Source organism: Pseudomonas poae RE*1-1-14, assembly GCF_000336465.1.
GTDB lineage: Bacteria > Pseudomonadota > Gammaproteobacteria > Pseudomonadales > Pseudomonadaceae > Aquipseudomonas > Aquipseudomonas poae.
Map to the genome: position 1 here is coordinate 1,201,791 of NC_020209.1, position 57,260 is coordinate 1,259,050.

Consider the following 57,260-nt stretch of genomic DNA (forward strand, 5'->3'; position numbering starts at 1 on the left):
GCTCCCACATTTGAAATGCATTCCAAATGTCGGAGCTGGCTTGCCTGCGATAGCGGTACGGAATTAGGTGCTGATCTTGAGGCCAATGAGTCCGCAGATAATCAACGCCACACTCGCCAATCGGAACAGCGCCATGGATTCCCCAAACAGAACAATCCCGGCAATCACCGTGCCCACCGCGCCCACGCCAGTCCAGATGGCATAGGCGGTGCCCAGCGGCAGTTCCTTCATGGCCAGGCCCAGCAGGCCGAGGCTTATCGCCATGGCGGCAATCGTCAGCGCGGTGGGCAGCGGCTTGCTGAAACCGTCTGTGTACTTCAAACCGACGGCCCAGCCGACTTCAAACAGACCGGCAAAAAACAGAATGATCCAGGACATGATGACCTCGCTTTCTCAGGCGGGGTCGTCCCCGGGTTTGGCGCTTTGACAGCGTCGCGAGGTCGTCCCCGCGAGGCTCGGTAGAGTGCCGAAGATTGATCGAACGATCAAGTTTGCGGCGCGTCCTCCAGCAAGCGACGGTCTTCTTTCTCGCTCATGCGCCGGAAGTACGTCGACAGCAGCGCCCCGGAAATATTGTGCCAGACGCTGAACAACGCGCTCGGCACCGCCGCCAGGGGCGAGAAGTGCGCGCTGGCCAATGCCGCGCCCAGCCCGGAATTCTGCATGCCCACTTCCAGCGCGAGCGATTTGCGCTGAGCCAGCGGCAGCTTGAACACCCGTCCGGTGAAGTAGCCCAGCAGGTAGCCGAAGCTGTTGTGCAGCATCACCACGGCCATGATCAGCAGGCCCGACTCGGCGATTTTCGCCTGGCTGGCAGCCACCACCGCGGCGACGATGATCACGATGCTTATCACCGACACCAGCGGCAGCACGTCCACCGCATGGCGCACCCGCGCGCCAAGCACGCGTTGCGCCACCACGCCGAGTACGATCGGCAGCAACACCACCTGCAGGATCGACCAGAACAGCTCCATGAACGACACCGGCAGCCAGGCCGAGGCCAGCAGCCAGATCAATGCTGGCGTGAGCAGCGGGGCGAGGAGGGTGGTGACGGCGGCAATCGCCACCGACAGGGCCAGGTCGCCTCGGGCCAGCCAGGTCATCACGTTGGACGAAGTGCCGCTCGGACAGCAGCCGACCAGGATAACGCCCACTGCAATTTCCGGCGGCAGGTTGAAGGCCCGGCACAGCAACCAGGCAACCCCCGGCATGATCACGAAGTGCGCGACCACGCCCAGGGCCACACGCCACGGGTGGCGGGCGACCTCTGCGAAGTCTTCAAGTTTGAGGGTCAGCCCCATGCCGAACATCACCAGGCCCAGCAGCGGGACGATGGCGCTTTTCAGGCCAAGGAACCAGCCGGGTTCGAGGAAGGCGAGCACCGCGAAGATCAACACCCAGTAAGCGAAGGTATTACCAACGAAGCGGCTCAGTGCGGCGAGTGCGCGCATGGGGATGTCCTTTTTATTGGATTCTTGAAGTGTAAACACAGATCAAATGTGGGAGTGAGCAAGCCCGCTCCCACATTTTGATCTTCACATGGCGTTAGATGCCCTGTGGGTTTTCTTCGCCGCCCAGTGCTTCCACCAACGCTGGCAGGAAATCGCCAAAGGTCAGCATCATCAGGGTAAAGCTGGCGTCCAGTTGGCCCAGGGCTTCGTCGCCGCCGTCCTGTTCAGCCTGGTCCTGCAGCAGGTCTTCGAATTTCAGGCGCTTGACGGTCATCTTGTCGTCGAGCATGAACGACAGCTTGTCCTGCCAGGCCAGCGACAACTGGGTCACGACCTTGCCGGTGGTCAGGTGCAGCTGGATTTCTTCCCCGGTCAGGTCCTGGCGCTTGCAACGCACGATGCCACCGTCTTCGTGGGTGTCGCGCAGTTCGCATTCGTCGAGGACGAAGAAATCGTCGGCCGGCTTCTGGGTGGTGACCCAGTCGGTCATGATTGCGGTCGGTGCGGTTTTCACGGTGAGCGGGCGTACTGGCAGGGTGCCGATCACTTCGCGCAGGGTCGACAGCAGGTCTTCGGCGCGTTTCGGGCTGGCCGAGTTGACCAGTATCAAGCCTTGTTTCGGCGCGATGGCGGCGAACGTCGACGAGCGACGAATAAACGCACGCGGCAGGAACGCCTGGATGATTTCATCCTTGATCTGATCGCGTTCCTTTTTATAGACCTTGCGCATCTGCTCGGCCTCGATCTCGTCGACTTTCTCCTTGACCGCATCACGCACCACGCTGCCCGGCAGGATACGTTCTTCCTTGCGCGCGGCAATCAGCAGGAAGTCGCCGCTGACGTGAACCAGCGGCGCGTCCTCACCTTTACCGAAAGGGGCGACAAAACCGTAAGTGGTCAGCTCCTGGCTCGCACACGGGCGCGCCAGTTTGGTGGCCATGGCCGCTTCCAACGCCTCGGCATCAACAGGCAGATCTTGGGTCAGGCGATAGATAAGCAGGTTCTTGAACCACATGGGGTGAGTCTCTCCTCTATACAAAGGGGGGCATTATTCTCTTGATACGGGCGCAGGCCAACCCTGCGTAAGCCATTGGAAGGGCTGAAAAAAAAGATTTAAGAAAGTACTTGCCAGACCCAGGGTCGCTCCGTAGAATGCGCGCCACACCGAAACGAAGGGTGATTAGCTCAGCTGGGAGAGCATCTGCCTTACAAGCAGAGGGTCGGCGGTTCGATCCCGTCATCACCCACCATTCGCTTCACGTGTTACGCGCAGCGGTAGTTCAGTCGGTTAGAATACCGGCCTGTCACGCCGGGGGTCGCGGGTTCGAGTCCCGTCCGCTGCGCCATATTCGGTTATCTGGAACGCTGAACGCCAGGTCACCACGGAAAGCCCGCTTAATCGCGGGCTTTTTATTGTCCAAAATATGGCAAACAGTCGTGAGCTGATCTTTTTTAAATAAAGTGCATTTAAATCAAGACATTACGATTTTTTGGTGTATGATGCGCCCACACCGAAACGAAGGGTGATTAGCTCAGCTGGGAGAGCATCTGCCTTACAAGCAGAGGGTCGGCGGTTCGATCCCGTCATCACCCACCATTCGCTTCATGTGTTACGCGCAGCGGTAGTTCAGTCGGTTAGAATACCGGCCTGTCACGCCGGGGGTCGCGGGTTCGAGTCCCGTCCGCTGCGCCATATTTGCTTCCGCCAAGGCCAATTGAGCGCCTGGAAGCCACGGAAATATCGGCCTTGCGCCGCTTTTTTCGTTTCTGAGTTCCATTGAAACTCCTCTCCAGTCACGGATTTCAAGTCCACCGCTGGCACTGTCTTTTGCGATTTGTTGCGCATCAATTTTTATATTGGTTCGTCTACCGCTGGGTTGTATTCCCTATCTTGATGCTGATTTCGACTTCCAACGGTTTTCAGAAACAATATTTTGAATCGTTCGTGGGCAAGCCACTCGGGAAAATCTACCGTCCAGGCGCCAAGCAACCTATCCGCTTCCATGCTCAGCAGAGCACTGAAGCATTCCAATGCGCCTATGCGTTGGAATGCGCTAACGAGGTTTCGGCACTCAAATGCTGGCTGCAGGATGGCTGGGACGGTCAGAAGGTTGATGGGTCCCGCTTATAGCGCCGCGCTCATGTGAGTACGAGGCGCTACGTTCGCCTTTACTTTCAGCCCGATTCCAAGGAAGTGAATTCAGCCATACTTTCATTTTCCGGCTTCTTGGTCAGACTCGAGAGTCAAGCTCGGGACTGGGCCGCGAACCGTTGAACCACCACATAGCAAATGCGCCAAGAATGGTGGTCAACACGGCCAGAATCAGGATTACGTTCTGGGTGCCCAAGGGCGAAGCTAACAAAGCTACCAGTAAACCTGCCAGGGGCTGGGATATGTTGTTCAGCAGCGTGATCACGCCTACCGTCTTGCCGAAGTCCTGAGGCGGTATTACCCGCTGCCGGATAGTGCGCATGTAGACGTTGAACATTTTGTCAAAGCCGACGATTAACAGGAAACCCAGCACATAGCCGAATAGATTCGGACTCAGGGCGCTGATGAATGCCCCAGTTGCGATCATTGAATATCCGACCCACCCTAGGACCCGCAGAGGCACCACAACCCGAGCGAGGAGAAAAAGGATCAAGATTGTTGTCACTGCACCTCCCGCTTGCAGTGCTGCATAGCTATCCTTGCCGGCGCTGTATTGGCCGATGACCATGGCCGCCGAGGTCGCCAAGGTGACGCCGACGATCAGGTTGACGCCTACCGCCAGAGTGATGATCTTTTTTAATTCCGCCAGGCTACGGATATGCCCAAAAGCGATCCTCAAGGGCTGCAGCCAGATGTCTTGATGCTGCTCGAACACCTCTAGCGTAATACGGCTAAGACGTTGCCACGCCAGCATGCTTATGTCTGCCAGCAGAAATAATCCGGCGATCCAAAGCACTACCCAGTGCCAAGCCCAAACTTCGAGCATCAATGCCGCCACCAGAGGTCCGAGTACCAGTCCTGTCTGATCGGCTATCTGGGAATAGGACAAGGTTTTGGTGTAGCTGTAGTGCCGGAAGATAGGCGGCATAAGCACTTCACGAGCCATGATGCCTTGCGTGGTTAGCACTCCGCACAGTGCCGACAGGACCATCACCCAGCCGATACCACCAAAGATTCCGTAAAGCGCCATCGCCAGCACACAGAGCAATGCCCGGTAGACCTGACTGATATGCAGGATCTTGATAGGCGAGTATTTGTCGCACAGGGCGCCGCACAAGGGGAGCACGAGAAATCGCGGTAGTGATTCGACGAAAAACGCCAGCCCTGCCCACGAAGCGCTGTTGGTGGTCTGGAATACCACCAGCGGCACAATAAATAACAGGATCTGATCCGCCAGCCTTGATAGAAAGAGGGAGATGAAAAAGGCGAGGTAATCCTTACGCATAGGGAACTCCTTTGAGTAAGCGAAGCAGCATAGCGGTCAGAAGAAACATCAGTAAGCCGATCCCGAGCGGTCATTGAGATTATGTCTCTCATCACCACGCAGTGGCGGATTGAAGACGCTAACCAGAATTAGGTCCTGTCCCTTGCCTGCGCGCAAGAAATGCCGATCATGCTGATCAAGCACATAGACATCCCCAGGCGGATCGGAAATACGGTGCCTTGCATGTCTTCGACTTCACCTTCTCCAGCAATGCAATAGCACGCCTCCAGGTGGTTTCGGTAATTATTCGGATGCGGATATCCAAGCGATCTACGGCAATAATTTCATGTGTATTGCAAAGGCAACCTGGCCAGGATCGAATGCTGAGACTTGAATCGCACCCCGTTAATTGCGCACGCGTTTCGGCACCTCGCGCTTTATTTGCGACCCGCCCGCAATTTGGATACGGTGCACGCCTGCCCACAAGGACGTCCCCATGATCAAGCCTGCACCCAAGACCCGCCGCGCGCCCAAAGGTGAAAAACGCCGCGAAGAGCTGCTCGACGCAGCCTTGCAGGTGTTTTCCCTGGACGGCTACAGCGGCGCTTCCGTGGCCCGGGTGGCGGCGATTGCCGGCATCTCGGTGGCCGGCCTGCTGCATCACTTTCCCAGCAAGATTTCCCTGTTGATGGGCGTGCTGCAGCGCCGCGACGAGGTGAATCAACGGATTGCCGACGAGGTGCGGGCGGAGAAATCACTGTCCGGGTTGCTTGGCAGCCTGCGCGCGATCAATCGCTCCAACGCCAGTGCGCCAGGCGTAGTGCGGGCGTTCACGATTTTGAATGCAGAAAATCTGCTCGACACGCAACCCGCCTGGACCTGGTTCCAGGAGCGCTATGCGGGCATTCAACAACGCCTGCATGGGCAGTTTGCTGATCTGGTGGCGATGGGGGAGGTGCGCGGGGATGTGGACCTTGCCGGGCTGACCGAAGAAATCCTGGCCATGATGGACGGCCTGCAGATCCAGTGGCTGCGCTTTCCCGAGCAGGTGGACCTGGTGGCGCGGTTTGATACTTACATCGCGCGGGTCGATGCAGCCATCAGGGTTCGTCCCTGAACCGTGATCTATCCCTGAATCAACCGATCAATTGCCGGCTGCGCTGCCCTGGCTGCTGTCATCGGACATGTCGTAGCCATCACCTTCGCTGGTGTCGCTGTCGGCATTTTCGTTCTGCTTGAGCACGCCACCGGTCTTCACCTTTGGCGCTTCACGCAGCGTCGAATTGAGTGCCGAACGTGGCAGCGGGTTGCTGCTGGTGGTCGACAGTTCCTGGCGGAACGAGTTGACCAGTTTGGCGTTCAGGCGGATGTCCTGGGACGACCCACCCACCGACAGGTTGAAGCTGTCGGCATCGACCACCCACTGCTTGCTGGCCTCGTCAAAGTAGGCAAGCGAGCGATCGTTCAGCTCGATGGTCACGCGCTTGCTTTCGCCCGGCTTGAGGAACACTTTCTTGTAGCCCTTGAGCTCTTTGGGCGCACGTTCAACCTTGGGATTGTTCTGCCCCACATACAGCTCGGCCACCTCGGCACCGGCGACCTTGCCGGTGTTGGCCAGGTCGAACGATACCTTGATCGGTGCGCCGGCCACCGCGACCCCGGGGGTCACGCTGATGTTGCTGTAACCGAAGGTGGTGTAGGACAGGCCATAGCCGAACGGGTAGAGCGGCTTTATGCCTTTTTTCTCGTAACCGCGATAGCCGACGAACAGGTCATCCTTGTAGCTCATCTCGGCCAGGGTTTCCTGGTTGTCGAACTTGGGGAAGGTCGCGTAGATCGGGTTGTCTTCGATGTTGCGTTCAATACTGATCGGCAGCTTGGCCGACGGATTGACCTTGCCCAGCAGGATTTCCGCCAGGGCCTGACCGCCGTTCTGCCCAGGGTAGAACGCGTGCAACGCGGCCGGCACCTGGTCGATCCAGTCGCTCATTTTCAGCCCGGTGCCGCCGTGCAGGGTCACCACGGTGTTCGGGTTGACCTTGGCGATGCTCTGGATCAGTTGGCCCTGGAACTCCGGCAAGTCGAAGCTGTGGTCGAAGCCTTCGCCTTCGTATTCACTGCTGTTGCCGGCCGCTACCAGCACGGCGTCGTACTTGGCCAGATCCTGCGGAGCAACCAGCGACGCCCAGCTCATCTGCACGCCTACCAGGCCGCCCATGGTCGAGAGGTAGCCGTTACGGCGCGAATATTCAAGCTTGATGTCCACCGGCTTGCCGGCTTCCAGGTTGACCTTGGCGAACACAGGAATGGTCGGCGGGATGCTGTTGTTCGGCAGCGGCTTGCCGTCGCCGTTGTCGAGCACTTTCTTGCCGTTGACGTAGAGGCGCACCGCACCGTCGGCGCGGACCTTGAACACCTGTTCGCCGCTGACAGTCGGGGTGATCTGGCCGCTGTAGCGGATCGACGTGGCGGCCGTGTCGCCGTTCACCGGCAGGCTGTCGGTCGACCAGTCCAGGTCAACGTGCTGGTCGGTACGGCTGGCCGCCGGGTCGCCGGACCAGTTGGTGTTGCTGAAGAATTCGGTCTTCACGCCTTTGACGCTGTTGCCGTTGCCGTCCTGGTGAGTCCAGTTCGAGGTGGTCGGGTCCAGGGACAGGCCGTCGATGAACTCGACCTTGGCGCCCGGCGCCAGTTGCTGCAGGCCGCTCAGCTCGCTGACGTAGTTGGCGGCCATCACGTTCGCGCTGCCGAAACCGGTCGGCGGTGCGTACTTGGCCAGGTTGCCCACCACAGCAATGGTCTTGACCTTTTTCGCATCCAGCGGCAGCAGGTTGTTCTGGTTTTTCAGCAGCACGATACCTTCGCGCGCCGCGTTCAGCGCCACGCGGTTGCTGGTGGCGCTGTTCATGTTGTGGCTGGTCAACGGCGCCTTGCTGTCGAACTTGTACAGGTAAATCTGCTTGAGGATGCGGCGCACCTTGTCATCGATGGTCGCGCTGCTCAGTTCGCCACTGTCCAGAAACGGTTTGAGCACCGTGCTGTTCATCTGGTAGCCCATCATGTCCAGGTCGGTGCCGGCCTGCGCGGCGGGCAGGCCGTTGACCACGGCGTTGTAGTCGCTCTGGACGAAGCCTGGATAGCCCCATTCGGTTTTCAGGATGTCGTGGATCAGGTGCGAGTTTTCACAGGCGAATTCGCCGTTCACCTTCTGGAATGCACACATCATCATCGCCACCTTGCTGTTCTTCGAAGCGGACTCGAAGGGCGGCAGGGTCATCTCGCGCAGCACGCGCTCGCTGATGGTTTCGTTGAGGTGGAAGCGGTTGCTTTCCTGGTCGTTGGCCGCGTAGTGCTTGGCGTTGGCCCACACCCCACGTGACTGGATGCCGTTGATCAGTGCCGGGCCCAGGCTGGCGCCGAGGAACGGGTCTTCACCGGACAGGTATTCGAAAGCACGGCCGCTGTAGGGCATGCGGTACAGGTTCATGCCGGGGCCGGTGACGAACTGGTAACCACCGCTGGCGGTGTCGTAGCCCAGGGCACGACCCACGTCGATGGCGCGGCGCGGGTTCCAGCTGGCCGCCAGGTTCGGGCCGGAGGGGTACACCACGCCCTGGGCATTACCCTCGCTGGTGTAGCGCACGCCCACGCCGCCATCAGCGCCGTGAATCTGCGGGATACCATACTGGCTCAGCGGCTTGACGTCCCAACCACCGGTGCCGCCGATGTAGGCGAGTTTTTCTTCCATGGTCATCTTGGCCAGGGTTTTATCCGCTGCCTTTTCCGCGCGGTTCACGCGACCTTCATCCAGTGCCGGGTTGGTCGCCGCGTGCACCTGGGATACCGCCAGTGCCAGCAGGGCAAAAGCCGACTGCGCACCGATCATCTTGCGTTTACTCATGGGGCTCTCCAGTTACTGTTTTATTGAACATGGCGCTGCAACAAGTGTGTTCCAGCGCACACGCTCGTCACTTTTTCACAGGCAATAGTTGGCCATGAACGCAATTTTTAGCCGATGGCTAATTGCGATTACTTGGCGAATTTCACTGTTTTAAGAGTGTTAAAAATGTGTGAGTTATTCTTGTAAGTAATGTCTATGCGATATCATGCGATGGCATTTTGAATCGCAAAAACCCGATAATTAAGGCAATTCTTGCGGTAATAAGTCAAACAAAAGCTATTTTTTGCGCGAAATAAGAAATATTTCATTACGTTTTGGAACCAATATTAAACCTACTGGTCGATTGGTTTAAGAAAATGTCAGCCGGGGTGGCGAACTAGTGGCTCTGCCAGATAGTTCTAAAAGGCCATGCCCTAAACAGGCTGTCATATACACGGCTTTGGTGTAGGGTCTTGAGCGAGTTCAAGACGCCACTCGAGCTAATCGCTGTTGTCGATCTGTTGTTGATCTGGAGAAAGTTGATGAAGATTTCCCTGTTGAGTGCCGGTGTTGTGCTGGGCGTTGCACTGAGTGGCGCAGCCATGGCCGCTGAATCCACCGATGCCGACGCCACGTCCGGCGCCACCGATTCCACCGTGCTGACCCAGGCCCACGACGCCAAGGCAGCCAAAAAACAGAAGGCAGAAACCACCAAGGGCGGTCGTCCGCAGAACAATTCGGGCACGTCGAAAACGTCCAACTAAGCACAGCCCTTTGCAGGAGCGCCCCCCTGGCTCCTGCAAACTACTCCTCTCAGACAGTCGCCCATGCCCAGCCCGTCAACACCCCTCAATGCCTGCCAGATGCACATCCCGGATACCGATCAGGTATGCGCGTGGCTGATGCGACAGGCCGGGTTGAAAACCGTTGACCTGGAGCGCGCCCGGCGCCTGTCACAGGAATCCGACGACACCGAATTGCTGGGCCTGCTCACTCGCCTGGGGCTGGTCTCGGAACTGGAGCTGGCCCGCGCCTGGGCCGACCTGCTCGGCGCCCCGTTGGTGCTGGCCGATGCCGCACCGCCGTTGCTCGATCCCTTGCCGGTACTGACCGAGCGCTTCATGCGCCATTACCAGGTGGTGCCCGTGGGCTGGAGCCAGGGCGGTTTGCGCGTGCTGGCCGCCAACCCCGCCCAGGTCTATCCGTTCCAGGCCATGGCTTATGCCTGCGACGTACCGGTGTGGCTGGCGGTGGGCCCGCGCAATGAGGTCGAAACCCTGATCGAGCGGTACTACGGCCAGGGCCGCTCGGCCATGGGCACCCTGATCGAAAACCTCGACGAGCAGGGCGGCACGCTGGAAGACATCGAACACCTCAAGGACATGGCCTCCGAAGCGCCGGTGATTCGCCTGGTCAACCTGATCCTGCAGCGCGCGGTGGAACATCGCGCCTCCGACATCCATATCGAACCTTTTGAAAACCAGCTCAAGGTGCGCTACCGCATCGATGGCGTGCTGCACGAAGCCGAAGCGCCGCCATCGAGCTCATCGGCGGCGGTGATTTCGCGGGTAAAGATCATGGCGCGCCTGGACATCGCCGAGCGGCGCCTGCCCCAGGATGGCCGCATCATGCTGCGCATCCAGGGCAAGGAACTCGACTTGCGGGTGTCCACCGTACCCACCAGTTTTGGCGAATCGGTGGTGATGCGCCTGCTCGATCGGCAGACCGTGCAGTTCGATTTCCAGAGCCTGGGCTTCGACGGCCAGCGCCTGGAAACCTTCCTTGAAGTGCTGGAACGGCCCCACGGCATCCTGCTGGTCACCGGCCCCACCGGCTCGGGCAAGACCACCACGCTGTACACCGCGCTGTCGCGGCTCAATACCGCCGAGCGCAAGATCATCACCGTTGAAGACCCGGTGGAATACCAGCTCGAAGGCATCAACCAGATCCAGGTCAAGCCGGCCATCGGCCTGGACTTTGCCGGCGCGCTGCGCTCCATCGTGCGGCAGGACCCGGACGTGATCATGATCGGTGAAATCCGCGACCTCGAAACCTGCCGCATCGCCATCCAGTCTTCGCTGACCGGCCACCTGGTGCTCTCGACCCTGCACACCAACAGCGCCGCGGCGAGTATCACGCGCCTGTTGGACATGGGCGTCGAAAGCTACCTGATCGCCTCGACGGTCAACGGCATCCTCGCCCAGCGCCTGGTGCGCCGTCTCGACCCGGCCACCCGTGAAGCCTTCGAAGCGCCGCCGGAACTGATCGCCGAACACGGCCTCGATCGCTTCACCGAGCAGCGTCCGATTCTGCTTTACCGACCCCGCGCCGACGCGCCGGGCGGTGGCTATCATGGGCGCAGCGCAATCACCGAATTGCTGGTGATGAACGACGAACTGCGTAGCCTGCTGATGCGCCAGGCCGACGCCGCCACCCTCGAACAGGCCGCCCGCCGTGGTGGCCTGCGCACCTTGCACGAAGAGGGCCTGCGCCAGGCCGTGGCGGGTGTCACCTCGCTGGAAGAAGTGCTGCGGGTCACCCGTGGAGACGGCGCGTGAGCCTGTTCAAATACCGCGCCCTCGACAGCCAGGGCCAGCCGCAAAACGGCACCCTCGAAGCCCGGGACCAGGACGCCGCCGTCGCCGCGCTGCACAAGCGCGGCCTGCTGTTGCTGCACATCGATGTGGCCGGCGCCCAGGGCCTGCGCAAGGCCTTCGGCCGTGGCCAATTGAACGGCGCGGCGCTGGTCAGTTTCACCCAGCAACTGGCAACCTTGCTGGGTGCCGGCCAACCCCTGGAACGCTCCCTGGGCATTCTGCTCAAACAGCCCGGACAGCCGCAGACCCGCGCGCTGATCGAGCGCATTCGCGAACACGTCAAGGCCGGCCAGCCGTTATCCAAGGCGCTGGAGGAGGAGGGCAGCCAGTTCTCGCCGCTGTACCTGAGCATGGTGCGCGCCGGCGAGGCCGGTGGCGCCCTGGAGAACACCCTGCGCCAGCTCAGTGATTACCTGGAACGCAGCCAGCTGTTAAGAGGGGAGGTCATCAACGCGCTGATCTACCCCGCATTTCTGGTGGTCGGCGTGCTCGGTTCGCTGGCCCTTCTGCTGGCGTACGTGGTGCCGCAGTTCGTGCCGATCTTCAAGGACCTGGGCGTGCCGATCCCGTTGATCACCGAAGTGATCCTGGGCCTCGGGCAGTTTCTGGGTGCGTACGGGCTGGCCGTGCTGGCCGGCCTGATCGTGATCTGCTGGACACTGGCCGCGCGCCTGCGCGACCCGCAGCGGCGTGAACGTTATGACCGGCGCCTGCTCGGCATCCGCGTGATCGGCCCGTTGCTGCAACGCGTCGAGGCGGCCCGCTTGACGCGCACCCTGGGCACCTTGCTCAGCAATGGCGTGGCGCTGCTGCAAGCGCTGGTCATCGCGCGGCAGGTCTGCACCAACCGCGCGCTGCAGGCGCAGGTCGCCGACGCCGCCGACTCGGTCAAGGGCGGCGGCACCCTGGCCAGCGCCTTTGGCGCGCAACCGCTGCTGCCGGACCTGGCTCTGCAAATGATTGAAGTCGGCGAACAGGCCGGCGAACTCGACAGCATGCTGCTCAAGGTCGCCGACGTGTTCGACGTGGAGGCCAAACGCGGCATCGACCGCCTGCTGGCCGCCCTGGTGCCGTCCCTGACCGTGGTCATGGCGGTGCTGGTGGCGGTGATCATGCTGGCGATCATGCTGCCGTTGATGAGCCTGACCAGCAATATATGAACCCTTGAGGAAGCAACCCATGCGTCACACCCGATTCAAGCCTGCCCGCCGCCAGGGCGGTTTTACCCTGCTGGAAATGCTCGCAGTGATCGTGCTGCTGGGCATCGTCGCCACCATCGTGGTGCGCCAGGTTGGCGGTAACGTCGACAAGGGCAAGTACGGCGCCGGCAAGGCACAGTTGGCCAGCCTGGGCATGAAGATCGAAAGCTACGGGCTGGACGTCGGCTCGCCGCCCAAATCCCTGCAGCAACTGGTCGAAAAACCGGGCAACACCGCCGGTTGGGCCGGTCCGTACGCCAAGCAGTCGGACCTCAAGGACCCGTTCGGCCATGCCTTCGGCTATCGCTTCCCCGGCGAGCACGGCGCGTTCGACCTGATTTTCTACGGTCAGGACGGCCAGCCCGGCGGCGAAGGCTACAGCGCCGACCTGGGCAACTGGGAATAAACCTGCGCCCATGCCCAACCTCCAACGCGGCTTTACCTTGCTCGAAATGCTGGTGGTGATCGTGCTGATCAGCATCGCGGCCGGCCTGGTGGGGTTTGGCCTGCAACAAGGCCTGCGCGCGGCGAAAGAACGTCAGGTGGTGGGGCAGATGGTCGAAGCGCTGCGCAGCACGCGGGCGCGGGCAATCGTCAGCGGCACCGCGCAACACACCGTGTTCGACCTGCGCAGGCTGAGCTTCGCCGCGCCAGGACGGCCGACAAAATACTGGCCGGCCGCTCTGCAGGTCACCCTGCACACCGCCGAACAGGCAGGTTCCACCGTGGAGTTTTACCCAGACGGCAGTTCCACCGGTGGCAACCTGCTGTTGGCCAACGGTACGCGGCGCTGGCGCATCGACATTGGCTGGCTGACCGGCAGCGTGCAGTCCAGGGCCTTGCCATGAAGCGACAGCGCGGTTTTACCCTGCTGGAAATGCTCGCCGCGCTGACGCTCATGGCCATCTGCAGCACGGTGTTGCTGGTCGCTTTCGGCCAGAGCGCGCGCTCGTTGTTGCAGGTCAATCACAGTGATCGCCTGACCCTCGCGGCGCAGAGCGTGCTGGACGAGGAAACCATGGGGCCGTTGGCCAGCGAGGTGCGCCAGGGCGAGTTCGATGGCATCCATTGGCAACTGAACATCGCCCAGCAACCGACCCGCACGGGCCAGCCCCATCTGTTTCGCCTCGACCTGAGTGTCAGCGAAGGCACGCACCAGGCGCACTTCAACACCTTGAAACTGCGCGCCGCCGGGGCCGGTTTGTGACGCGCCGGCAGCAGGGCTTCACCCTGCTTGAAATCATGATCGTGCTCAGCCTGCTCGGCGTGTTGCTGACCCTGGTGGGCGGCGCCTTGCTCGGCGCCAATCGCGCGGTGCTCAAGGCCCAGCGCTACACGGTCAGCCTGGATGAAATGCGCGCCGCCCAGCAGTTTTTGCGCACCGCCATCAGCGAGGCGCTGCCGCTGGACGTGACCGAGGACGACAGCCAGGCCGACGGCTTTTTCAGCGGCACGGCGCAACGCATGCAGTTTGTCGCGACCTTGCCCGGTGTGCTGGGCGGCGGCATCCAGCGTTTTACCCTGCAACTGAGCGGCCCCGAGGCCGCGCGCGAATTGCAGGTGGCGTTCGCGCGGTTCGAGTCGGCGGCGCAGGTCAGCGTACCGGCTTCGCGCGGCGAACCGCAGGTGCTGCTCAAAGGCGTTGAGGACTTGCAGTTCAGCTATCGCGGCGTGTCGCCCAAGGGCCAGGCCACCGGCTGGATCAGCGAGTGGCCGTGGAGCAAACGCCTGCCGTATGCGGTGCGCATCGACGCCCGGGTGAACGGGCCGGTGCCGTGGGTCACCCAGGTGGTTGCGCTGCGCCTGAACCTGTCGGGCGGAGCGCCGGAATGATCAGGCAGCAACGCGGTGTCGCGCTGTTACTGGTGCTGTGGGTGCTGGCCTTGCTCAGTCTGCTGCTGGGCGGGCTGGCCGGCTGGGTGCAACTGCAGACCCGCCAGGCCGCCTGGCATCGCCAGCACACCCAGGCGCTGCTGGCCGCGGAGGCGGGCGTGGCATTGACCCTGCAGGCCCTGGCTGATCCGACGCAGCGCAAGCAGTGGGTGGCCGACGGCCGTGAGGTGCCGCTGACGTTCGATGATGCACAGTTGCGCGTCAGCGTTCGCAGCGACCTCGGCAAGCTCTACCTCAACAGCGCCGACGTGGGTGATTTTGCGCGCCTGGCCCTGGCCTGCGGCGCCAACCAGGCCCAGGCCGACCAGCTCGCCAGGGCTCTGGAGGTGCGACGCAACCAGGGTCATGCGCCGTTTCGCGTGGTCGAGGAGCTGCGCCAGTTGCCGGGCATGAGCGGCGCGCTGTATAGCGAAATGGTGCCGGAGATCAGCCTGTGGAGCGGGCTGGACCGGCCCGACCCGGCGTTCGCCAGCGCGTTGATGCGCCGGGCGCTGAACCTGCCGCGTCAAAGCGCGGTGGGCGCCAACGCCGGTGATGTGCTGGTGATCGACAGCCGCGCACAACGTCCCGGCGGTTACCACGCACAGTTGCAAGTCACGGTTTTATTGAGTCCCGCGCAAGGCAGCGCACAACCTTATCGAGTCCTACGTTGGCAAGAATGAATGAACACCTGGCCGCCCGCCTGCAGGTGCTGAGCGAACCGGTCACGCGGCGTTGGCGCGGCAGCGTCCTGCAACAGGGATGGCGGCTGTGGCTCAAAGAGCTGCGCGGCTGCGTGCCGGCATGGCTGCTGGTGCAAGATGCCGCCGAGCAGGTTTACCGCTGGCCGCTGACCGCGCCGGTGCAAACACTCGCGGGTGATACGCGCCAGGTGCTGCTGCTGGGCAGCGACGCGGTGCTGCGCCAGAGCCTGCAGTTGCCGCTGGCCGCCGCGCGTAACCTGTCGACGGTGGTCGGTTATGAACTTGACCGCTTTACGCCGTTCGACGCGGCGAGCGTGTACTTCGTCGCGCGCCAGGAGCGCCGCACGGCGACCCATGTGCATGTGACGCTGGTGGCGATCCTGCGCGAGCGTCTGGACCGGATTCTTGAAGAGTGCGCCGCCCTCGGTCTGCGTCCCCACGCCGTGGATGTGGACGATGGCGCGGGGCAGTTGATGGGTGTCGATCTGCTGCCGGCGCCGCTGCGTCCACGCCAGCGCCCCGCCGGCAAGGGGTTGCAGCGCAGCCTGCCGTGGCTGTGCGGTGCCCTGCTGATCGCGGCCATGCTGTTGTGGCTCAACGACCGCCAGCGCGTGCTCGATGCCATGCACCACAGTGTGCGCGAGCAAAAAGCCGAGGTGGCGCAGGTGCAAGCGCTGCGTCAGCAATTGCTCAATACCCGTGGTGCCGCGCAGTACCTGATCCGCCGCAAAATGGCGCAACCGCCCCTGGCGGCGCTGCTCAATGAACTCACCGCGTGCCTGCCGTCCGACACCTGGATCGACCAGTTGGAAGTCAACGACGGTGCCGACGTTTCATTCTCCGGGCAAAGCGCCAAGGCCAGTGCCTTGATCACCCGCATCAAGGCCTGCCGCAGCCTGGAAAATGCTCAGTTCGAAGGGGTGATTCAGCCCGATGCGCAAACCGGCAAGGATCAGTTTTCCTTGCGCGCCCACCTGCACCAGGAGGCTGCCGATGCGCCGTCCACTGACACCCCGTGAACGCCGTGGCGCGGCCTTGATCGCCCTCGCGCTGGTGCTCGGCGCGGCGTACTGGCTGTTGATCGACAGCTGGTTCGCCGGGCCGCTGCGCGCCATGGGCGAGCAGGCCGAACAACTGCGCGAACAGCAGCAGCGTTACGCCGGCGTGTTGCGCCAGCGCGACAGCCTGCGCGAACAGCTGGAGCAGGCGCGCCAGGACCCGGCGAGCAGCACCAGCCTGCTGCCGGGAGACGACCCCAGCGCGGTGGCCGCGGACCTGATGCAGCGCCTCGCCGACCTGATCAACAGCCGCGCCAGCGTCGGCGGCGGCTGCAGCCTGACCCAGCGCATGCCCATCACCCCGGAGCAGGACGAGGCCGAACCGTATCGCCAGGTCAAGGTCAGCCTGACCCTTAATTGCGCGATTGAACCGCTGACGGCGATCCTGCATGAGCTGGAATATCAGCGTCCGTTTCTGTTCGTCGATGAAATGAGCATTCGCCGGAGCCCGAATGCGCCCGCCAGCGGCGCCGCCGGCAAACTGGTGGTGCACCTGCTGGTGCGCGGCTACCTGCAACCGGCCGCTGCCGCTCAGGTGCGCCGATGATCAATCCATTGCGTCCCCTGGAGTGGGGTTTGCTCGGCGTGGCCGCGCTGCTGGGTGTGCTGATGGTCGGCATTCTCAGCAACCTCGGCGATGCGCCAGAGTGGTTGCCGCCGCCCGCGCCGGATGCTCGGGCCAACGCCTCGGCCACTGTGCTGGTGGCGCCGAGCGCGACTCTGGACAGCCTGGCCGGCACTTGGCAGGCGCCTTTGTTCAGCCCCGACCGCAGCCCCGACCGCGCCGTCGGCCAGGCCCAGACGTCCAGCCTGTCGAGCCTGACGCTGACCGGCATCGTGCTTGACGGCGACCTGCGCGTGGCGCTGCTCAAGCGTGCCGACGGCCCTGCGCTGAAAGTCCGCCAGGGCCAGACCCTGCCCAATGGCTGGGTGCTGGAGCACCTCGACGCCCGTACCGCCCGTTTCGTGCTTGACGGCCGCACGCAAACCTTGAGCCTGCGGGCGCTGCGTTTGCCACCGCCGTCCAGCACACCTCCGATTACCCTTCCTCACGAGTCATCCCCTTGATCGATACCTACCCCGGCGCCTTGCGCACCACCGTGTTTTGCCTGGCCACCGCCGTTGCCCTTGGCGGCTGCGGGTCATTCCCCAAGCACCCTGCGCCTGACGAGTCCCTGCTGCATGAGGCGCTACAGGGCACCGGCTCGCAGCGTCCGGCCGTGGACCCGGCCAGTGAACAGGCGTCGACCAGCAGCAGCCAGCCCCAGGCGAACACGCCGCCGCAACGCCAGTTGATTCGCGGTAACCAGCAGTTCGTTCGTCAGCCAGCCGCGTCCCGCGCCGGCAAGGAGGAGGCCGGCGGTGACATCGTGTTCAACTTCGCCGACCAGCCCATAGAGGCGGTCATCAACAGCGTGATGGGCGACCTGCTGCACGAGAGCTACAGCATCGCCCAGGGCGTGAAGGGCAACGTCAGCTTTTCCACCTCCAAGCCGGTGAACAAGCAGCAGGCGCTGTCGATTCTCGAAACCCTGTTGTCGTGGACCGACAACGCCATGATCAAGCAGGGCAACCGCTACGTGATCCTGCCGGCCAACCAGGCGGTATCGGGCAAGCTGGTGCCGCAGATGCGCGTGTCGCAACCGTCCAGCGGCCTGTCGGCGCGCCTGTTTCCGTTGCGCTATATCTCGGCCACCGAGATGCAGAAACTGCTCAAGCCGTTCGCCCGGGAAAATGCATTCCTGCTGGTGGACCCGGCGCGCAACGTGCTGAGTCTGGCCGGCACGCCCGAGGAATTGGCCAACTATCAGGACACCATCGACACCTTCGATGTGGACTGGCTCAAGGGCATGTCGGTGGGCGTGTTCGGCCTGCAACGCGCGTCCGTGGCCGAGCTGATGCCCGAGCTGCAAAAGATGTTCGGCCCCGACAGCGGCATGCCCCTGGCGGGCATGGTGCGCTTTTTGCCCATCGAGCGGACCAACTCGGTGGTCGCGATCTCGTCCCAGCCGCAGTACCTCAGCGAAGTCGGCGACTGGATACACACCATCGACGAAGGTGGCGGCAACGAGCCGCAGATGTACGTCTACGACGTGCGCAACATGAAGGCCACTGACCTGGCCAAATACCTGCGGCAGATCTACGGCAGTGGCGCGATCAAGGACGACGCCCCGGCCAAGGTGGCCCCCGGTCTGCGCACCGCAACCTTGTCATCGCCCGGCACCAACAGCACCTCCGGCAGCATGCCCGGTGGGCTCAATGGCAACGGCAACGGCATGGGCAATAACCAGATCGCCTCTGCCGAGCAGGAGGAGCAGGAGCCCGACGCGCAAGCCGATCAGGGCAGCGAGAGCGCCGAGCAGGGCGCTGGCGAAGAACAAGGCGCACCGGCCAAAAGCCTCGACGCCGGCACGCGCATCACCGCGCAAAAAAGCAGTAACCAGTTGCTGGTGCGCACGCGGCCGGTGCAGTGGAAAGAGATCGAATCGGCGATCAAGCGCCTCGACAATCCGCCACTGCAGGTGCAGATCGAAACGCGCATTCTGGAGGTCAAGCTCACCGGCGAACTGGACCTGGGCGTGCAGTGGTACCTGGGCCGCCTGGCGGGTAATTCCAATAGCACCACCGTGGCCAATGCCGCTGGCAGCCAGGGCGCATTGGGTGGCGGCGGCGCTGGCCTGGGCGCGGATTCGTTGTTCTATTCGTTCGTCAGCACCAACCTGCAAGTGGCGCTGCACGCCCTGGAAACCAACGGCCGCACCCAGGTGCTGTCGGCGCCGTCGCTGGTGGTGATGAACAACCAGCCGGCGCAGATCCAGGTGGGCGACAACATTCCCATCAGCCAGACCACCGTTAACACTGGCGCCTCCGACACCACCTTAAGCAGTGTCGAATACGTCCAGACCGGGGTGATCCTCGACGTGGTGCCGCGCATCAATCCGGGGGGCCTTGTGTACATGGACATTCAGCAGCAAGTCAGCGATGCCCAGGACCAGTCGTCCAACAACGATTCGCAAAACAACCCGCGTATCTCCACGCGCTCGGTGTCCACCCAGGTGGCCGTGCAAAGCGGGCAGACCGTGTTGCTCGGTGGCCTGATCAAACAGGACAACGCCGAAAGCGTCAGCGCCGTGCCGTATCTGGGCCGCATCCCCGGGTTGCGCTGGTTGTTCGGTAACACCAGCAAGTCCAAGGACCGCACCGAGTTGATCGTGCTGATCACGCCGCGGGTAATCACCAGCAGCAGCCAGGCACGGCAGGTGACCGATGATTACCGCCAGCAGATGCAACTGCTGCGTCCGGCCAAATGACCGCGCGGGTTCAACCGCGCAGGAACAACTGCTCGACCTCGGGGTTGAGCTGGTTGTTGGCCCCCAGGTACTCGATCAACTGCGCCGCCCTGCTGCCGCGCAGCCCGGCGGTGGTCAGCGTTTTGTCGTTGACGTAGGTGTAGAGGCCGGACACCGCGAAGGCCTTGAGCTGGGCGATGTGGTGGGCCTGACCCGCCAGGGTGCGCTGGAAGGTATCGCTGGCAAAGAATGCGCGTCGCGTCAGCGGGCTGGCGAAGGCAATTTCCATGATTGCCAGTTCTTCCCGCGCGGGGCTGGCATGGTGCGCGACATTCGGCGCCGGCGGGTGCATGCCGTCATTGTCGAAGCGCGACGTCAGGTGCAGCGTGAGTTTCAGCACGTCATCGGCGCTGCCGAGCACGGCGGCCAGCTCCTGGCTGAGGTAGTCGTGCAGTTCGGCGAGGCTGCCGCGCGGGCTGACATGCACATGCAGGCGGTCGACGCTGTCCGCGCCGTTGAAGGTGCTGTCGTGCAAGCGATTGACGCGTTTTTGCGAGCCGTGCGGCAGGTCGTAGGCGAGGGTTTCCTCGAACATGTTTTGCTCGTCGGAAAACAGCAGTGAGGCGGCCTCCTGGAACAGCTTCTGGTCATCAGCGTTGGCGAAGCCAATCTCGACCCCACCGTCCAGCTCATAATGTTCGATCTCGCTGATGCCATCGGCCAATGGCCACAGGTGTGCATCCTGGTTTCGGTCGAAGTGATGCTGGATGTACAAACCGAGCCCCGGCAAGCGCGAGCACAGCGGCCCGTGCACATCGCGCCAGTAGGTGGCGAAGATGTCGTGGGGCACGCGTTCGCGACGTTTCACGGTGGTGTAGCTGTTCAGCTGGATCATCACGGGCTTCCTTCAATACGTTCTTCAAGAAGGGTGTGATCCAGGCGGTGACCCGGTCGTTCAAGATTTCTCCAAGCCAATCGCCGGGTCCCGTGCCTCAGCCCGGTTGCCGCTGGTGTTTCTTCAGCCGGTAGGCAAATTGCGCGCGACTCAGCCCCACCAGCCTGGCGGCGGCGGCCAGGTTGCCGGCGTTGCGTTGCAGCGCTTCATTGATCAGGCGCGCTTCAAGGCCGTCGATGGAAAAGCCCTGGTCCAGTTGGCCAAGGGTGTCGAGCAGGGCAGGGTGCACCACGGCTGCGGCATTCGACAGGCTGCCTTGTTCATCCAGACTGTACGGGTCCGCCGGCATGGGTTCATTGCGAAACAGGTGCACCAGGTCGATGGCCTGGCCTTCGTCGCTGGCGATCAGGCCGCGTTCGATCAGGTTTTGCAGCTCGCGCACATTGCCGGCGAAGTCGTAGCGCAGCAGCACCTTGAGCGCGCGCATGGTCAGACCGGCGGGCGTGCGACCATAGTCCTGGCAGAAGCGCGTGAGGAATGCGTTGATCAGCAACGGAATGTCGTCGCGGCGTTCGCGCAGGGGCGGCAGCGCGATGGGGTAGACGTTGAGCCGGTAAAACAGGTCTTCGCGAAACGTGCCGTCGGCGACGGCCTTGCGCAGATCGATATTGGTGGCCGCCACCACCCGCACATCCACCTGCACAGCGCGCACGCCGCCGACCCGTTCGATTTCCCGCTCCTGCAGTGCGCGCAGCAGCTTGCTTTGCCCGGCCAGGCTGAGGCTGGTGATCTCATCCAGGAACAGCGTGCCGCCCTGGGCGCGTTCGAACCGTCCGGGGCGTGAATGGGTGGCGCCGGTGTAGGCGCCGCGCTCGACACCAAACAGTTCGGATTCGATCAGGTTGTCCGGGATGGCCGCGCAATTGAGCGCCACGAACGCGCCGTCACGGCGTGGGCTGAGCTGGTGCAACTGGCGGGCGAACATCTCTTTGCCCACGCCGGATTCGCCGCTGATCAGCACCGTCGCCGGGGTTGATGCGACCCGTGCCAGGGCTTGGGTGGCGGCGTTGAAGGTGGCGCTGGCGCCAATCAGCGTGTCCCTGGCGGTGCTGCCCGGGGGGCTGGCGGGCGTGGGTGCGAGCGGCGCAGTGCCGGGCGTCGGCGACGCATTCAGGTAGCGCAGGTCCTGCTCGGCGTCACCCCACTGCGCGGCGGTCTTGCCCACTACGCGGCAACTGCCGTGACCCATGCCGCGGCATTCGACCTCACGAAAAATCACCATCTGCCCGAAGAGCCCGCTGACGAACCCCATGGCGTAGCCGGTTTCGGTCCAGCACACCGGGTCCTGGCCGATGCCGTAGGCATTCACATGCTCATCGGCCTCGCATGAGTGGTGCCAGAGAAATTCGCCTTCGTAGAACCCGGAGTCGGCGTCGAACTTGAAATGCAGGGGCTCGACCTTGGTCATGCCTTCCAGCGTGTGCAGGTGGGTGCCGGCGCGAAACACGGCGGCGGCATCGGCGTGGGGCCAGCGCTCGCGGATCAGGCGCGCATCCCGTGCGCCCGAGGCGAAGCCGGTGCGGGTGAACAGGCCGCGTGCCTGCTCCAGCCCCAGGCGCTCGATGATCTCTGCCCGCAGCGCGCCGAATGACGAGCCGTGCAGCAGCACCATGCGTTGGTCGTTGAGCCAGATGCGTCCGTCTTCGGGCGAAAAAAACAGGCAGTCGGCAAGCTCCGCCGGGGTGGGCGAGCTGCTGTCACTGAGCTGGCGACTGTCGCCACGCGGATGAAAAGGCGTGGTTGCCGCGTGAAGGCCGGGGTGTGCGCTGAAAGGATGAGTCATTGTTATGCCCTAATGCCGTTCAGTTAAGGAAAATGTGTGGGCTTAGTGTGGCGAGCGGGCTTGCCCCGCGTTGGGGTGCGAAGCGCCCCCCATCCAGCAAAACGCGGTGTACCTGATATGGCTCAGCGCCTGGTTTTGGGGCTGCTGCGCAGCCCAACGCAGGACAAGCCTGCTCGCCACAGGGAATCTGCGCTTAACTGGACGGCGTTGTTGTTATGCCCCTGCAAAGCGTGTGATCGATATGAGTAACCGCTGAGATAGTTATTAAACATAACCTTATCAATTGAACAAGTGGCAGCGAGGCGGTTTTTGCAGACGGTCCTGCGCATGTGCCTGAGACGTGAACGGCAAGCCCCGACGCAGAGCCTTCGAGGCGTTATGTCAGCGCCGTGGCCTTTAAACGGCACAGCCCTTGCTCAAGGCTAGAGGCGGCGTCTGCCCTTGTGCAGACGATGACAACTACAAGAACCGGGAGTCACCATGTCAGTGTCTGAAACCACCCACCTGTTGCAGCGTGCCATCGAGTCCGAGTGCCTGTTCGACGGCGACTGGATCCAAGCCTCGGGGGCTGCGCTCCCGGTGATTGAGCCGGCCACCGGCGAACCGCTGATGCAATGCGCCATGGCCAGCCCGGCCGACGTTGCCGTCGCCTCTCGCAGCGCGGCCCTGGCTCAGCCAGCTTGGGCCGCGCTTGGCCCACGGCAACGCGCCGAAGTGTTTCGCAAGGCCGCGGAGGTGGCGCAGCGGTCGTTCGCCGAACTGGCGCTGTACGTTGCCCGCGAAACCGGCGGCGCGCTGTACAAGGGCGAGCACGAGGTGCGCGAGGCGATAGTGCTGTTGCATCAGGCGGCGGGCCTGTTGTCCCAACCCCACGGGGTGGTACTGCCCAGTGAGGCCGGGCGGTTGTCCTATGCGCGGCGCCAGCCCCATGGCGTGGTGGGGGTGATCTCACCGTTCAATTTCCCCTTGGTGCTGTCGATGCGCTCGGTGGCGCCGGCCCTGGCCGCCGGCAATGCGGTGGTGCTCAAGCCCGACCCGCAAACCCCGGTCAGTGGCGGTTTCCTCATCGCGCGGCTGTTCGAAGAAGCGGGCCTGCCCAAAGGCTTGCTGCACGTGCTGCCAGGTGCGGCGCCGGCGGGCGAAGCGCTGTGCCGCGACCCCAATGTGCGCATGATCGCCTTCACCGGCTCCACGGCGGCGGGGCGCAAGGTTGCCGAAGTGGCCGGGCGGCACCTGAAAAAAGTCGCGCTGGAACTGGGCGGCAAGAACGCGCTGATCATTCTTGAAGACGCCGACCTGGACCTGGCCGCAAGCAATGCGGCCTGGGGCGCGTGGCTGCACCAGGGGCAGATCTGCATGGCGACCGGCTTGATTCTGGCCCACGAGTCCATCGCCGCCAGCCTCACGCGCAAACTGGTGGACAAGGCCCGCGCGCTGACCGTGGGCAATGCCGCCCGGGGCGAGGCCGCACTGGGTCCGTTGATCAATGAACGGCAATTGCAGCGCGTGCATGCCATCGTCAGTGACAGCCTGCAGGCCGGCGCGCGGCTGGAGGCAGGGGGTGAATACGACCGCTTGTTCTACCAGCCCACCGTGCTCAGCGGCGTGCGCCCTGGCATGCGCGTGTTCGAGGAGGAAGTGTTCGGGCCGGTGGCCACGGTGGTCAGTTTTGCCACGGACGAGGAGGCCATCGAATTGGCCAACCGCAGCGAGTACGGCCTCAGCGCCGCCATCATCTCGCCGTCGGTCGGCCGCGCCATGGCCATCGGCGAGCGGCTTGACTGCGGCCTGCTGCACATCAATGACCAGACCGTGGCCGACGAATGCATCAACCCGTTCGGCGGGCGCGGCGCCTCCGGCAATGGCGGCAACGTGGGCGGGCCGGCCGACTGGGACGAGTACACCCAGTGGCAGTGGGTCACGGTAAAAAACACGCCACCGACCTATCCCTTCTGAGCCCTGGCTCAGGGGTTGAAACACGCACGCCTATACAAAAACAAGAGGGCTGATGATGAACCTGCATAACAAAACCTTGATTGTCACGGGCGTCGCCTCCGGCATTGGCGCCGAAGTGGCGCGGCTGGCGCGGTTCCAGGGCGCGACGGTGATCGGTGTCGATCGCGCTGAACCGCACCTGACCCTGGATGGCTTCCTGCACGCCGACCTCGGCGATGCGCAGAGTATCGACGCGCTGGTGGCGCGCTTGCCGGCGCGGGTCGACGCACTGTGCAACATTGCCGGCGTACCCGGTACGGCGCCGGCGCACACGGTGGCGCAGGTCAACTATCTGGGTGTGCGTCACCTCACCCAGACGCTGCTGCCGCGCATGCCGGCGGGCGCCAGTGTGGTCAATGTCGCCTCGATCCTCGGCGCGCAATGGCCGCAGCGCCTGGAGCAGCACAAGTCGCTGGCCGCGACCGACAGCTTCGCCGCCGGGCAGCAGTGGCTGGCGGCCAATCCGGTGGAACAGGCCACCTGTTATCAGTATTTCAAGGAAGCGCTGATTGTCTGGAGTTACCAGCAGGCCCAAGGCTGGTTTCGCGATCATGGGGTGCGCATCAACTGCGTGGCGCCGGGGCCGGTGTTTACGCCGATCCTTGGCGATTTCGTCAGCATGCTCGGGCCGGAACGCGTGGCCCGCGACAGCCAGCGCATGACCCGTCCGGCCCTGGCCGATGAGGTGGCGGCGGTGATTGCCTTCCTCTGCTCGGATGCTTCGCGCTGGGTCAACGGGGTCAATCTGCCGGTGGACGGCGGGCTGGCGGCCACCTACGTGTAAGCACACGCAACCCCGGTGTGGAGCCCTGCACCGGGGGTCTTGAACAACAACAAAAATACAGGACATACAAGATGCTCAAGCCTATCTTGCGGACGGCTGCGGCCGTGACGTTCATCGCCGTGTCGTCCACGGCCCATGCCTATGACTTGCCCGGGCTCAACCTGGGCAGCACCAGTTTCTACGACGGCTCACCGGCCCCGGCGGGCCCGGGCTGGTACCTGGAGGAATACCTGACGTACGCCCGCGCCAGTCGCTTCAATGACACCAACGGCAACAAGCTGGCCCTGCCGCGACAGGACGTGGAAGTGCTGGCGCCGACCACGCAGATCATCTACGTCGGCCAGCCCCTGGCCAACGGCGCGATGCCTGGATTCACCCTGATCAACACCTCCCTGGCTCACGCCGATGTCGACGATGGTCTGAACAATGCGGCGCTGAGTTCGCGGGCGGGTTTTGGCGACCTGACGGTGGGGGCGTTTCTGCAACTGCCGACCCTCAGCCGGGCCGATGGCAGCCCCTTGCTGACCCAGCGCGTGGAGGCCGATGTGTCGATACCGGTGGGTGCTTATGACCGCACGCGCTCGATCAACCCGGGCAGCAACTTCTGGTCATTCAACCCGTATTACGCGGCGACCTACTGGTTCAGCCCCAAGTGGTCGGCCAGCGGGCGTTTCATGTACTTGTGGAACGGCAGGAACGACGAGCCGCAGGCGGGCTTCGGTGACGTCTCCAACACCCAGGCCGGCCAGGCGCTGCATGCCAACCTGACCCTGCAATATGCCGTGAACGAGCAACTGAGCGTGGGCCTCAACGGTTACTGGTTGAAGCAGATCACTGACACCGAGGTGGACGGCCACGCCGTCAGCGGGCGGCGGGAAAAGGTCTGGGCCATCGGCCCGGGGCTGGCCTACGGGTTCAACAAGGAGAACGTGCTGTCGGTGAACGCCTACTTCGAGCAGCAGGCCGAGAACCGCACCCAGGGCAACAAGCTGGTGCTCAACTGGCTGCACAAGTTCTAGGGCCGCTCAGTCCTGGTAAACCTTCTTCAGCAGGCGCAGCAGGGTGGCGCGTTCCTCGCTGTCCAGCGCGGCGGTGGCGTCCAGGTCGCTCTGGGCGGCGATGTCCTTGAGTGTCTTGAGCAGGGTTTCGCCGCTCTTGCTGAGGAAGATGCCATAGGAGCGCTTGTCCGGCTTGCAGCGCAGGCGCACGGCGAGGGCACGGCTTTCCAGTTTGTTGAGCAGCGGCACCACCTGCGGCGGCTCGATGGCCAGGGCGCGGGCCAGGTCGGTCTGCATCAGGCCGGGGTTCTGTTCGATGATCGCCAGGGCCGAGAACTGCGCGGGACGCAGGTCGTGTTCGGCCAACCGGCCGATCAGGTTCTGGAACAGCTTGAGCTGGGCGCGGCGCATGGCGTAGCCGATCAGGTCATCCAGCGCCGAATCCAGCGGCGGCGGCATGTCGGTGATAGGGGAAGGCTTGGCCATTACGATGCAATCCTCAAAGGGTGGTTATGAAGGCTATGCAGTTTGCCGGGGTTGACGCTCCGTGGCTATGCCAGCTTCGTACAAAGTCAGTAAAACAAGGGAAATTCGGGTTAATGGTTAATTGACATAACTATATTTGCGGTTTAGTTTCGAAGCATCTTCACTCCCCAGAACAAGAGCGTATCGCCATGAGCAATTACGAAGGTCGTTGGAGCACTGTCAAGGTTGAGATCGAGCAAGGCATCGCCTGGGTCATCCTCAACCGTCCGGAAAAACGCAACGCGATGAGCCCCACCCTCAACCGCGAAATGATCGACGTGCTGGAAACCCTGGAGCAGGACCCGGACGCCGGCGTGTTGGTGCTGACCGGTGCCGGTGAGGCCTGGACCGCAGGCATGGACCTCAAGGAATATTTTCGCGAAGTGGATGCCGGCCCGGAAATCCTCCAGGAAAAAATCCGCCGCGAAGCGTCGCAATGGCAGTGGAAATTGCTGCGCATGTACGCCAAACCCACCATCGCCATGGTCAACGGCTGGTGCTTCGGCGGTGGCTTCAGCCCGCTGGTGGCCTGTGATCTGGCGATCTGCGCCGATGAAGCCACCTTCGGTCTCTCGGAAATCAACTGGGGCATCCCGCCGGGCAACCTGGTGAGCAAAGCCATGGCCGACACCGTGGGCCATCGTCAATCGCTGTACTACATCATGACCGGCAAGACCTTCGGCGGGCAAAAAGCCGCCGAAATGGGCCTGGTCAACGAGAGCGTGCCCTTGGCGCAACTGCGGGAAGTCACCCTCGAGCTGGCGCGCAACCTGCTGGAGAAAAACCCGGTGGTACTGCGTGCGGCCAAGCATGGTTTCAAGCGTTGCCGCGAACTGACCTGGGAGCAGAACGAGGATTACCTCTACGCCAAGCTCGATCAGTCGCGTTTGCTCGACACCGAAGGCGGCCGCGAGCAGGGCATGAAACAGTTCCTCGACGACAAGAGCATCAAGCCTGGCCTGCAGACCTACAAACGCTGAGCGCAGCGGCCATCGGCCGCTCCTTGCAACCCCGCTTGAACGTGTTCCCGATAAAGACAACAAGAGGAATCACCATGCTGGACGTAACCCTGTTCTGCGCGTGTACCGCGCTGGTGCCCAACGCGCCTGGTTCCCGTCTGTTTGACGCCGCTGGACATTACCCGATCTGAGCCGGCGCCGCCGCGTCGCGGTGGCCCCGTACCTTCAAAAACGGCAGAGGACATCCCCCGTGAGTTCCGAATTCAGATCGCAACCCCAGCCCGCCCCGCGCTACCGCAACGTGTCCATTGGCCAAGCGCCGGTGGCAATCACTGAAGAAGAGGGCGTGCTGCACATGCGCTCCCTGGAACCCCTGGCGCCGTTGCCGCCGCGCCTGCTGGACCGGCTGGTGCACTGGGCGCAGGTGCGGCCCGCGCAGACCTTTATCGCAGCGCGCCAGGCCGACGGTGACTGGCGCCACGTCAGCTACAAGGACATGCTCGACAGCGTGCGCGCGATTGCCCAAAGCCTGCTCGGTTACGGGCTGTCGGCGCACAGGCCGCTGGCGTTGCTCTCGGGCAACGACATCGAGCACCTGCAGATGGCGCTCGGCGCGATGTACGCCGGCATTCCCTACAGCCCGGTGTCGCCGGCATATGCATTGTTGTCCCAGGATTTCGCCAAGCTGCGGCACGTGTGCGATCTGCTACAACCGGGGTTGGTGTTCGTCAGCGATGGCGCCGCTTACCAGTGCGCGATCGAGGCGGTATTGCCGGCTACAACACCGCTGATCACGGTGCGCGGCGAGGTGCCGGGGCGTACCTGCATACCGTTCGCCAGCCTGCTGCAAACCCCTGGCGGCCAGGCGGCCGAGGCGGCGTTCGAGGCCACGGGACCGGACAGCATCGCCAAGTTCCTGTTCACCTCCGGCTCCACCAAGCTGCCCAAGGCAGTGGTCACCACCCAGCGCATGCTCTGCGCCAACCAGCAAATGCTTTTGCAGACCTTTCCGGTGTTCGGCGAGGAGCCGCCGGTGCTGGTGGACTGGCTGCCGTGGAACCACACCTTTGGCGGCAGCCACAACGTGGGCATCGTGCTCTACAACGGTGGCACCTTTTACCTCGATGACGGCAAACCCACGGCCCAGGGTTTCGCCCAGACCCTGCGCAACCTCAAGGAAGTGTCGCCCACGGCCTACCTCACCGTGCCCAAGGGCTGGGAAGAACTGGTCAATGCCCTGGAGCAGGACGGCGAACTGCGCGAGCGGTTTTTTGCGCGCATGAAACTGTTCTTCTTTGCCGCCGCCGGCCTTTCGCAAAGTATCTGGGACCGCCTCGACCGCGTGGCCGAACAACACTGCGGCGAGCGCATCCGCATGATGGCCGGGCTGGGCATGACCGAAGCCGCGCCGTCCTGCACCTTCACCACCGGGCCGCTGTCCATGGCCGGCTACATCGGTTTGCCCGCGCCGGGCTGCGAAGTGTGCCTGGTGCCGGTGGACGGCAAGCTGGAAGGGCGCTTTCGCGGGCCTCATATCATGCCGGGCTACTGGCGCGCGCCGGAGCAGACCGCCGAGGTGTTCGACGAGCGAGGCTTCTACTGTTCGGGGGACGCGATCAAGCTCGCCGATGCGCAGCAGCCGCAGTTGGGGTTGATGTTCGACGGGCGCATCGCCGAGGACTTCAAGCTGTCCTCCGGGGTGTTCGTCAGCGTCGGGCCGTTGCGCAACCGCGCGGTGCTCGAAGGCTCGCCCTATGTGCAGGACCTGGTGATCACCGCGCCGGACCGCGAGTGCCTCGGCGCGCTGGTCTTCCCCAGACTCTATGAGTGCCGGCGGCTGGCTGGCCTGCACGCCGACGCCAGCGACGCCCAGGTGCTTGCCAGCGCGCCGGTGCGCCAGTGGTTCGGCGACTGGCTGCAGCGGCTCAATCGTGACGCGACCGGCAATGCCAGCCGCGTGGAGTGGATCGCCTTGCTCGACGAGCCGGCGTCCATCGACCGTGGGGAGATCACCGACAAGGGCTCGATCAACCAGCGCGCGGTGCTGCAATGGCGCGCGGCGCGGGTCGAGGCGCTGTATCGCGGCGAAGACCCCACAGTGCTGCGCGCCTGACGCGCGCTGCGGTACTGCGCTGCGGTACTATGGCAGCCCCCTGTTTTTCTGGAAGCTGCCTGGATGAGCAAGCCCGGTCAATTGGTGCTGGTTGCACTGCGCAAGATGATTGCCAGCGGAGAGCTGGCGGCGGGCGAGCGGCTGCTGGAAGTGCCCACCGCGCAGCGCTTCGGTGTGTCGCGCATGCCGGTGCGCATGGCCTTCCGTACCCTCGAACAGGAAGGCCTGCTGGTGCCGTTTGGCGGGCGCGGGTATCAGGTGCGCTCGGTCAGCCCCAGCGATATCGCCGGCGCGGTCGAAGTGCGTGGCGTGCTCGAAGGGCTGGCGGCGCGTCAGGCCGCCGAGCATGGGCTGTCCGACGAGGCGCGGCGCGCGCTGGAGCGTTGCCTGGTGGAGGGCGATCAACTGTTCGAAAAGGGCTATGTCACCGAGGACGACCTGGAGGTCTACCACGACCTGAACATGCGTTTTCATCAGGTCATCGTCGCCGGCAGCCACAACCCGGCAATCACCGACGCGCTGGCACGCAACGATCACCTGCCGTTCGCTTCCGTCACCGCGCTGGCCATCGACCGCGAGGACATGGCGCGCGAGTACCGGCGTTTCAACTATGCCCACCTGCAGCATCACTCGGTGTTCGATGCGCTGGTCAATCGCCAGGGCGCGCGGGCCGAGGCGATCATGCGCGAGCATGCCAACGCGACCTTGCGCTATGCCGAAATTTTCAGCGCCGCCACCGCCCGCGAGCGGATCAAGGTCATTGTGCCGGCGTCTTGAGGCGGGTCAGATATCCAGCACCAGCCGCGCGCTTTTCGCACGCGAACAGCACGGCGTGAACTGATCGTTGAGCGCCTGCTCCTGTTCGGTGAGAAACAGGTCGCGGTGCTCGGGAATGCCGTCGAGCACACGGGTCAGGCAGGTGCCGCAGATGCCTTGCTCGCACGACACGGCAATCTCGATGCCGTGGCTCTGCAAGACCTGCACCACGCTCTTGTCGGCGGGGATATCGAACACCTCACCGCTGCTGGCGACCTGCACCGAGAACGCCCCATCAACACTTGCGTCCACCGTCGGCGCCGAGAAGTACTCGCGGTGCAGGCAATCCTCCTGCCAGCCCTGAGCGCGTGCGCTGTCGAGCACATGCTGCATGAAACCGCCGGGGCCGCACACGTACAGGTGCACGTCGGCCGCCGGAGCAGCCAGGACCTCGGCGGCGTTGAGGGCGGTGTGCGGTTGCGCGTCAAAATGCAGGAACACCCGCTCGGCAAACGCCGATGCCTCGAGCCGCTGCACAAACGCTGCGCGCTCACTGGCGCGGGCGCAGTAATGCAGTTCGAAGTCGGCGCCGGCCTCGGCCAGGTGCTCGGCCATGCACAGGATCGGGGTGATGCCGATGCCGCCGGCAAACAGCAGGCTGCGTCGTGCCTGCGGGGCGAGGGGGAACAGGTTGCGCGGCTCGCTGATGCTCAGGCGCGTGCCCATCTGCACCTGTTCGTGCAGGCTGCGCGAGCCGCCGCGCGTGGCCGGGTCCTTGAGCACGCCGATCAGATAGCGATGGCGCTCTTTGGGGTGATTGCACAGTGAATACTGACGCAGCAGCCCATCCGGCACGTGCACGTCGATGTGTGATCCGGCGCTGAACGCCGGCAGCGGCGTGCCGTCGACGCTGGTCAGCTCATAGCTGCAAATATCCAGCGCCTCGTCGTTGCGGCACGTCACCACGACCTCGATCATGTTGGCTCTCCGGCGCGTTCCCTGGCGATCAGGCGTTCGAGAATCTTGCGCGACTGCACACCCCCGGCATCGATATTCAGCTTGAGCAGGTTGCGCGTGGGGTGTGCCAGCAGGTTCTGTTGCTGACGTTCGAGCATCTCCAGGTCTTCGCTGAAAATCTTGCCCTGACCTTCACGAATACTGGCGGTCAGCGCCTCGTCCTGCGGCTGGAAATTGCGCGCCATGCCCCAGAAATACCAGATCGAGGTGTCGGTCTGCGGGGTGATGAAATCCACCACGATGCTCGCCGCCTTGTGTTCCGGCGCGGCGTGGTAGCCGCCTTTGCCGGCGTGGGCCACGCCGACTTCGATCATCACGTGACTGGGCGGGCTGAAGCGGCAGATCTGCCAGCGGTCCACCGGCACATCGTCGGCCAGTTGGTTGCCGCGCAGCGCCATGCGCCAGAAGGGCGGCGCCATGATGTTCTGCATGTGCCGGGCGGTCACCACCTCATCGCCTTCCACCGTGGTCACGGGCGGTGCTTCGTCGATTTCTTTTTGGCCGATGCTGGAGGCGTGCACGTAGGTTTCGTGGGTCAGGTCCATCAGGTTGTCGATCATCAGGCGGTAATCGCACTGGATGTCGAACAGCCCGCCGCCGTAAGCCCAGTGCTCGCTGTCGGCCCATTCCAGGTGCGGAATCAGCGCGGGGTCGGCCTGCGCCTGATCGCCGGGCCACACCCAGATAAAGCCGTGACGCTCGACAGCGGCGAAAGCCTTGTTGCACGGAAACCCGCGTACCCGCTGGCCGGGCATCTCCACGGTCTTGCCATCGCCACCCATCACCAGGCCGTGATAGCCGCACACCAGGTTTCCGTTTTCGACATAGCCCAGGGACAGCGGTGCCCCGCGATGAGGGCAGAAGTCTTCAAGGGCTCTGACCTGATCCGTGTGGTCTCGATAAAACACCAGCTTTTCCCCGCAAATCTGTCGACCCAGGGGTTTGTGCGCCAGTTCATCGGGGGTGCAGGCGACGTACCACGTGTTTTTCGGATACATGACGGTTCTCCAGGCTGATCGTTATTCTTATTTAATGGATCCATTAGAGGCGCGCGGGGTTATGCGGTCAATTCAGTATTTTCAGGTTTCATGGAAAATATGGGCGATTATCGGCCGCTTTTTTATGAATTATTGGATCCATAATTCTTAAGATTTTCTGAAATATCTGTTAAATATTTTATTGACTAAAATAATTAATAAGCGTAATTATTTTCCTGCATCTGCTCTCACGCAGAGTCATTTCCAGGATCACAGAGATGAGCCAGAACGCCGTCCCCTTACTCGTCAGGCTGTATGTCGAGGCCAATGAATCTTCACCGCTGGAGCCAACCGCACCGCGCCTGATGCAGGGGTTTCCCGCCGCGCCGGAGCAGCGCGTGACCTGGGATAACTGGATGCGCCCGCCGTTCAACCGCTGGGGCTTTCGTCACCTGGCGCAGTTGCGTCCCTCCATTGATGTGCAGGCCGGGCGTGGCCCGTGCGCGCCGCTGGTGGACGCGCCCCAGGCGCTGGATGAGTTGCACTTTGACAGCGTCTGCGGCCTGAGCATCAGCGTGCTCGACCACCTCAAGGCCAGTCACACCGACGGCCTGCTGGTGCTGCAGGGCGATCAGGTGCTGTTCGAGCGTTATTTCAACGGCCAGCGGCCGGACGATCGCCACATCATGTTTTCGGTGACCAAGTCGCTGATCGGCGTGCTCGGCGAACAACTGGTCAGCGAGACGGTGCTCGACCCGACGCGTCTGGTCGCCAGCTACGTGCCGGAGCTTGCGGGCAGCGCCTTTGGCGATGCGACGGTGCGCCAGCTATTCGACATGGCAGTGGGCATCGACTACCGCGAGGTGTACGACGACCCGACGTCCGAGAGTTCGCAATACGGCTACGCCTGCGGCTTCAACCCGGCGCCGAGCCAATATTGCGACTTCGAATCCCTCTACCAATATCTGCCGTCGCTGCGCAAACGCGGTGAGCACGGCGGATTCTTCCATTACGTGACCGCCGCCACCGAGGCGCTGGCCTGGGTCATGGAGCGCGCCTCCGGCGTGCCCTGCGCGCAGCTGTTGCAGAGGGTCTGGAGCCAGCTGGGGTGTGAGCGCGACGGCTACTTCATGGCCGACCCCTGGGGCCGCAGCGTGGCCGGCGCCGGCTTCAGCGCGACCCTGCGCGACATGGCGCGCTTCGGCCGACTGCTGGCCAATGACGGCCGCCACGGCGCCGAGCAACTGCTGCCAAGCGAGGCCATCGCGCGCATCGCCAGGGGCGCGGACCCTGCGATCTACGCGGCCAACCCGGACTTCTCCGAGTGGGCCCCCGGCGCGTCCTACCGCAGCCAGTGGTACGTGTTCAATGACCACAGCCAGGCGCTGATGGCGGGCGGCATTCATGGCCAATACCTGTTCATCGATAAACCGTCCCGCGTGGTGATCGTCAAGCAGTCATCGCTGCCCGAGGCCGTCGGCCCGTTCGATGCCGACAGCGTGCGCATGCTGCGCGCCATCGCGGCGCACCTGACGCGCTGACGCCATTTTCAACAATAAAGATCCGCGTCCGGATTCCACCTGGCTCGCCCAGGTGTTGGCGGCGTACTGCGCCGCCTGCAACTGCCCTGTACAACAATAACTACGCAGGAGCTTCACGATGTCTTTCACGACGCGTTTTACCCGTGTGCTGGTGGCGGTGAGTCTGCCGCTGAGCGCTCAGGTCGCTTTGGCGGGCTACACCTTCGAGGACGGCGACCTCAAGGGCGAGGTCAATCTCACCGCCGGCGGCGCCAGCATCACCACGCGCAACGTCAACTTCGGCAGCGGCCGGGTCGACCAGCGCAACGGTCGCAATGGCGGCCGTTCGATTGGCTGGCAGGAGTTCTATGTCAAGCCTGGTATCACGTTCAACTACGCGCTGAACCCCGACGTCAGCCTGCTCGGCGGCGCGTCGGTGGTAGCCGCCACAACCTTTGGCGATGGCGATGCCGGCGGCTTTACCCGCAGCTCCGATGGACGGGTGGCCACCGAAGAGCTGTTCGCCGGGGTGCGAGTCGGCGAATGGACGTTCACCGCCGGGCGCCAGAACTACAAGGTCGGCACCGGTTTCATCGTGATGGATGGCAACCTCGATCAGTTCAAGGACGGCGCCTATTGGCTCAGCCCGCGCACCGCGTTCAAGGACTCGGCGATCCTCGCCTGGGACCATGGCGCGCTGAAGAGCCAGGTGTTCAGCCTGCGCACGGACGACGACCTGGGTGACTTTCGCATGACCGGGGTCAACCTCGACTACAACCTCGACGACCAGGTGACCCTCGGCGCGATGGCGCTCAAGGTCAACGCCCTCGGCCCCCGGGGCAGCACCTTGCCACGCCGCCGCGACGGCATGCAGGTGTACAACCTGCGCGCGCTGAATGCCAGGGTGCCGGGCATCGCGCCGCTGACCCTGAACGCCGAATACGCGGTGGAACGTGGCAGCGGCGAGGGCGTCGACTACGCGGCCAACGCCTGGTATGCCCAGGCCGACTATGCCTTTGGCGACCTGCCGCTGACGCCGATCCTCGGCTATCGCTACGCGAGCTTTTCCGGTGACGACAACCTGAGCGACAACCGGCAGAAGGCCTGGGACCCGTTGAGCAAGGGCTTCATCGACTGGAGCACCTGGCTGGTGGGCGATGTGGTCGGCAACTACCTGTTGTTCAACAGCAACGAAAACGTCCAGCAGTTCTCGCTCAAGACGCACCTGAGCCAGACCTTCACCCTGGGTGCGATCCACTATCAGTTCTGGCTCGACGAGAAAAACTACATGGGCGCGGCGGTCAACGACCGGCGCTTTGCCGATGAAAGCGTGGTGTTTCTCGACTGGACGCCCACGCCGTCGTTCTACAGCTCGCTGTCCTACAACTGGGTCAAGCCCCTGGCGGCGGCCAGGCAAGTGTTCGGCAATGACCAGAAATTCAGTGCCCTGGAACTCTACTTCACCTACCGTTATTGAGCGCCGCGAGCCATTGCGGCCGCGCAGGAGTGTGTGTGCATGAACAAGTCTTTGCGTAATACCTTGCTGGGCGTCGCCATCGCCTGGTTGTGCAGCGGCTGGTGCGTGGCCGAGGAGCGCACGGTGCGCATCTATAACTGGATCGAGTACCTGCCGCCTGAAATCCTCAAGAACTTCGAACAAGAGACCGGCATTCATCCGATCTACGATGTGTTCGACAGTGTCGAGACGCTGCAAGCCAAATTGCTGACCGGCAACTCCGGCTACGACGTGGTATTTCCCGGCAGCTCCTTCATCAGTAATCTGATCACCGCCGGCGCCATCGAGCCGCTGGACCGCAGCCAGTTGCCCAACTGGAAACACCTCGACCCGCAATTCATGACCTCTCTGGAAGCTGTGGGTGATCCCGGCAACCGCTACGCCGCGCCTTACCTGTGGGGCACCACGCTGATTGGTTACAACGTCGACAAGATTCAGAAAATCTTCGGCGCGGATGTGCAGATGAACACCTGGGACATGATCTTCAAGGAAGAGAACCTGAAAAAAATGACCGGCTGCGGCGTCGGCTTCCTCGACGCAGGCAATGAGATCCTGCCCATCGCCTTGCACTATCTGGGTCTGGATCCCAACAGCCAGAAGCGTGAGGACTACACCCAGGCGCAGCAGTTGATGCTCAAGATCCGCCCCTATGTCACCTACTTCAACTCCTCGCGCTACGGCATGGACCTGGCCAATGACGAGATCTGCGTGGCGGTCGGCTGGTCCGGCGGCGTGGCCTTGGCCAAGCAACTGGCGGACGCGGCAGGCAAGGGCGTCAAGGTGGCGATGGCGCTGCCCAAAGAGGGCGCACCCATGTGGTCGGACGTGATGGTGGTGCCGAAAAATGCGCCGCATACGGCCGAGGCCCACGCGTTCATCAATTACATCCTGCGCCCCGACGTGATCGCGCTGATCAGCAACCGCATCGGTTACCCGAACCCCAACAAGGACTCGACCGAGATGGTCAAACCGGAGATCCGCAACAACCCGAACATGTACATTTCCGACGCCGCGCGCAAAACCCTGTTCCCCTTGCAGCCGATGCCGGCGGCCATTGAGCGCATCCGCACCCGCGTATGGACCACCGTCAAGAGCAACCGCTGAGCACTGCTGCGGCCTGAAGCCCGAGGTGGCGACGGGCTCAGGTGCGCATGCCCTGGAACAGCAGGGCGGTGATGCGGCGCACCTGACTGGAGTGGGATTCGATGTCCGGCGGGGTCTGGCTGACCAGGCGCAACAGCTGCAGGTGCGCGTAGTCGTTGAGCAGGAATGCGGCGAGGTCCACGTCCAGGTCGGCGCGCAGCTTGCCGGCCTGTTGCAACTCGCGCAGCAGGCCGCTGATTTGCGCGCGCAACGCCTCGTTCATGGCGCGGTAGCCGGCGGGCAAATCGCTTTCGCCGCCGAACAGAATCAACGGCAGCAGCTCACGCCACAGGTTGGGGTGCATGACCTCGAGCGCATAGTCGGTGAGCAGTTTCTCCAGATAGCAGAGTGCGTCCACCGGGTCGTCCATCGCCGGCATCAGGCGACGCGTGTCGTGCAGGGCGCGGCGGTCGGCTTCGTGCAGGATTTCCAGGATGATTTCCTGCTTGTTGCCGAAGTACTTGAACACCGTGGGCGCCGAAACGCCCGCCTGGTTGGCGATCTGTTCGATGGTGGTGTTCTGGTAACCCTGGCGTTCGAACAGTTCGATCGCCGCTGTACTGATGGCTTGGCGGCGTTCCAGCCGTTGCCGTTCACGCAGTCCGCTCACGCAAGATCCTTGTCGGGAAAAGAGCAGGGCAGTCGGCCCCGGCAGTGTGGTGAAAATACTTTACGGAGTAAAAACTTTAAAGCGCTCATTTTTTGCGGATGCACTAGCCGATTTCGGCACAGCTTGCCCACAGGCGCGCCAGGGGGAATGGAAATTGCGTGCTTGACCAGGCTGGCAGGCTCAACAGGAAAACAGTCGATGAACAACAATAATTCATGGGGACCCCCGACGTGCCCTGCACCGAACGACCCTGGCGTGCTGCAGCGCTATCGCACCCACGACATCGACCAGCACGCGCGCAACATGCACGGCTGGCAGGTGCGTTATGACCAGTTGACCCCGGGTCGCTTCGATGGCGAGCTGACCGCATTGAGTGCCGGCTGGATGCAACTGGTGCGCGACCGCGCCAATCAGTCGATGCTCAAGAGCGGCCGCGCGTGGAAAGGTGCGATCACGTTCAGTGTGCCGCTCAGCCCGAGTGGGCCGCTGTTTTGTGCCGGGCATCCGCTTCAGGAGCAGCACTTGTTGGTGGCCCATGGCGAGCACCTGCCGGATTTGCGCGTTCCGGCGCAGCTCGACCTGCTGAGTGTCGCCGTCGACGCCCAGGCCCTGGAACGTGTGTTGCAACGCCAGGGCGTGGGTTTTCGAATTACCGATCTTCCCACCTGTTACCGTTTGGCCGCGACGTCGATGCAGGTGCAGCTGGCCAGGCTGTTCGATGGCCTGGCCACCGCCGATCAAGGGCCGGGCAGCCTGCTGCGCCACGAAGCGGTTCGCCACGGTATTCGCGACGCGGTGATGGTGCAGTTGCTCGAGTTGATCGCGCCGGATCAGGCCGCAGCGCTCAGCCCGACCGCGCGCAAGCGTATGGTGGACCGCGCCAGGGAATATGCCTTGGGGCATCTGGATGAGCCGCTGTCGATCCTCGACCTGTGCAATCACATCGGCGCCAGTCGCCGCAAGCTTCAGTACTGTTTTCAGGAAACCCTGGGCATCAACCCGGTGGCCTATCTGCGCGCGCTGCGCCTCAATGCGGTGCGTCGCGAGCTGTGCGCGCACGCCGCCGTCCATGGCGTTCAGCAGGTGGCGGCGCGTTGGGGGTTCTGGCACTTGAGCCGGTTTGCCAGCGATTACCGCACCCTGTTCGGCGAGTCGCCCTCGCAGACCCTGCACCGCCGCTAACTGTGCTGAAAACGGCTAACCCGCTACGCCGTGCGCTGCATAGGATGCCCCCACACCAAGGGTCGGGAGGGGCATTCGATGAACAACAACAAAAGCAGCATGCGCCGCGTCACAGGTTTCAGCCTGGGGCTGCTGGCGCTGTGTGCCGGCGCACAGGCCACGGAAAACGGCGCGCCGACCACGGCGGTCGGGGTCTACGACTTTGGCGCCGGCATGATGCCGCCCGCCACGGCGAACGGCACCCTCGGCCTGCGCACGGGGTTCTATAGCGCCAACGTGCAAAGAAACAGTCAGGGCAGGGCGGTGGACAATCATTTATCGCTGGACGTGCTGTCCATCGGCCTGGCTTACCTGCGCATGACGGACTACCAGCTGCTGGGCGCGCAATACGGTTTCGGCGCGGTTGTACCCTTCTTCAGGATGGATGCCTCGCTGCAGGTGCCCACCCCCAACGGTCCGTTGCAGCTGTCGGCCGACCCGTTCCGGCTGGCCGATGCGCAGGTCATTCCGCTGATCCTGCAGTGGAGCCTGTCACCCAACCTGTTCATCAACACCCAGTTGCAGATTCAGGCGCCGACCGGTGACTACGAGCGCAAACGCCTGGTGTCGCCGGGGCTCAATCACTGGACAGTGTCCCCGGCCGTCAACGCCACTTATATCAGCGACACAGGCTTTGAGCTGTCGTCGAGCGTGCAGTTGGACATCAACACGCGCAACCCCGACACCCATTACCGCAACGGCGTGGAGTACCGCCATGAATTCGCCGTGGGTCAGCACTTCGGCCCCTGGACGGCGGGCATCGGTGGCTATTACTACCGCCAGCTCAGCGACGACGATGCGCCTGACCTGACTCGCGGCAACCGCGCGCGGGTGATGGCCCTCGGTCCGGCGCTCAGCTACATCGCGCCAGGACTGCCGCCCGTGTGGCTGCACCTCTACAAGGAGTTCGATGCACGCAACCGCGCCGAGGGCTACACCGTGGCCCTGCGTGTTTCCCACAGTTTTTGAGGGCCGGATCATGAGCACTGTCAGTCCTGTTTCAACCGTTTCATCCGGCGACGCGCGCCAGGCCAATGGCCGCCGCGAAGGGCGGGTGCTGATCCTCGGCAGCAGCCTGACCATCATGGGCGCCGTGATGATCGCGCCCGTGCTGCCCAAGCTCGGCGCCGAGTTCGGCCCGGTCACCGCCCATGCCGATTTGCTGGTGCCCCTGGCCGTGACCGGGCCTGCGCTGGCCATTGCGTTATGCGCGCCGCTGGCCGGCTGGCTGGCCGACCGCGTCGGGCGCAAGGCGTTGCTGGTGGTCGCCACCGTGCTCTATGCGTTGTTGGGTGTGATGCCGGCCTTGCTCGGCGACTTGCACGCTATCGTCATCGTGCGGCTGCTGTTCGGCGCGGCGGAAGCGGCGGTGATGACCTGCTGTTCGGCACTGATCGCCGATTACTGGCACGGCGGCGAAAGGCTGCGCTACATCAATCGGCAGATGGTCACCATCGGTCTGGTGGGCGCGCTGTTTTTCGTGCTGGGCGGTGCGCTGGGCGAATATTCCTGGCGCTTGCCGTTCCTGTTGTACCTGCTGCCGTTGCTGTTGGTGCCGGCGATGCTGACCGTGCTGTGGGAACCGACCCGTGAGCGGCCGGGGGCACAGGCGCCAGGCCCTGAGCGGGTGGCGCTGGTGCCGGTGGTGCTGGGTTACCTGCTGATTTTCGGCGGCATGGTGCTGACCTTTATTGCGCCGGTGCAGGTGCCGGTTGTGCTGGTGGAAATGGGTGTCACGTCCAGCACGCTGATTGGACTTTGCGCCGGGCTGAGCCTGCTCGCCACCCTGGGCGGGTCCCTGGCCTGGCCGCTGATGCTGCGCACGCTGAAGGGGGCGGGGACCAACGCGGTGTTGTTGCTACTGTTCGCGGCCGGGCTGTGGTTGCTCAACCATGCGCAAAGTTACCGCGAGGTGGCGCTGGCCATGCTGATTCACGGCCTGGGCGCTGGCCTGCTGGTGCCGAACGTGATGGCGCCGGTGATGCAGGCCCTTACGCCGCGCACCCGTGGGCGCGGCCTGGGCGGGCTGACCGCATGCATGTACCTGGGGCAGTTTGTCAGCCCGCTGGTGGTCGCGGCACTGGTGGCCTGGGCGGGCGATTTGCGCCACGCCCTGCAAGTGTTGGCAGTTGCCAGCGTGGTTGCGGCGTTGCTGTGGGGCATGGCGGCTGTAGCGCACCGACGTTCGGCGCCTTGAGCCGCGTGCGGGTTTTTCACTGAAATGGATCGGGAGTAGCGGGTATGCGTGATATTCAGCAGTTGATCGACGAGCAAGACGCCACCGGCCTGGCCGCTTGGGTGCGGCGTGGCGAGGTGCAGCCGTTGGAGTTGGTGGAGGCCGTGATCGCGCGTCTGGAGCAGGTCGAGCCACAGCTCAACGCCGTTGCCGAACGCCTGTACGAGCAGGCGCGGGAGGCCGCACTGGGCGCCGATGCCGCGCAAGGGGTATTTGCCGGCGTGCCCACCTTGATCAAGGATCTGTTCGCCCCGGTGACGGGCGCGGCCATGACCAATGGTTCTTTCGCCCTGGGCGACGCCCGCGCGGACATGGATGCCGAGGTGGTGACGCGCCTGCGTCGCGCCGGCTGCGTGTTCGTCGGCACCACCACGGCGCCGGAATTCGGCACCTCGTATTCCACCGAGTCGAACCGCTTTGGCGCCACCCGCAACCCCTGGAACACGGGGCACAGCGCCGGCGGATCGAGTGGCGGTGCGGCGGCGTTGGTGGCGGCGCGGGTGGTGCCGTTTGCCCATGGCAACGACGGCGGTGGTTCCCTGCGTGTGCCGGCCTCCTGCTGCGGCGTGTTCGGGCTCAAGCCCAGCCGTGGCTTGTTGCCCTCGGGGCCGATGGTGGGGGAAGGGTGGGCGGGCATGTCCACCCACCACTGCATCACCCTGTCGGTGCGCGACAGTGCGGGGTTGCTCGATGCCACCGCCGGCATGGAGTTGGGCGCACCCTACGCCGCGCCGATGGCGGCGCAGTCTTATGCGCAGGCGCTGCAACAGGCGCCACGCCCGTTGCGCATTGCGCTGGTCGAGCAGGTGGGGCCGTGGCCGACGTCCAGCCAAAGCCTGGAGGCGGTGCGCCAGGCCGCGCGATTGTGCGAGTCCCTGGGCCATCGGGTAACGCCTGCGCAGCTGCCGGTGGTGTTGCCGGCGTTTCTCGACCAGGTGTTCACCATCATCGGTGCCAGCACCCGCAACTACCTGGACCTGCTCGGCCAGTTGCGCGGCACGCCGGTGCAGCCTGGAGAGCTGGAGGCGCGCACCCGCATCATTCTGCGTGACAAGGGCGCGGTCAGCGGCGCGCAGTACGCCGCCGCCGTGGAGTGGATCCATGCCTTCGGCCGGCAAATGGCGTTGTTCATGCGCGACCATGACGTGATCCTCAGCCCGACCCTGACCCGCGAGCCGGCGCCCATCGGCGAGCTGGACCTGCAGGACGACAGCCTGCGCCTCGACGAGCTGATCGAGCGCTTCCACAGCTACTCGCCCTTTACCGCCTTGTTCAATGCCAGCGGCCAACCGGCGATGTCGGTGCCGCTGTACTGGAGCGCGAACGGCCTGCCCATGGGCGCGCATTTTGCCGCGCGTTTTGGCGAGGACGCGACCTTGCTGGCGCTGGCCGCGCAACTGGAGCAAGCGCAGCCGTGGCGCCAGAGGGTGGCACCGGTAAATGCCTGTGTGGGTGGGGCTTTTGCGCTTGCGACTTGACCTTACTGTGCCTTGCCAGCGTGCACGGCATGCTCGCCCTGACCGCTGCGGGTGCGTCATGCCGTGGCGGAATACCCCCATGCCCATTGGTTGATTGCGCCCCGCGCCGCTTAAACGTTTAGCTATGACCCACGCGAAGACTTCCAGGCGAGTCACCGGCGGCAGGATGCTGCGGTGTCCGCTCTCCTACATAAAAACAGTCGGCAAGGGGAATGGCTCCAGATGAAATATCCACTGCGTGCGTTGGTGTTCTGGCCAACCTTTCTGATCCTGCTGGCGGCGGTGATCGCCAGCTACATCGACCTCCAAGCATTCCTGGCGGTGAGCAAACAGCTCAATGGCGTGATCCTGAATAACTTCTCATGGCTGTTCAGCGCCGGCTCGTTTGCCATGGTGGTGCTCACGGCGGTGGTGTATTGCTCCGCGCTGGGCAAGGTGCGTATCGGCGGTGAAGACGCGCGGCCGTTGTTGAGCAAATGGCGCTGGTTCATGGTGGCGCTGTGCACCACGCTGGCGGTGGGCGTGCTGTTCTGGACCACCGCCGAGCCGCTCTATCACCTGTACGCCCCACCCACCAGCCTGGCGATCGAAGCGGGCAGTGCGGCGGCCAAAAGCTTTGCCATGTCGACGATGTTCCTGCACTGGACAATCACCCCCTACGCCATTTACCTGGTGCCCTCGCTGGTGTTCGCGCTGGTGTTCCATAACCGCCGCAGTCGTTTCTCCATCGGCGCCATGCTCGAGCCGCTGCTGGGCCCAACACGGGTCACGCGTTACGCCGGGCTGATCGACACCCTGGCGATGTTCGCCCTGGTGGCTGGCATGGCTTCGTCCCTGGGCACCGGCGCGCTGACCCTGGCGGGCGGCCTGAGCCAGTACATCGGCGGCGACACCACGCCGTTGCGCCTGGCCATCATCATCGCGCTCATTGTGATCACCTTTGTCGCCTCGGCGGCCAGCGGCTTGCAGCGCGGCATTGTGATGCTGTCGTCGTTCAACACCTGGATCATGCTCGCCCTGGGACTGTTCGTGCTGTTGTGCGGGCCAACCCTTTATTTGTTCAGCCTTGGCGTCGAGTCACTCGGCGTCTACCTCGACACCTTCTTCAGCCGCAGCCTGTTCACCGGCGCGGCCAGCGGTGACAGCTGGCCGCAGAGCTGGACGGTGTTCTACTGGTCGGTCTGGTTTGCCTGGGCACCGGTGAGCGCGCTGTTTCTGGGCAAGATCGGGCGTGGCTACACGGTGCGCGAGTTCATCCAGATCAACATGCTCTATCCGGCGCTGTTCACGGCACTGTGGATCTGTATTTTCTCCGGCACCAGCCTCTACTTCGATGCGCTGGGCGACGGCAGCCTCAACCGCGTGCTCAACGAGCAGGGCGTGGAGCACGTGCTCTACCAGATGTTCCAACAGTTGCCGGCCAGCGGCCTGATGATCGCGTTCCTGCTGTTTGTGGCGTTCATCTCCTTTGTAACGGCGGCAGACTCCAGCACCGACGTGATCGCCAACCTGTGCAGCAAGGGCGTGACTGCCGACTCGGACCTGGACGGCAACCCGCTGCTGAAGATCGTCTGGGGCCTGATCATCGGCACGGTGTCATGGGTGATGGTCGCGTTTGTCGGCATCGATGGGGTGAAGATGCTCTCCAACCTCGGCGGCCTGCCCGGCATGATTCTGGTGCTGCTGGCCAGCACCTCGCTGGTCTTCTGGCTGAAAAATCCAGCATTGCTGGATGTAAAACGCCTGCAACCAAGCCCCGAGACGCCATTGCGCGGCGCCAGCCCTGTGGTGGATTTCGGGCGCTGATCGATTGAACCGTTGCTGGAGTTACTGATGGAAATCGTCACTGAATTTACTTACCCCGTGCGCGAGATCGAGCACTGCCTGATCCCGCTCAAAGACGGCACCCAACTGGCCGCGCGCATCTGGCTGCCGCAGGACGCCGGCCACGCGCAGGCCTTCCCGGCGATCCTCGAATACCTGCCGTATCGCAAGCGTGACGGCACGGCGGTTCGCGACGCGTTGACCCATCCATGGATGGCCGGGCAGGGCTATGTCTGCGTGCGCGTTGACATGCGCGGCAACGGCGAGTCCCAGGGGTTGATGGCCGACGAGTACCTGTTGCAGGAGCAGGAAGACGCCCTTGAGGTGATCGACTGGCTGTGCCAGCAGCCCTGGTGCGATGGCAACGTGGGCATGATGGGCATCTCCTGGGGCGGCTTCAACGGCTTGCAGGTCGCGGCGCGCCAGCCCCAGGCGCTGAAAGCGATCATCACGCTGTGCTCCACCGATGACCGCTTTGCCGACGACATCCATTACAAGGGCGGCAACCTGCTGCTGGAAAACTTCGGCTGGGCCGCCACCATGCTCAACTTCAGCGCGGCGGTGCCGGACCCCTTGCTGGTGGGCGACGCCTGGAAAACCCTGTGGCACCAACGTCTGGACGCCATGCCATTGCTCGCCGAAACCTGGTTGCAACACCAGACCCGTGATGACTACTGGCGCCATGGCTCGGTGTGTGAGGATTACACGCAGATCCAGGCGGCGGTGTACGCGGTGGGCGGATGGGGCGATGCCTACCGCAACACCGTGTCGCGGCTGATGGAACACCTGCCGGGGCCGAAGAAGGCGATGCTCGGCCCGTGGATCCATAAATACCCGCATTTTGCCGTGCCCAACCCGGCCGTGGGTTTTCTGCAAGAGGCCAGACGCTGGTGGGATTACTGGCTCAAGGGCATCGATAACGGGGTGATGGATGACCCGGCCTGCGCCTTTTTCTTGCAGGACATTCTGCCGCCGAAGGGCAGTTACGCCGAGCGGCCGGGCATCTGGGTGCAGACGGCAGGCTGGCCGGACCCGCACGTGCAATGGACGGATTTCTGCCTTGATGAACAGGGCTTGAGTGCTGGCGCGCAGGCGCTGGCAGCCCCGCGCGGCGTCTGTTCACCGCTGACCACCGGCCTGCACCAGGGCGAGTATTGCGCCATCTGGTTCGGCCCCGACGGGCCGACCGACCAGCGCCGCGATGACGCCCAGTCGCTGTGCTTCGACTCGCCGCCGCTGCTCGAGCCTCTGGCGTTGCTGGGCGATGCCCGACTCACCTTGCGCCTGGCCAGCGACACGGACTGCGGGCAATTGGTCGCGCGGCTTAACGCTGTGGCACCGGACGGGCAAGTCACACAGATCAGTTATGGCGTGCTCAATCTCACGCTTCGCGAAGACTTTTCCCGTGTGACCCCGGTAGTCCCGGGCGAACCGATGGACGTGCAACTGAGCCTGGACCACATCGGCATGCGCCTGCCGGCCGGTTACCGTTTGCGCCTGGCCTTGAGCACCGCCAGTTTCCCGCTGTTGTGGCCGAGCCGCGAACTGACCACCCTGACCCTGCTGCCCGCTGTGCAACGCCTGCAACTGCCGGTGTTCAGCGGCGACGCGGTGGCGTGCCCGTTCGAGGCGCCTCAATCGGCGCGGCCGGCGGCCCTGGAGGTGCTGCGCGCCGCGGCGCCGAAACGCACCCTGATCGAAGACGTGGGCACTGGCGAAGTGTGCGTGAAGATCGAAGATGACCTGGGCGCGGTGCGGTTTACCGACCATGGTCTGGCGGTGGACCAGCGCTGCACCGAGCGCTATCGCACCTTGCCCTGGGACCCACTGTCGACGCGTGCCGATATTGAATGGCATTACCGCGTCGGCCGTGACGATTGGGAGGTGCACGTGGAAAGCCGGTTGAGCGTGCATGCCGACGCCGAGTGGTTCTACGTCGACGCCGAGCAGACGGCCTGGGAAAATGGCCGGCTGGAACACCGTCGGCAATGGAGCAAACGCGTGGCCAGGGTCACGCTGTAAGTGAGCAGCTGGCATGATGCATGCCTGCGTGATGACTGCGGGCCGGGGCGAACCCTGGCCTCGTAGTTGCCGCCTCATCTGCTTACGGACCTGCCCATGCCGCGCCGAAACGTCGATCTTCCTCCGCTCAATTGCCTGCAGACCTTCGAAGCGGCTGCGCGTCATCTGAGCTTTACCCAGGCCGCCCATGAACTGAACCTGACCCAGAGCGCGGTGAGCCGCCAGGTCAAGCGCCTCGAAGAAGACCTGGCCCGCCCCCTGTTTTATCGGTTGGCCCAGGGCTTGAGTCTGACCCCCGCCGGGGTGCGCTACTTTCGTACCGTCCAGCGCCTGTTGCGTGAACTCGATCGCGAGTCCGCCGAGTTGCGCCGTCGCGGCGCCGATCGCCAACTGACCCTGGCCAGCACGCCCACCATCAGCTCCATCTGGCTGGCGGGTTTATTGCCGGACTTTCAGCGCGAATACCCTGATCTGGAGATCCGCATTCTGTGCAGCGAAAGCCCGCAGCATCTGGATGTGAGCGAGTACGACCTGGGCCTGTTCTACCACCTCGACGAGCTGCCGGCGCCCCATGGCCTGGAGCTCTCGCCGGTGTTCGACAGCGAAGAGGTGATCGCCGTGTGCAGCGGCGCTTACCTTGCGCGCCACGGTCCGATTCGCGACCTGCACCATTTGCTGCACGCTCACACCTTGCTGATCGTGGAAGACCATCACCACGACTGGCTGACCTGGACCGACTGGTTTGCCGGCCTCGGCGCCGACTACTGCGCCCCGCGCCATGGGCTGCGTACCAACAGCTATCAGTTGGTGATGCAGTCGGCAGTGATGGGGCACGGCGTGGCGCTCGGCTGGAAGAGCCTGCTGGACGGCGAATTTGCCGCCGGCCGCCTGCAGATGGCCTTGCCCCATGCGTTGCCCAGCCAGGGGCGCTTGCACCTGATGCAGCCCCTGCATCGCAACCCGCCGCCGGCGGCGCGCAGTTTTCAGCAGTGGCTGCGCACGGCGCGGCAGGCACCGATGTCAAGGTGAAGTGTTGCGGCTGTGGCGGTAATCGCTGACCGCCTCATACACGGCTTTGCGCAGCCGGTTGATGCCGCCGATGGGGCGGTGGGCTTCCACGCCGAACCAGGGGTTGAACGACTGGTTGTCGCACGCCAGATTCAACGCCGGGGTGTCGAAATCCTGCGCGGGAATCCGCACCCTGGCCACGGTCTCGTAGGGCGCGTCGCTTTCCTTCCACTCGATGCTGGTGTCCTCGATCGGCATGAACTTCTGCGGATTCTGCCGCTGGATCTGCAACACGAAACAGGCCGCCACGCGGTCGGTGGACAGCTGCTGATTGAGGGCGCTGCGCAGGAAGTTCGGCAGGTCCTCGTTCTGTTTGGGCAGGGTGTATTGCGGGCAACTTTGCGGGTCGGGCGCCACACGAAATTTGGCGTTGGCCGCGCCGAATTTATACGGTGAAACGGAGAAGTAGGTGGTCTGCGTGGGGCTCGCCGGCGCGGGGGCCAGGGTTGCCAGGGCGATGAACAGGTGTCGCACCTGCCAACTGCGCGGATCGAGGCTGGGGAAGAACGCCTGGACTTTTTTGCCGTCTGCCTGGGCGCCGATATTCTGCGCGTATTCGGCCACGTCGCTGACAAAGAAATTCGGATGGCTGAACATCACGAAGTCCTGTTCCGTGCGCGTCTGCTGATCGGCCATCAGTTGCTTGCCCGGCACGTCCAGCAGCTTGATGGCCATGCCGCGCGCGTCGCGGATGCTGTCGAACTGCGGGTAGGCGTTACCGTTGGACAGCCGCATCAGTGCCTGCCAGGTTTTGCCCGGCTCGGCGAACACGCCCTGGCGCAGGGCCGGGTCGAGGTCGGCCGGCACGCTGACTTCGGCCTTGACGCAGCCATGGGCCTTGGCATGGGCGTCGCGCAGGTAGCGTGTGCCTTCGCGATGCTGGTCGACGATGCGCACGGCGGTCTGGATGATGCCCTGGGTCATCGCCGCCTCGCCGGGCGGAATCTGCTCGTTCGGTGACACCGGGCCGCTGTGCTGCCAGGCGTACCAGCCGGTCGCTGCCAGCCAGCCCAGCAGCCCCAGCCCCACCAGCCACAGCAGGGTTTTGCCGAGCCAGGCGCCCAGGCGCAGCCAGAGGCGGGCGAGCAGCGAACGTTGGTTGTATTGCGATCGGATAATCATGGCAGTTGTTGCTCCAGCGGGCCGCCCAGCACTTTCAGGTATTCCAGCAGCGCCCAGCGTTCCTGCGGCAGCAGGCCACGGCCGATAACGCCTTCGCCACGCTTGCCGTCACGAAATTCGTGGCCGCTGTTGTGGTTGCCGGTGATGTGGGTATCGAACAGAAAAGCGTTCTTGAAGGCACCGGTTTCAAAACCCAGGTGGCGCGGGTCGTAGTTGAAGGTGCCTTTATAGAAGGTGGTGCTGCGCTCGTCCTGGGGCGAGAGCAGTTGGTAGAGCGTGGGCACCGAGCCGTTGTGCAGGAACGGCGGGGTGGCCCACACGCCGTCCAGGGGCCGCGCCTTGTAGACGCGCAGTTCGAGCACGCCGATGGGTTGATCGAAGCCATCCAGCGTCGGGCGCTCGGCCGGGGTGACGCCGGCGGCGCGGTAGGCGTGGTCTTCGACGTAGGCGGTAACGTAAGCCAGGCCCTTGGCCACCGACAGGCTCTTCAGGTCCAGCGGTTCACTCGACTTGGGGTGCAATTGCACATTGAGTGCGGCCAGTTCCGTGGCGTCCCATTTCAGCGCGCTGAGGTCGTAGCGCTGATCGGCGATGTTAGTGGCGGCGGTGGGGTCGGTGCCCATGTAGTCGACCGTGCGCATCTGCAGGTGCTGCACCGCCCGGCCCGGTTCCTGGGTGACGGTGGGCACGTGGCAGGCGGCGCAGTTTTCGGCAAAGAGTGCGCGGCCCTGAGCGGCGAGCGGTTTGTCGATGGCGCCGAACAGGTCTTCCGGCCAGGTGGGCGGCTTGAGGCGTTGCAGGGTTTGTTCGATCAGGTGCAGGTCGCGCACGCGCACGCTGGACGGGTAACGGGCCTGGCCCTGCAGGGGTTGGCCGGCGCTGTCGAAAAAATCCAGGGTGGCGCCGACGCCCAGGGCTTCGCCGATATTGCGCGCCATGGGTTGTTGGGCCGAGCCGTTCCATTGCACCCAGTCGAAGGTCCAGATGTCCCACAGCTGCGGGTAGTCCACAGGCGCATTGGCGATGCGATAGTTGTCCGGGGAAATCGCATCGCCAAAGCTGGCATTGGCGATGCGGCCGAATGCATCGGTACGGCCGGGGCCTTCCTGGGTGGGGTAGAGGCCGCGATGGGTGTCGTTCCAGGCCACCTTGATAAAGCGGTCGAGGGACGCTTTGAAGGCTTCGCGCAGTGGGCCGTGCTCGGCTTCGTAGCGATCTCCCAGCACCTGGCGGGCGAAGCGTTCGAATTTCCATGGGTTGTAATAGGTGGCCGCGAGGCTCGCCACCAGGGCCTGGCCGAAACTGCCGCCGCGCAGGGTGGGCACGCTGGAGGGCAACACGTGCTGGGCCGAGCCGCCGTCGATGCGCAGGGCCTGGCCTTTGAAATGCAGCTCGCCGGTGTGGCAGGCGGCGCAGGTGATGTCCAGGTATTCAACATTGCTGTCGGCGTTTTTATGGCGGGCGAAACCGACCGGCAGGTTGCCGGGGTTTTGCGCCGTGGGCACTTGTTTGGGGTCCACCAGAAAGCCGAAGCGTGCCAGGTACTCGGGGGCGGCAAAGCGCTGTTCGGAGAACGGCAGTTCGAGGGCGGTGAACCAGTCGTAATGCAGGCCCTTGACCTGGGTGCCCTGGGGCGTGAAGTAGTAGGTCTGGCGGTCGGCGGCGCTCCATTGGTCCTGGTAGCGCACCTGTTCCACGGGCACGTAATCGGGCAGCCTGGGGTTGACGATGTAGTAGAGCACCACGGCCAGGAGCAGGCCCAGGGCGATAAGAAGCAGGAGTAATGCACGGTAGAAAATGCGCAAGAGGGCTATCCTTGTCTCGGTCTTGTCGAACGGTAGCGCTGTTATGCCACTACGCCAAAGGTGCGGCAAGTGGCCATGAGTGCGCTTCAGGGTGGTCCGCGATCCTTCGCGGGTCTGCATCATGAATGAAAATGCTTTTAAACACGTGAACTTATCGGACGTTTCCCGCTCACATGCCGGTAGCCATTGGTCGTGGCCGGCTGATAAGCTCGCGACTTTATTCAAATGCCCTATTGGCGCATGAACAAGGAAATAGCATGAAACAGCATCGGTTGGCGGCGGCGGTGGCCCTGGTAAGCCTGGTACTTGCGGGTTGTGATTCGCAGACCAGCGTAGAGCTGAAAACCCCGGCGCAGAAAGCTTCCTACGGCATCGGCCTTAACATGGGCAAGAGTCTTGCCCAGGAAGGCATGGATGACCTGGATTCCAAAGCCGTAGCCCAGGGCATCGAAGATGCCGTCGGCAAGAAAGAGCAGAAGCTGAAGGATGACGAACTGGTTGAAGCGTTTGCCGCCCTGCAAAAGCGTGCTGAAGAACGCATGACCAAGATGAGCGAAGAGTCGGCAACCGCCGGCAAAAAATTCCTCGAAGAAAACGCCAAGAAAGACGGCGTGGTCACCACCGCTTCCGGCCTGCAGTACAAGGTCGTGAAGAAGGCCGACGGCCCTCAGCCCAAGCCGACCGACGTGGTGACTGTGCACTACACCGGCAAGCTCACCAACGGCACCACCTTTGACAGCTCCGTGGATCGCGGCAGCCCGATTGACCTGCCGGTCAGCGGCGTGATCCCGGGTTGGGTCGAAGGCCTGCAACTGATGCACGTTGGCGAGAAGGTCGAGCTGTACATCCCGTCCGACCTGGCCTACGGCGCCCAGAGCCCGAGCCCGGCCATTCCGGCCAACTCGGTGCTGGTATTCGACCTGGAACTACTGGGCATCAAGGACCCGGCCAAGGCTGAAGCGCCTGCTGCACCTGCTGCACCTGCCGCCAAGAAGTAATCGGCGTCTGAACACACAACGCCCCGTTTCGACGGGGCGTTGTTGTTTCTGCCGTTTGGAAAATGGCGCGGCGGTAAATCCGATCGAACCCGGGCCCTGGCGCACAGTCACACGTAAGACCCAAGCGTGGGTAACGGCACATCACCACCAAGTCAATGAAATCTTGGGGTTTTTTATGTGCGCAAAAAACGCCCGATTTGACTGCAAGCCTTGCGGGGCGTGGCTTTGAGCCGCGAAAAAAGGCTCTGTTCACAAGGTTATCCACAATTTGTGTGGATAACCTTTCATTCGCACGGAACTGGAGTGACACATGAGACCACCGTTCAACTTCACCCGTTTCTTGCCCATCGCGGCGCGGCTGCTCGGCCGTGGTCGTCTGCCCACCCTGTTGTTTGCCGTCGCCGCCAAAGGCTCAAGCCAGGGCAATCGCCTGGGCAAGCTCAAGGATGACCTGAAACTGCTGCAGGGCCTGTGCCTGGCGTACTGGCGCGGCGAGTACCGCGCAATCAGCCCCAAGGCGTTGATCTCGGTGGTGGCGGGGCTGATGTACTTTCTCAGCCCGATTGATGCGATCCCGGACTTTATCCCGATGTTCGGCATGTTCGATGACATTGCCGTGCTGGCCTGGGTCATGAAGACCCTGGACGGCGAACTGAGCGCCTTTCGCGCCTGGCGTGACGCCCAGCGTCCGGAAAAGCTCGCAGTGGTTGAGCGGCTTCCGGCGACAGCTGAGCTGCTGGCCCGAGAACAGCCGCAAAAAAACGCCTAAAGCGGTGATCCCCCGGCGACCTTTACGGCTGTTAGGATTACACTTCCCGGGAAGGTACTTAAGGAAAGTGCTTACCTGGTAAGTGTTGTTATCCTACGGGGCAGTCATGGATATTCAGATTATTTCACGCGATGGCGAGCCCGAATATGCGGTCTTGCCTTGGGATCAGTACCAGGCGCTGTTAAAAGCCGCCGGTTTGCAGCAGCCCATCCCGGCACCTCTTTCGTCCAATCCTCAAGCCGCTGCCGCCCAGGACCTGCGCCCACTTGCCGACCTGCGCGCGCTGCGCGAAGCCAAGGGCCTGGCCATTGAAAGCCTGGCGCGCACCGTGGGCATCAGCCCGTCCTACCTGGGTTTGATCGAAAGCGGCGAGCGCCAGCCCGATGCCGCGATCCGGCGCAGCCTCGCCTGGGAACTGGGCGTTGCCGGCTGGAGGGATGCGTCGTGAGTCTGCGTATCAGCCGTCAGCACTGGGACGGGTTACTCAACGAACTTGATCAGGCGCGCCGCCAGCGTCACCTGCTCACCTACCGTGCGCTGCTGGAGCGCCTGCAATTTCCCTCGCCGGCCATGCAGACCCTGGCCGCCGCTCTGGAGCATTTGGCGGCCCTGGACGCCAAGGCCGATCAGCCATTGCGCAGTTCCCTCGTGATCAGCCAGGGCGCCAGCCGTCTGCCGCGCACCGGGTTTTTCGAGTGTGCCGAGCGCCTGGGGCGTTTCAGCGGTCCCTCCGATGGCGTGGCGGCTGCTTCCTGGCATGCCTCGGAAGTGGTGCGGGTATTCGAATATCAATACCCGCAATCCGCCGAGGCCTGAGGCGTCTGCGTCAGCGCGTCCAGGCTGTTGATCACGTGAATGGTGTAGCCGGCCACGTCCTTGGCGTGGTGCTTGGCCTGGGACGCCAGTTCCGCCAACCGGCTCGCATCCAGTTGCGCACAGGCCTGCGGATGTAGGTGCACCACGCCGATGGACAGCGACAACAGCCCGAACTCCTGACGCACGCCTTGGCGGTTGAGGGCCACGAAGCAGCCGGCATCGAGATGTTCGGCGCGGTAAAAGCGCCGGCACTGGGTGTGGAAGTCATCCAGCAGTTGATTGAGCCGTTTGCGCCAGTCCTGCGGGCCCAGCACCAGCAAAAAATCATCGCCGCCGATATGCCCGACAAAGTCGCGGCTGGGGTCGACCCGGTCGTTGAGACACTGCGCCAGGCACAGCAGCACTTCATCCCCGCGCCCATAGCCGTAGATATCGTTGAACGGCTTGAAGCTGTCGATATCCACGTAGCAGATCACTGACTCACGCTGCTGATGCAGCAACCGCGTCAGGCATTGCTGGATCGGTACATTGCCGGGCAGCAGGGTCAGCGGGTTGGCGTGCCGTGCCTGCTGGATTTTCAGCTCGGTGATCAGCTTGAGCACATCGATCACCCGACCCAGGCCCAGGTAGTCGCCGTTCAGGGTGATGATGAAATCTTCTTCGATGCGTTGCCGCGCGCGGCTGGTGAGCAGGCGACTGACCTGCTGCAGCGACTGGCTCAGTTCCACCGCCAGAAAGTCCGTGCTCATCAGCCGGCTGATCGGCTTGCGTGCGAACAGGTCGGTAGCAAATGGCTTGAGCAGTGCATCCGACAACAAATGCCGGTGCACGATGCCAACCGGGTGACCCAGCCCATTGAGCACGGCCAGGGAGTTGAGGTTGGCCTGGCGGCGAAAGGCCTCCAACACCTTTGCGGTCGCGGTGTCCTGATGCACGGCCGGTTGCTCGTTGAGCAGCGCGCTGAGGTCGCCGGCCTCTTCACTGAGGGCGACGTTGGCGGTGTCCGGCTTGGGCAGCATCAGGCGCGCTTCCTGCGGCGGATGTTCCTGCGGCCGGCACAGCAGGTAGCCCTGCACCAGGTCGACGCCCATCTCCGTCAGCACCGCCAATTCTTCCGGCAGTTCAATGCCCTCGGCAATCACCTGGGCACGCGACGCTCTGGCGATCTGCAATATCGAGCCGACAAACTCGCGCTTGAGCGCATCCTGGTGAATGCCGTCGATAAAGTGCCGGTCGATCTTCACGTAGTCCGGGCGCAGTTCAGACCACAGGCGCAGGCTGGAATAGCCGGCGCCGAGGTCATCGAGCGCAATGGCAAAGCCCATGTCGCGATAATGGTGCAGCGCCTTCTGCAACAACTCGAAGTCGTCGGTGGGCGTCTGTTCGGTGAGTTCGATCACCACCTGGCTTGGCGGGATACCGAATTCGCGCAACAGTTGCAGGGTGCGCCCCGGCTGGTGGGATGTTTCCATCAGCGAGTGCGGTGAGATATTCAGGAACAGCTTGCCCGGCAATTTCTGCTCGCTGAAGCGCCGGCATGCACTTGATCGGCAGGCCATTTCCAGCTCGCTGAGGCGTCCGGCCTGGCCGGCCACGGCGAACAGGGCAACAGGGGAGTGCAGCGTGCTGTTGGACGGGCCACGGCTCAAGGCTTCATAGCCGAGGATGCGCCGTTCGGAGAGGCAGACAATCGGTTGGAACAAGCTGTGCAAACTGCCTTGAGCCAGGATAGCGCCCAGTGCATTCAGCTGTTCGGTCATGGTCATGGCGATCTCGGTCGAAAAAAAAGGACCGCATGCGGTGAGCATGCAGTCCTTCATTTCACGACAGAATGATGTCTATATGATGACACTCCGAGGAGCGATCATCTTAAATCGCCATCCTTTACTGCTTGGCCACCTGTTTGGTGATCTTCAGGTAATCCAGCAGGATCCGGCCCGTTTCGGCCAGGTAAGCGTCGTCTTCCGGCTTGGTTTTTTCCGCCTCGGTCGGCAACGCGTCTTCGTCTTCTTTCTTCAGTTCCTTGAGCGGATCTTCGCCCTTGGCCTTGCGGCGCACATTCTCCAGGGCCAGTTGCTGGCTCTCGATATCGGCGTGCTGCTTGCGACGGTCCACTTCGTTGAGGCTGACGGTTTTCTCTTCCATCAGCTTCTTGGCCAGGGCCAGCTTGTCGCGGATGAACACGAACTCGGCATCCTTGGCGGAGCGGGTGTCGTGGTCAGCCTTCAATTGCGCCAGGAACGGTTTGAACGGGTCCGAGGCGGGCTTGATCGCAGGACGGATGGTGTCCCACGGCATGGCCTCGGGCAGGGCGCTCTCGCCGATTTCCTTGGTGTCGATGATCGACGGGAAATCAATGTCCGGCAGTACGCCCTGATGCTGGGTGCTCTGCCCGGAAACCCGGTAGAACTTGGCCAGGGTCAGCTTCAGTTCGCCATGGTTGAGCGGCTGGATGGTCTGCACGGTGCCTTTGCCGAAGGTCTGGCCGCCGACGATCAACGCACGGTGGTAGTCCTGCATGGCGCCGGCGAAAATCTCCGAGGCCGAGGCCGAGAGGCGGTTGACCAGCAAGGCCATCGGGCCTTTGTAGAAGGCGCCCGGGTTCTCGTCTTCCAGTACGTCGACACGGCCGTCGGCATTGCGCACCAGCACGGTTGGGCCCTTGTCGATGAACAGGCTGGTCAGCTCGGTGGCTTCCTGCAGGGAACCGCCGCCGTTGTTGCGCAGGTCAATGACCACGCCGTCGACTTTTTCTTTCTGCAGTTCGGTGAGGATTTTCTTCACGTCACGGGTGGTGGACTTGTAGTCCGGGTCACCGGCACGGAACGCCTTGAAGTCGAGGTAAAAGGCCGGGATTTCAATCACGCCCAGCTTGTAGTCCTTGCCATCCTGCTTGAGGTTGAGGACTTTCTTCTGCACGGCCTGGTCTTCGAGCTTCACCGCTTCACGGGTGATGGACACGATCTTGCTGGTCTGGTCGTTCGGTGCGTTGGTGTGCGGAATCACTTCCAGGCGCACTACGCTGCCCTTGGGGCCACGGATCAGCTTGACCACTTCGTCCAGACGCCAGCCGACCACGTCGACCATCTCTTTGTCAGCCTGGGCCACGCCGATGATCTTGTCCGCCGGGGCGACCTGCTTGGTCTTGTCCGCCGGACCTGCCGGCACCAGACGCACGATCTTGACCTGGTCATTGTCGCTTTGCAGGACGGCACCGATGCCTTCCAGCGATAGACTCATGTTGATATCGAAATTTTCCGCGTTATCCGGCGACAGATAATTGGTGTGCGGGTCGTAGGACATCGCGAAGGTGTTGATGTAAGCCTGGAAGATATCTTCGGCACGGGTCTGGTCCAGACGTGCCAGCTGATTCTTGTAGCGCTTGGTCAGCAGCTCCTGAATGGCCTTGGGTTCTTTGCCAGCGATCTTCAGGCGCAGCACTTCGTCCTTGACGCGTTTGCGCCACAGGTCGTCCAGAGCAGCGGTGCTGGTCAGCCAAGGGGCGTCCTTGCGGTCCACCAGAAGAGTTTCCTTCTGGGTGAAGTCGAGCTTGTCGACGCCCTTGTTCAGCTCACCGAGGGCGAAGTCCAGACGCGCTTTGACGCGGTCCAGGTAGCGCTTGTAGATGGTGAAGCCGGGCTGCAGGTCGCCGCTCTTGAGGAAGTCGTCGAACTGCGTCTTCCACTTGTCGAACTCAGCGATATCGCTGGCCAGGAAATAGCTGCGCGACGGATCCAGCAGCTTGAGGTAGCTGTCGTAGATGATCACCGAGCGCGCGTCGTCCAGCGGCGGCTTGCTGTAGTGATGACGCTTGAGCAACTCGACGACGTTAAGGCTGGCAATCACCTCATCGCGATCAGGCTGAAGGTTGTCCCAGCTGTTGGCTGCGAACGTATTGGTCGACATCGACGCGAGGCCGAGACCAATGAAAAGAGCGAGGGCGGTGCTGGGGAACAGATGCTTCATGCTGATTCGACGCGGGGGCAATTGATAACGCATATTAGGCCGTCTTTGAGGGAGCCGGTTCCATATGGTCCGGTCGCATAATGCAAAAAGCCCGGCGCTACTGCTACGGGCTCAGTCCGGACTCACTATGGAGGCACTGTGAGAGCATTGCAAGGCGTTGACGGTGATGTGGGGGCTTGGAACAACCCGGTCCTACACCCTGTGTAGGCCAGATCCAATGGCGCCCGACCCGATCCCGGATTGAAATGCTGGGAGTGTGGGAGGGGGCTTGCTCCCGATGGCGGTGGGTCAGATGAAAGAAACTTCACTGATACACCGCCATCGGGAGCAAGGCCCCTCCCACATTTGCTTAATGTCAGACCCAGTGATGGATCGGCCAGCCGGCCTGTTCGGCGTGGGCACGCAATACCGGATCAGGGTTCACCACCTGTGGATGATCGACCTTCAGCAGCAGCGGCAGGTCATTGCGCGAGTCCGAATAGAAGTGCGCACCTTCCAGCGTTTCACCTGTCTGTTCGAGCCATTGCATCAATCGTGTGATCTTGCCTTCGCGATAGGTCAGCACCCCCAGGGTCTGGCCGCTGTACACGCCATGGCTCACGTCCAGCTCGATCCCCAGCACTTCATCAATGCCGATACGCGCCGCAATCGGCGTAACCAAATGCGTGCCCGACGCGGATATCACCAGAATCCGGTCGCCGTTCGCACGGTGGCGGGCGATGGTTTTGGTCGCGTCGCTGTAGATCAGCGGCTCGATCACGTCCTCGACCCAGGGTTCGACCAGGTGTTCGATTTCAGCCGAAGTGCGCCCGATCAT

Annotated in this window: 49 protein-coding genes, 4 tRNA genes and 1 pseudogene (1 of these 54 only partly in view); 37 read left to right on the forward strand and 17 right to left on the reverse strand. The window is 63.2% G+C overall.

Annotated features, from left to right (window positions below; genetic code table 11):
* Positions 1–63 precede the first annotated feature (63 nt).
* From sugE to rdgC, 3 genes are all read right to left on the reverse strand, one after another.
* On the reverse strand, positions 64–378 hold the full coding sequence (gene sugE, locus H045_RS05550; protein WP_015371673.1) for a quaternary ammonium compound efflux SMR transporter SugE: 315 nt from the start codon (positions 376–378) through the stop codon (positions 64–66).
* A gap of 107 nt (positions 379–485) precedes the next feature.
* Positions 486–1,451: a bile acid:sodium symporter family protein gene (locus H045_RS05555; RefSeq protein WP_015371674.1), complete on the reverse strand. Its 966-nt coding sequence runs from the start codon at positions 1,449–1,451 to the stop codon at positions 486–488.
* A 94-nt stretch (positions 1,452–1,545) separates the two neighbouring features.
* Positions 1,546–2,466: a recombination-associated protein RdgC gene (gene rdgC / locus H045_RS05560; protein WP_003237110.1), complete on the reverse strand. Its 921-nt coding sequence runs from the start codon at positions 2,464–2,466 to the stop codon at positions 1,546–1,548.
* 159 nt (positions 2,467–2,625) lie between these two features.
* Between rdgC and H045_RS05565 the strand changes: the two genes are divergently transcribed.
* From H045_RS05565 to H045_RS05580, 4 genes are all read left to right on the forward strand, one after another.
* A tRNA-Val gene (locus H045_RS05565) sits at positions 2,626–2,701 on the forward strand.
* Positions 2,702–2,720: 19 nt separating this feature from the next.
* Positions 2,721–2,797: transfer RNA gene (locus H045_RS05570), tRNA-Asp, on the forward strand.
* Positions 2,798–2,972: 175 nt separating this feature from the next.
* Positions 2,973–3,048: transfer RNA gene (locus tag H045_RS05575), tRNA-Val, on the forward strand.
* A gap of 19 nt (positions 3,049–3,067) precedes the next feature.
* Positions 3,068–3,144 (forward strand) — tRNA-Asp (locus H045_RS05580).
* Positions 3,145–3,682: 538 nt separating this feature from the next.
* Here the strand turns inward: H045_RS05580 and H045_RS05590 are convergent.
* Both H045_RS05590 and H045_RS25725 read right to left on the reverse strand, forming a co-directional pair.
* The gene (locus H045_RS05590) at positions 3,683–4,888 is read right to left on the reverse strand and encodes an MFS transporter (protein ID WP_015371676.1); all 1,206 of its coding nucleotides are present in this window, start codon (positions 4,886–4,888) and stop codon (positions 3,683–3,685) included.
* A gap of 48 nt (positions 4,889–4,936) precedes the next feature.
* Positions 4,937–5,157: pseudogene (locus H045_RS25725) on the reverse strand (ectoine synthase).
* Between the two features lie 206 nt (positions 5,158–5,363).
* Here H045_RS25725 and H045_RS05595 point away from each other — a divergent pair.
* Complete coding sequence (locus tag H045_RS05595; RefSeq protein ID WP_015371677.1) at positions 5,364–5,984, forward strand: TetR/AcrR family transcriptional regulator; 621 nt, start codon at positions 5,364–5,366, stop codon at positions 5,982–5,984.
* Between the two features lie 27 nt (positions 5,985–6,011).
* Here H045_RS05595 and H045_RS05600 read toward each other — a convergent pair whose 3' ends face one another.
* Positions 6,012–8,768 (reverse strand): beta-glucosidase, encoded by a 2,757-nt coding sequence (locus tag H045_RS05600; protein ID WP_003231974.1) that lies wholly within the window; start codon positions 8,766–8,768, stop codon positions 6,012–6,014.
* A 521-nt stretch (positions 8,769–9,289) separates the two neighbouring features.
* Between H045_RS05600 and H045_RS05605 the strand changes: the two genes are divergently transcribed.
* The 12 genes from H045_RS05605 to gspD all read left to right on the forward strand — a co-directional run bounded on the left by H045_RS05605 (position 9,290) and on the right by gspD (position 19,488).
* Positions 9,290–9,511 carry a hypothetical protein gene (locus H045_RS05605; protein WP_015371678.1) on the forward strand — a complete coding sequence of 74 codons (222 nt, stop codon included), beginning with the start codon at positions 9,290–9,292 and terminating at the stop codon, positions 9,509–9,511.
* A 63-nt stretch (positions 9,512–9,574) separates the two neighbouring features.
* On the forward strand, positions 9,575–11,305 hold the full coding sequence (gene gspE / locus H045_RS05610) for a type II secretion system ATPase GspE (RefSeq protein WP_041931445.1): 1,731 nt from the start codon (positions 9,575–9,577) through the stop codon (positions 11,303–11,305).
* Entirely contained in the window at positions 11,302–12,504 is a 1,203-nt protein-coding gene (gspF, locus tag H045_RS05615; RefSeq protein ID WP_003231967.1) for a type II secretion system inner membrane protein GspF, read from the forward strand. Before gspE ends, gspF begins: the two co-directional genes overlap by 4 nt.
* A gap of 19 nt (positions 12,505–12,523) precedes the next feature.
* Positions 12,524–12,949: a type II secretion system major pseudopilin GspG gene (gene gspG / locus H045_RS05620; protein WP_003231965.1), complete on the forward strand. Its 426-nt coding sequence runs from the start codon at positions 12,524–12,526 to the stop codon at positions 12,947–12,949.
* 10 nt (positions 12,950–12,959) lie between these two features.
* Complete coding sequence (locus H045_RS05625; protein ID WP_015371680.1) at positions 12,960–13,391, forward strand: prepilin-type N-terminal cleavage/methylation domain-containing protein; 432 nt, start codon at positions 12,960–12,962, stop codon at positions 13,389–13,391.
* On the forward strand, positions 13,388–13,750 hold the full coding sequence (locus H045_RS05630) for a prepilin-type N-terminal cleavage/methylation domain-containing protein (RefSeq protein WP_015371681.1): 363 nt from the start codon (positions 13,388–13,390) through the stop codon (positions 13,748–13,750). The genes H045_RS05625 and H045_RS05630 overlap by 4 nt, the downstream gene beginning before the upstream one ends.
* Entirely contained in the window at positions 13,747–14,376 is a 630-nt protein-coding gene (locus tag H045_RS05635) for a prepilin-type N-terminal cleavage/methylation domain-containing protein (RefSeq protein ID WP_015371682.1), read from the forward strand. The genes H045_RS05630 and H045_RS05635 overlap by 4 nt, the downstream gene beginning before the upstream one ends.
* Positions 14,373–15,098 carry a general secretion pathway protein GspK gene (locus H045_RS05640; protein WP_015371683.1) on the forward strand — a complete coding sequence of 242 codons (726 nt, stop codon included), beginning with the start codon at positions 14,373–14,375 and terminating at the stop codon, positions 15,096–15,098. Before H045_RS05635 ends, H045_RS05640 begins: the two co-directional genes overlap by 4 nt.
* A complete protein-coding gene (locus H045_RS05645; protein WP_015371684.1) occupies positions 15,095–16,138 on the forward strand; it encodes a PilN domain-containing protein in 1,044 nt (347 codons plus the stop codon). Before H045_RS05640 ends, H045_RS05645 begins: the two co-directional genes overlap by 4 nt.
* Complete coding sequence (gene gspM / locus H045_RS05650; RefSeq protein ID WP_003231953.1) at positions 16,113–16,724, forward strand: type II secretion system protein GspM; 612 nt, start codon at positions 16,113–16,115, stop codon at positions 16,722–16,724. Before H045_RS05645 ends, gspM begins: the two co-directional genes overlap by 26 nt.
* Positions 16,721–17,245, forward strand: coding sequence for a general secretion pathway protein GspN (locus tag H045_RS05655; RefSeq protein WP_015371686.1), 525 nt, complete (start codon positions 16,721–16,723; stop codon positions 17,243–17,245). The genes gspM and H045_RS05655 overlap by 4 nt, the downstream gene beginning before the upstream one ends.
* On the forward strand, positions 17,242–19,488 hold the full coding sequence (gspD, locus tag H045_RS05660; protein WP_015371687.1) for a type II secretion system secretin GspD: 2,247 nt from the start codon (positions 17,242–17,244) through the stop codon (positions 19,486–19,488). Before H045_RS05655 ends, gspD begins: the two co-directional genes overlap by 4 nt.
* Positions 19,489–19,498: 10 nt before the next feature.
* On the opposite strand, the gene H045_RS05665 is transcribed toward gspD, so the two are convergent.
* On the reverse strand, positions 19,499–20,362 hold the full coding sequence (locus H045_RS05665; RefSeq protein WP_015371688.1) for an EthD domain-containing protein: 864 nt from the start codon (positions 20,360–20,362) through the stop codon (positions 19,499–19,501).
* 97 nt (positions 20,363–20,459) lie between these two features.
* Positions 20,460–22,205 carry a sigma-54-dependent Fis family transcriptional regulator gene (locus H045_RS05670; protein ID WP_015371689.1) on the reverse strand — a complete coding sequence of 582 codons (1,746 nt, stop codon included), beginning with the start codon at positions 22,203–22,205 and terminating at the stop codon, positions 20,460–20,462.
* A gap of 480 nt (positions 22,206–22,685) precedes the next feature.
* Here H045_RS05670 and H045_RS05675 point away from each other — a divergent pair, with 480 nt between their 5' ends.
* From H045_RS05675 to H045_RS05685, 3 genes are all read left to right on the forward strand, one after another.
* Positions 22,686–24,161 (forward strand): benzaldehyde dehydrogenase, encoded by a 1,476-nt coding sequence (locus H045_RS05675; protein WP_003231941.1) that lies wholly within the window; start codon positions 22,686–22,688, stop codon positions 24,159–24,161.
* Positions 24,162–24,216: 55 nt separating this feature from the next.
* On the forward strand, positions 24,217–24,984 hold the full coding sequence (locus H045_RS05680) for a coniferyl-alcohol dehydrogenase (protein WP_015371690.1): 768 nt from the start codon (positions 24,217–24,219) through the stop codon (positions 24,982–24,984).
* A gap of 71 nt (positions 24,985–25,055) precedes the next feature.
* Complete coding sequence (locus tag H045_RS05685) at positions 25,056–26,003, forward strand: SphA family protein (protein ID WP_015371691.1); 948 nt, start codon at positions 25,056–25,058, stop codon at positions 26,001–26,003.
* Between the two features lie 6 nt (positions 26,004–26,009).
* Here H045_RS05685 and H045_RS05690 read toward each other — a convergent pair whose 3' ends face one another.
* Complete coding sequence (locus H045_RS05690) at positions 26,010–26,468, reverse strand: MarR family winged helix-turn-helix transcriptional regulator (RefSeq protein ID WP_003231936.1); 459 nt, start codon at positions 26,466–26,468, stop codon at positions 26,010–26,012.
* A 188-nt stretch (positions 26,469–26,656) separates the two neighbouring features.
* Here H045_RS05690 and H045_RS05695 point away from each other — a divergent pair, with 188 nt between their 5' ends.
* The 3 genes from H045_RS05695 to H045_RS05705 all read left to right on the forward strand — a co-directional run bounded on the left by H045_RS05695 (position 26,657) and on the right by H045_RS05705 (position 30,356).
* Positions 26,657–27,487, forward strand: a complete 831-nt coding sequence (locus H045_RS05695; RefSeq protein ID WP_003231934.1) for a p-hydroxycinnamoyl CoA hydratase/lyase — start codon at positions 26,657–26,659, stop codon at positions 27,485–27,487.
* A gap of 229 nt (positions 27,488–27,716) precedes the next feature.
* Positions 27,717–29,579: a feruloyl-CoA synthase gene (locus H045_RS05700; protein ID WP_015371692.1), complete on the forward strand. Its 1,863-nt coding sequence runs from the start codon at positions 27,717–27,719 to the stop codon at positions 29,577–29,579.
* A gap of 63 nt (positions 29,580–29,642) precedes the next feature.
* Entirely contained in the window at positions 29,643–30,356 is a 714-nt protein-coding gene (locus H045_RS05705; RefSeq protein WP_015371693.1) for a GntR family transcriptional regulator, read from the forward strand.
* A gap of 6 nt (positions 30,357–30,362) precedes the next feature.
* On the opposite strand, the gene H045_RS05710 is transcribed toward H045_RS05705, so the two are convergent.
* Positions 30,363–31,313: a PDR/VanB family oxidoreductase gene (locus H045_RS05710; protein WP_015371694.1), complete on the reverse strand. Its 951-nt coding sequence runs from the start codon at positions 31,311–31,313 to the stop codon at positions 30,363–30,365.
* Positions 31,310–32,350, reverse strand: coding sequence for an aromatic ring-hydroxylating dioxygenase subunit alpha (locus H045_RS05715; RefSeq protein ID WP_015371695.1), 1,041 nt, complete (start codon positions 32,348–32,350; stop codon positions 31,310–31,312). The genes H045_RS05710 and H045_RS05715 overlap by 4 nt, the downstream gene beginning before the upstream one ends.
* Before the next feature lie 257 nt (positions 32,351–32,607).
* On the opposite strand from H045_RS05715, the gene H045_RS05720 reads away from it, so the two are divergent.
* From H045_RS05720 to H045_RS05730, 3 genes are all read left to right on the forward strand, one after another.
* Positions 32,608–33,870, forward strand: a complete 1,263-nt coding sequence (locus tag H045_RS05720) for a serine hydrolase domain-containing protein (protein ID WP_015371696.1) — start codon at positions 32,608–32,610, stop codon at positions 33,868–33,870.
* A gap of 118 nt (positions 33,871–33,988) precedes the next feature.
* Positions 33,989–35,326 (forward strand): alginate export family protein, encoded by a 1,338-nt coding sequence (locus H045_RS05725; RefSeq protein WP_003231921.1) that lies wholly within the window; start codon positions 33,989–33,991, stop codon positions 35,324–35,326.
* 39 nt (positions 35,327–35,365) lie between these two features.
* Complete coding sequence (locus H045_RS05730; protein ID WP_003231919.1) at positions 35,366–36,469, forward strand: polyamine ABC transporter substrate-binding protein; 1,104 nt, start codon at positions 35,366–35,368, stop codon at positions 36,467–36,469.
* A 37-nt stretch (positions 36,470–36,506) separates the two neighbouring features.
* Here the strand turns inward: H045_RS05730 and H045_RS05735 are convergent, their stop codons facing one another.
* Positions 36,507–37,118 (reverse strand): TetR/AcrR family transcriptional regulator, encoded by a 612-nt coding sequence (locus H045_RS05735; RefSeq protein WP_003231917.1) that lies wholly within the window; start codon positions 37,116–37,118, stop codon positions 36,507–36,509.
* A gap of 198 nt (positions 37,119–37,316) precedes the next feature.
* Between H045_RS05735 and H045_RS05740 the strand changes: the two genes are divergently transcribed.
* The 7 genes from H045_RS05740 to H045_RS05770 all read left to right on the forward strand — a co-directional run bounded on the left by H045_RS05740 (position 37,317) and on the right by H045_RS05770 (position 46,928).
* On the forward strand, positions 37,317–38,300 hold the full coding sequence (locus tag H045_RS05740) for a helix-turn-helix domain-containing protein (RefSeq protein WP_015371697.1): 984 nt from the start codon (positions 37,317–37,319) through the stop codon (positions 38,298–38,300).
* A gap of 78 nt (positions 38,301–38,378) precedes the next feature.
* Positions 38,379–39,308, forward strand: coding sequence for a SphA family protein (locus H045_RS05745; RefSeq protein ID WP_015371698.1), 930 nt, complete (start codon positions 38,379–38,381; stop codon positions 39,306–39,308).
* Between the two features lie 10 nt (positions 39,309–39,318).
* Positions 39,319–40,536 (forward strand): MFS transporter, encoded by a 1,218-nt coding sequence (locus H045_RS05750; protein WP_015371699.1) that lies wholly within the window; start codon positions 39,319–39,321, stop codon positions 40,534–40,536.
* Positions 40,537–40,580: 44 nt separating this feature from the next.
* Positions 40,581–42,053: an amidase gene (locus H045_RS05755; protein WP_015371700.1), complete on the forward strand. Its 1,473-nt coding sequence runs from the start codon at positions 40,581–40,583 to the stop codon at positions 42,051–42,053.
* A gap of 222 nt (positions 42,054–42,275) precedes the next feature.
* On the forward strand, positions 42,276–43,859 hold the full coding sequence (locus tag H045_RS05760) for a BCCT family transporter (RefSeq protein WP_015371701.1): 1,584 nt from the start codon (positions 42,276–42,278) through the stop codon (positions 43,857–43,859).
* A 27-nt stretch (positions 43,860–43,886) separates the two neighbouring features.
* Entirely contained in the window at positions 43,887–45,899 is a 2,013-nt protein-coding gene (locus tag H045_RS05765) for a CocE/NonD family hydrolase (RefSeq protein WP_015371702.1), read from the forward strand.
* A gap of 96 nt (positions 45,900–45,995) precedes the next feature.
* Positions 45,996–46,928, forward strand: a complete 933-nt coding sequence (locus H045_RS05770) for a LysR substrate-binding domain-containing protein (protein WP_015371703.1) — start codon at positions 45,996–45,998, stop codon at positions 46,926–46,928.
* Here H045_RS05770 and H045_RS05775 read toward each other — a convergent pair.
* Positions 46,920–48,089, reverse strand: a complete 1,170-nt coding sequence (locus H045_RS05775; RefSeq protein ID WP_003231900.1) for a catalase family protein — start codon at positions 48,087–48,089, stop codon at positions 46,920–46,922. The genes H045_RS05770 and H045_RS05775 overlap by 9 nt on opposite strands.
* A complete protein-coding gene (locus H045_RS05780) occupies positions 48,086–49,894 on the reverse strand; it encodes a di-heme-cytochrome C peroxidase (RefSeq protein ID WP_015371704.1) in 1,809 nt (602 codons plus the stop codon). The genes H045_RS05775 and H045_RS05780 overlap by 4 nt, the downstream gene beginning before the upstream one ends.
* 257 nt (positions 49,895–50,151) lie before the next feature.
* Here H045_RS05780 and bamJ point away from each other — a divergent pair, with 257 nt between their 5' ends.
* From bamJ to H045_RS05800, 4 genes are all read left to right on the forward strand, one after another.
* Positions 50,152–50,892: a BamJ family beta-barrel-assembly machinery protein gene (bamJ, locus tag H045_RS05785; protein WP_003231896.1), complete on the forward strand. Its 741-nt coding sequence runs from the start codon at positions 50,152–50,154 to the stop codon at positions 50,890–50,892.
* 310 nt (positions 50,893–51,202) lie between these two features.
* On the forward strand, positions 51,203–51,661 hold the full coding sequence (locus H045_RS05790; RefSeq protein WP_003231895.1) for a YkvA family protein: 459 nt from the start codon (positions 51,203–51,205) through the stop codon (positions 51,659–51,661).
* A gap of 106 nt (positions 51,662–51,767) precedes the next feature.
* Entirely contained in the window at positions 51,768–52,109 is a 342-nt protein-coding gene (locus H045_RS05795) for a helix-turn-helix domain-containing protein (RefSeq protein WP_003231893.1), read from the forward strand.
* Positions 52,106–52,477 (forward strand): hypothetical protein, encoded by a 372-nt coding sequence (locus H045_RS05800; RefSeq protein WP_003231891.1) that lies wholly within the window; start codon positions 52,106–52,108, stop codon positions 52,475–52,477. The genes H045_RS05795 and H045_RS05800 overlap by 4 nt, the downstream gene beginning before the upstream one ends.
* On the opposite strand, the gene H045_RS05805 is transcribed toward H045_RS05800, so the two are convergent.
* The 3 genes from H045_RS05805 to H045_RS05815 form a co-directional block, all read right to left on the reverse strand.
* Positions 52,450–54,243 (reverse strand): bifunctional diguanylate cyclase/phosphodiesterase, encoded by a 1,794-nt coding sequence (locus H045_RS05805; protein WP_041931600.1) that lies wholly within the window; start codon positions 54,241–54,243, stop codon positions 52,450–52,452. The genes H045_RS05800 and H045_RS05805 overlap by 28 nt on opposite strands.
* Positions 54,244–54,361: 118 nt before the next feature.
* Positions 54,362–56,443, reverse strand: a complete 2,082-nt coding sequence (locus H045_RS05810) for a carboxy terminal-processing peptidase (protein ID WP_169895965.1) — start codon at positions 56,441–56,443, stop codon at positions 54,362–54,364.
* A gap of 355 nt (positions 56,444–56,798) precedes the next feature.
* Positions 56,799–57,260: the 3' portion of an HAD family hydrolase gene (locus H045_RS05815; RefSeq protein WP_015371706.1), read on the reverse strand. The gene runs 192 nt beyond the window's last position; only the last 462 of its 654 coding nucleotides appear in the window; the start codon falls outside the window, past its right edge; its stop codon occupies positions 56,799–56,801.

Bases quoted from the DNA above. Each gene is read 5' to 3' on its own strand.
- H045_RS05790 (WP_003231895.1), top strand. From the start codon at position 51,203: ATGAGACCACCGTTCAACTTCACCCGTTTCTTGCCCATCGCGGCGCGG.
- H045_RS05675 (WP_003231941.1), top strand. From the start codon at position 22,686: ATGTCAGTGTCTGAAACCACCCACCTGTTGCAGCGTGCCATCGAGTCC.
- H045_RS05745 (WP_015371698.1), top strand. From the start codon at position 38,379: ATGAACAACAACAAAAGCAGCATGCGCCGCGTCACAGGTTTCAGCCTG.
- H045_RS05670 (WP_015371689.1), bottom strand. From the start codon at position 22,205: ATGACTCATCCTTTCAGCGCACACCCCGGCCTTCACGCGGCAACCACG.
- H045_RS05765 (WP_015371702.1), top strand. From the start codon at position 43,887: ATGGAAATCGTCACTGAATTTACTTACCCCGTGCGCGAGATCGAGCAC.
- bamJ (WP_003231896.1), top strand. From the start codon at position 50,152: ATGAAACAGCATCGGTTGGCGGCGGCGGTGGCCCTGGTAAGCCTGGTA.
- H045_RS05625 (WP_015371680.1), top strand. From the start codon at position 12,960: ATGCCCAACCTCCAACGCGGCTTTACCTTGCTCGAAATGCTGGTGGTG.
- sugE (WP_015371673.1), bottom strand. From the start codon at position 378: ATGTCCTGGATCATTCTGTTTTTTGCCGGTCTGTTTGAAGTCGGCTGG.
- H045_RS05695 (WP_003231934.1), top strand. From the start codon at position 26,657: ATGAGCAATTACGAAGGTCGTTGGAGCACTGTCAAGGTTGAGATCGAG.
- rdgC (WP_003237110.1), bottom strand. From the start codon at position 2,466: ATGTGGTTCAAGAACCTGCTTATCTATCGCCTGACCCAAGATCTGCCT.
- H045_RS05730 (WP_003231919.1), top strand. From the start codon at position 35,366: ATGAACAAGTCTTTGCGTAATACCTTGCTGGGCGTCGCCATCGCCTGG.
- H045_RS05555 (WP_015371674.1), bottom strand. From the start codon at position 1,451: ATGCGCGCACTCGCCGCACTGAGCCGCTTCGTTGGTAATACCTTCGCT.
- H045_RS05685 (WP_015371691.1), top strand. From the start codon at position 25,056: ATGCTCAAGCCTATCTTGCGGACGGCTGCGGCCGTGACGTTCATCGCC.
- H045_RS05750 (WP_015371699.1), top strand. From the start codon at position 39,319: ATGAGCACTGTCAGTCCTGTTTCAACCGTTTCATCCGGCGACGCGCGC.
- H045_RS05795 (WP_003231893.1), top strand. From the start codon at position 51,768: ATGGATATTCAGATTATTTCACGCGATGGCGAGCCCGAATATGCGGTC.
- H045_RS05805 (WP_041931600.1), bottom strand. From the start codon at position 54,243: ATGACCATGACCGAACAGCTGAATGCACTGGGCGCTATCCTGGCTCAA.
- H045_RS05630 (WP_015371681.1), top strand. From the start codon at position 13,388: ATGAAGCGACAGCGCGGTTTTACCCTGCTGGAAATGCTCGCCGCGCTG.
- H045_RS05605 (WP_015371678.1), top strand. From the start codon at position 9,290: ATGAAGATTTCCCTGTTGAGTGCCGGTGTTGTGCTGGGCGTTGCACTG.
- H045_RS05770 (WP_015371703.1), top strand. From the start codon at position 45,996: ATGCCGCGCCGAAACGTCGATCTTCCTCCGCTCAATTGCCTGCAGACC.
- H045_RS05600 (WP_003231974.1), bottom strand. From the start codon at position 8,768: ATGAGTAAACGCAAGATGATCGGTGCGCAGTCGGCTTTTGCCCTGCTG.
- H045_RS05640 (WP_015371683.1), top strand. From the start codon at position 14,373: ATGATCAGGCAGCAACGCGGTGTCGCGCTGTTACTGGTGCTGTGGGTG.
- H045_RS05710 (WP_015371694.1), bottom strand. From the start codon at position 31,313: ATGATCGAGGTCGTGGTGACGTGCCGCAACGACGAGGCGCTGGATATT.
- H045_RS05655 (WP_015371686.1), top strand. From the start codon at position 16,721: ATGATCAATCCATTGCGTCCCCTGGAGTGGGGTTTGCTCGGCGTGGCC.
- H045_RS05705 (WP_015371693.1), top strand. From the start codon at position 29,643: ATGAGCAAGCCCGGTCAATTGGTGCTGGTTGCACTGCGCAAGATGATT.
- H045_RS05760 (WP_015371701.1), top strand. From the start codon at position 42,276: ATGAAATATCCACTGCGTGCGTTGGTGTTCTGGCCAACCTTTCTGATC.
- gspE (WP_041931445.1), top strand. From the start codon at position 9,575: ATGCCCAGCCCGTCAACACCCCTCAATGCCTGCCAGATGCACATCCCG.
- gspG (WP_003231965.1), top strand. From the start codon at position 12,524: ATGCGTCACACCCGATTCAAGCCTGCCCGCCGCCAGGGCGGTTTTACC.
- H045_RS05680 (WP_015371690.1), top strand. From the start codon at position 24,217: ATGAACCTGCATAACAAAACCTTGATTGTCACGGGCGTCGCCTCCGGC.
- H045_RS05755 (WP_015371700.1), top strand. From the start codon at position 40,581: ATGCGTGATATTCAGCAGTTGATCGACGAGCAAGACGCCACCGGCCTG.
- H045_RS05645 (WP_015371684.1), top strand. From the start codon at position 15,095: ATGAATGAACACCTGGCCGCCCGCCTGCAGGTGCTGAGCGAACCGGTC.
- H045_RS05595 (WP_015371677.1), top strand. From the start codon at position 5,364: ATGATCAAGCCTGCACCCAAGACCCGCCGCGCGCCCAAAGGTGAAAAA.
- H045_RS05720 (WP_015371696.1), top strand. From the start codon at position 32,608: ATGAGCCAGAACGCCGTCCCCTTACTCGTCAGGCTGTATGTCGAGGCC.
- H045_RS05590 (WP_015371676.1), bottom strand. From the start codon at position 4,888: ATGCGTAAGGATTACCTCGCCTTTTTCATCTCCCTCTTTCTATCAAGG.
- H045_RS05725 (WP_003231921.1), top strand. From the start codon at position 33,989: ATGTCTTTCACGACGCGTTTTACCCGTGTGCTGGTGGCGGTGAGTCTG.
- H045_RS05665 (WP_015371688.1), bottom strand. From the start codon at position 20,362: ATGATCCAGCTGAACAGCTACACCACCGTGAAACGTCGCGAACGCGTG.
- H045_RS05810 (WP_169895965.1), bottom strand. From the start codon at position 56,443: ATGAAGCATCTGTTCCCCAGCACCGCCCTCGCTCTTTTCATTGGTCTC.
- H045_RS05690 (WP_003231936.1), bottom strand. From the start codon at position 26,468: ATGGCCAAGCCTTCCCCTATCACCGACATGCCGCCGCCGCTGGATTCG.
- H045_RS05775 (WP_003231900.1), bottom strand. From the start codon at position 48,089: ATGATTATCCGATCGCAATACAACCAACGTTCGCTGCTCGCCCGCCTC.
- H045_RS05740 (WP_015371697.1), top strand. From the start codon at position 37,317: ATGAACAACAATAATTCATGGGGACCCCCGACGTGCCCTGCACCGAAC.
- gspM (WP_003231953.1), top strand. From the start codon at position 16,113: ATGCGCCGTCCACTGACACCCCGTGAACGCCGTGGCGCGGCCTTGATC.
- H045_RS05715 (WP_015371695.1), bottom strand. From the start codon at position 32,350: ATGTATCCGAAAAACACGTGGTACGTCGCCTGCACCCCCGATGAACTG.